This is a genomic window from Bacillus massilinigeriensis (assembly GCF_900111815.1).
Lineage (GTDB): Bacteria > Bacillota > Bacilli > Bacillales > Cytobacillaceae > Mesobacillus_C > Mesobacillus_C mediterraneensis.
Window position 1 is genome coordinate 1,051,312 of sequence record NZ_LT630004.1, and the last position, 57,671, is coordinate 1,108,982.

57 protein-coding genes and 1 other annotated feature (2 of these 58 only partly in view) are annotated in these 57,671 nt (G+C 42.5%); of the genes, 55 read left to right on the top strand and 2 right to left on the bottom strand.

Going from position 1 to position 57,671, the window contains the following annotated elements; all coding sequences use genetic code 11:
- Both BQ5796_RS05650 and BQ5796_RS05655 read left to right on the top strand, forming a co-directional pair.
- Nucleotides 1-16: the end of an enoyl-CoA hydratase/isomerase family protein gene (locus BQ5796_RS05650; RefSeq protein ID WP_071461166.1), read on the top strand. 716 nt of this gene lie to the left of the window's left edge; the window shows 16 of its 732 coding nt (coding positions 717-732); the start codon falls outside the window, past its left edge; its stop codon occupies nucleotides 14-16.
- Between the two features lie 84 nt (nucleotides 17-100).
- Nucleotides 101-700, top strand: coding sequence for an RsfA family transcriptional regulator (locus BQ5796_RS05655; protein ID WP_071459342.1), 600 nt, complete (start codon nucleotides 101-103; stop codon nucleotides 698-700).
- A 146-nt stretch (nucleotides 701-846) separates the two neighbouring features.
- Here the strand turns inward: BQ5796_RS05655 and BQ5796_RS05660 are convergent, their stop codons facing one another.
- Entirely contained in the window at nucleotides 847-1,329 is a 483-nt protein-coding gene (locus tag BQ5796_RS05660; protein ID WP_071459343.1) for an N-acetyltransferase, read from the bottom strand.
- A gap of 208 nt (nucleotides 1,330-1,537) precedes the next feature.
- Here BQ5796_RS05660 and BQ5796_RS05665 point away from each other — a divergent pair, with 208 nt between their 5' ends.
- The 49 genes from BQ5796_RS05665 (at nucleotide 1,538) to BQ5796_RS05905 (ending at nucleotide 51,535) form a co-directional block, all read left to right on the top strand.
- Complete coding sequence (locus BQ5796_RS05665; RefSeq protein WP_071459344.1) at nucleotides 1,538-2,884, top strand: acetyl-CoA carboxylase biotin carboxylase subunit; 1,347 nt, start codon at nucleotides 1,538-1,540, stop codon at nucleotides 2,882-2,884.
- Nucleotides 2,885-2,896: 12 nt separating this feature from the next.
- Nucleotides 2,897-3,109 (top strand): biotin/lipoyl-containing protein, encoded by a 213-nt coding sequence (locus BQ5796_RS05670; RefSeq protein WP_071459345.1) that lies wholly within the window; start codon nucleotides 2,897-2,899, stop codon nucleotides 3,107-3,109.
- Nucleotides 3,110-3,124: 15 nt separating this feature from the next.
- On the top strand, nucleotides 3,125-4,666 hold the full coding sequence (locus BQ5796_RS05675; protein ID WP_071459346.1) for an acyl-CoA carboxylase subunit beta: 1,542 nt from the start codon (nucleotides 3,125-3,127) through the stop codon (nucleotides 4,664-4,666).
- Nucleotides 4,667-4,776: 110 nt separating this feature from the next.
- On the top strand, nucleotides 4,777-5,679 hold the full coding sequence (locus tag BQ5796_RS05680; RefSeq protein WP_071459347.1) for a 2-dehydropantoate 2-reductase: 903 nt from the start codon (nucleotides 4,777-4,779) through the stop codon (nucleotides 5,677-5,679).
- Nucleotides 5,676-6,065, top strand: coding sequence for a DUF3397 domain-containing protein (locus tag BQ5796_RS05685; protein WP_071459348.1), 390 nt, complete (start codon nucleotides 5,676-5,678; stop codon nucleotides 6,063-6,065). The genes BQ5796_RS05680 and BQ5796_RS05685 overlap by 4 nt, the downstream gene beginning before the upstream one ends.
- An 84-nt stretch (nucleotides 6,066-6,149) precedes the next feature.
- The gene (gene bshC / locus BQ5796_RS05690; RefSeq protein WP_071459349.1) at nucleotides 6,150-7,784 is read left to right on the top strand and encodes a bacillithiol biosynthesis cysteine-adding enzyme BshC; all 1,635 of its coding nucleotides are present in this window, start codon (nucleotides 6,150-6,152) and stop codon (nucleotides 7,782-7,784) included.
- Nucleotides 7,785-7,926: 142 nt separating this feature from the next.
- A complete protein-coding gene (gene mraZ / locus BQ5796_RS05695) occupies nucleotides 7,927-8,358 on the top strand; it encodes a division/cell wall cluster transcriptional repressor MraZ (protein WP_071461167.1) in 432 nt (143 codons plus the stop codon).
- Between the two features lie 56 nt (nucleotides 8,359-8,414).
- Nucleotides 8,415-9,350 carry a 16S rRNA (cytosine(1402)-N(4))-methyltransferase RsmH gene (gene rsmH / locus BQ5796_RS05700; protein ID WP_071459350.1) on the top strand — a complete coding sequence of 312 codons (936 nt, stop codon included), beginning with the start codon at nucleotides 8,415-8,417 and terminating at the stop codon, nucleotides 9,348-9,350.
- Nucleotides 9,351-9,384: 34 nt separating this feature from the next.
- Nucleotides 9,385-9,738 carry a cell division protein FtsL gene (gene ftsL, locus BQ5796_RS05705; protein WP_071459351.1) on the top strand — a complete coding sequence of 118 codons (354 nt, stop codon included), beginning with the start codon at nucleotides 9,385-9,387 and terminating at the stop codon, nucleotides 9,736-9,738.
- Nucleotides 9,738-11,954 (top strand): penicillin-binding protein, encoded by a 2,217-nt coding sequence (locus BQ5796_RS05710; protein WP_071459352.1) that lies wholly within the window; start codon nucleotides 9,738-9,740, stop codon nucleotides 11,952-11,954. Before ftsL ends, BQ5796_RS05710 begins: the two co-directional genes overlap by 1 nt.
- A gap of 106 nt (nucleotides 11,955-12,060) precedes the next feature.
- Nucleotides 12,061-13,980, top strand: coding sequence for a stage V sporulation protein D (locus BQ5796_RS05715; protein WP_071459353.1), 1,920 nt, complete (start codon nucleotides 12,061-12,063; stop codon nucleotides 13,978-13,980).
- A gap of 158 nt (nucleotides 13,981-14,138) precedes the next feature.
- Nucleotides 14,139-15,617 (top strand): UDP-N-acetylmuramoyl-L-alanyl-D-glutamate--2,6-diaminopimelate ligase, encoded by a 1,479-nt coding sequence (locus BQ5796_RS05720; RefSeq protein WP_071459354.1) that lies wholly within the window; start codon nucleotides 14,139-14,141, stop codon nucleotides 15,615-15,617.
- Nucleotide 15,618: 1 nt separating this feature from the next.
- Nucleotides 15,619-16,593 carry a phospho-N-acetylmuramoyl-pentapeptide-transferase gene (gene mraY / locus BQ5796_RS05725; protein ID WP_071459355.1) on the top strand — a complete coding sequence of 325 codons (975 nt, stop codon included), beginning with the start codon at nucleotides 15,619-15,621 and terminating at the stop codon, nucleotides 16,591-16,593.
- Nucleotides 16,594-17,946 carry a UDP-N-acetylmuramoyl-L-alanine--D-glutamate ligase gene (gene murD / locus BQ5796_RS05730; RefSeq protein WP_071459356.1) on the top strand — a complete coding sequence of 451 codons (1,353 nt, stop codon included), beginning with the start codon at nucleotides 16,594-16,596 and terminating at the stop codon, nucleotides 17,944-17,946. It abuts the gene before it with no gap.
- 86 nt (nucleotides 17,947-18,032) lie between these two features.
- A complete protein-coding gene (spoVE, locus tag BQ5796_RS05735) occupies nucleotides 18,033-19,130 on the top strand; it encodes a stage V sporulation protein E (protein WP_071459357.1) in 1,098 nt (365 codons plus the stop codon).
- A gap of 208 nt (nucleotides 19,131-19,338) precedes the next feature.
- Nucleotides 19,339-20,430: an undecaprenyldiphospho-muramoylpentapeptide beta-N-acetylglucosaminyltransferase gene (gene murG / locus BQ5796_RS05740; RefSeq protein WP_071459358.1), complete on the top strand. Its 1,092-nt coding sequence runs from the start codon at nucleotides 19,339-19,341 to the stop codon at nucleotides 20,428-20,430.
- A gap of 59 nt (nucleotides 20,431-20,489) precedes the next feature.
- Nucleotides 20,490-21,413: a UDP-N-acetylmuramate dehydrogenase gene (murB, locus tag BQ5796_RS05745; RefSeq protein ID WP_071459359.1), complete on the top strand. Its 924-nt coding sequence runs from the start codon at nucleotides 20,490-20,492 to the stop codon at nucleotides 21,411-21,413.
- 201 nt (nucleotides 21,414-21,614) lie between these two features.
- The gene (locus BQ5796_RS05750) at nucleotides 21,615-22,403 is read left to right on the top strand and encodes a cell division protein FtsQ/DivIB (RefSeq protein ID WP_071459360.1); all 789 of its coding nucleotides are present in this window, start codon (nucleotides 21,615-21,617) and stop codon (nucleotides 22,401-22,403) included.
- Nucleotides 22,381-23,085 (top strand): DUF881 domain-containing protein, encoded by a 705-nt coding sequence (locus tag BQ5796_RS05755; RefSeq protein WP_071459361.1) that lies wholly within the window; start codon nucleotides 22,381-22,383, stop codon nucleotides 23,083-23,085. The genes BQ5796_RS05750 and BQ5796_RS05755 overlap by 23 nt, the downstream gene beginning before the upstream one ends.
- A 21-nt stretch (nucleotides 23,086-23,106) precedes the next feature.
- Complete coding sequence (locus tag BQ5796_RS05760; protein ID WP_071459362.1) at nucleotides 23,107-23,826, top strand: DUF881 domain-containing protein; 720 nt, start codon at nucleotides 23,107-23,109, stop codon at nucleotides 23,824-23,826.
- Nucleotides 23,826-24,176: a small basic family protein gene (locus BQ5796_RS05765; protein WP_071459363.1), complete on the top strand. Its 351-nt coding sequence runs from the start codon at nucleotides 23,826-23,828 to the stop codon at nucleotides 24,174-24,176. Before BQ5796_RS05760 ends, BQ5796_RS05765 begins: the two co-directional genes overlap by 1 nt.
- A 128-nt stretch (nucleotides 24,177-24,304) precedes the next feature.
- On the top strand, nucleotides 24,305-25,588 hold the full coding sequence (gene ftsA / locus BQ5796_RS05770; RefSeq protein WP_071459364.1) for a cell division protein FtsA: 1,284 nt from the start codon (nucleotides 24,305-24,307) through the stop codon (nucleotides 25,586-25,588).
- Between the two features lie 39 nt (nucleotides 25,589-25,627).
- Nucleotides 25,628-26,785 carry a cell division protein FtsZ gene (gene ftsZ / locus BQ5796_RS05775; RefSeq protein WP_071459365.1) on the top strand — a complete coding sequence of 386 codons (1,158 nt, stop codon included), beginning with the start codon at nucleotides 25,628-25,630 and terminating at the stop codon, nucleotides 26,783-26,785.
- A gap of 180 nt (nucleotides 26,786-26,965) precedes the next feature.
- Nucleotides 26,966-27,895, top strand: a complete 930-nt coding sequence (spoIIGA, locus tag BQ5796_RS05780) for a sigma-E processing peptidase SpoIIGA (protein ID WP_071459366.1) — start codon at nucleotides 26,966-26,968, stop codon at nucleotides 27,893-27,895.
- 58 nt (nucleotides 27,896-27,953) lie between these two features.
- On the top strand, nucleotides 27,954-28,673 hold the full coding sequence (gene sigE, locus BQ5796_RS05785; protein ID WP_071459367.1) for an RNA polymerase sporulation sigma factor SigE: 720 nt from the start codon (nucleotides 27,954-27,956) through the stop codon (nucleotides 28,671-28,673).
- 148 nt (nucleotides 28,674-28,821) lie between these two features.
- Complete coding sequence (gene sigG, locus BQ5796_RS05790; protein WP_071459368.1) at nucleotides 28,822-29,601, top strand: RNA polymerase sporulation sigma factor SigG; 780 nt, start codon at nucleotides 28,822-28,824, stop codon at nucleotides 29,599-29,601.
- A 125-nt stretch (nucleotides 29,602-29,726) separates the two neighbouring features.
- Nucleotides 29,727-29,990: a YlmC/YmxH family sporulation protein gene (locus tag BQ5796_RS05795; protein WP_071459369.1), complete on the top strand. Its 264-nt coding sequence runs from the start codon at nucleotides 29,727-29,729 to the stop codon at nucleotides 29,988-29,990.
- Between the two features lie 22 nt (nucleotides 29,991-30,012).
- Complete coding sequence (pgeF, locus tag BQ5796_RS05800; protein ID WP_234969312.1) at nucleotides 30,013-30,885, top strand: peptidoglycan editing factor PgeF; 873 nt, start codon at nucleotides 30,013-30,015, stop codon at nucleotides 30,883-30,885.
- An 8-nt stretch (nucleotides 30,886-30,893) separates the two neighbouring features.
- A complete protein-coding gene (locus tag BQ5796_RS05805; protein WP_071459370.1) occupies nucleotides 30,894-31,586 on the top strand; it encodes a YggS family pyridoxal phosphate-dependent enzyme in 693 nt (230 codons plus the stop codon).
- A complete protein-coding gene (locus BQ5796_RS05810) occupies nucleotides 31,583-32,032 on the top strand; it encodes a cell division protein SepF (RefSeq protein WP_071459371.1) in 450 nt (149 codons plus the stop codon). The genes BQ5796_RS05805 and BQ5796_RS05810 overlap by 4 nt, the downstream gene beginning before the upstream one ends.
- Nucleotides 32,033-32,038: 6 nt before the next feature.
- Nucleotides 32,039-32,302 carry a YggT family protein gene (locus tag BQ5796_RS05815; RefSeq protein WP_071459372.1) on the top strand — a complete coding sequence of 88 codons (264 nt, stop codon included), beginning with the start codon at nucleotides 32,039-32,041 and terminating at the stop codon, nucleotides 32,300-32,302.
- A 71-nt stretch (nucleotides 32,303-32,373) separates the two neighbouring features.
- On the top strand, nucleotides 32,374-33,147 hold the full coding sequence (locus BQ5796_RS05820; protein ID WP_071459373.1) for a YlmH family RNA-binding protein: 774 nt from the start codon (nucleotides 32,374-32,376) through the stop codon (nucleotides 33,145-33,147).
- An 86-nt stretch (nucleotides 33,148-33,233) separates the two neighbouring features.
- Nucleotides 33,234-33,755, top strand: coding sequence for a DivIVA domain-containing protein (locus BQ5796_RS05825; RefSeq protein ID WP_071459374.1), 522 nt, complete (start codon nucleotides 33,234-33,236; stop codon nucleotides 33,753-33,755).
- 48 nt (nucleotides 33,756-33,803) lie between these two features.
- Nucleotides 33,804-34,041: a binding site (T-box leader), on the top strand.
- Nucleotides 34,042-34,117: 76 nt separating this feature from the next.
- A complete protein-coding gene (ileS, locus tag BQ5796_RS05830) occupies nucleotides 34,118-36,886 on the top strand; it encodes an isoleucine--tRNA ligase (RefSeq protein ID WP_071459375.1) in 2,769 nt (922 codons plus the stop codon).
- Between the two features lie 166 nt (nucleotides 36,887-37,052).
- The gene (locus tag BQ5796_RS05835) at nucleotides 37,053-37,334 is read left to right on the top strand and encodes a TraR/DksA C4-type zinc finger protein (protein ID WP_071459376.1); all 282 of its coding nucleotides are present in this window, start codon (nucleotides 37,053-37,055) and stop codon (nucleotides 37,332-37,334) included.
- Nucleotides 37,335-37,419: 85 nt separating this feature from the next.
- On the top strand, nucleotides 37,420-37,893 hold the full coding sequence (lspA, locus tag BQ5796_RS05840) for a signal peptidase II (protein ID WP_071459377.1): 474 nt from the start codon (nucleotides 37,420-37,422) through the stop codon (nucleotides 37,891-37,893).
- On the top strand, nucleotides 37,880-38,791 hold the full coding sequence (locus BQ5796_RS05845) for an RluA family pseudouridine synthase (protein WP_071459378.1): 912 nt from the start codon (nucleotides 37,880-37,882) through the stop codon (nucleotides 38,789-38,791). Before lspA ends, BQ5796_RS05845 begins: the two co-directional genes overlap by 14 nt.
- 179 nt (nucleotides 38,792-38,970) lie before the next feature.
- On the top strand, nucleotides 38,971-39,516 hold the full coding sequence (gene pyrR / locus BQ5796_RS05850; RefSeq protein WP_071459379.1) for a bifunctional pyr operon transcriptional regulator/uracil phosphoribosyltransferase PyrR: 546 nt from the start codon (nucleotides 38,971-38,973) through the stop codon (nucleotides 39,514-39,516).
- Nucleotides 39,517-39,651: 135 nt separating this feature from the next.
- Complete coding sequence (locus BQ5796_RS05855; RefSeq protein WP_071459380.1) at nucleotides 39,652-40,965, top strand: solute carrier family 23 protein; 1,314 nt, start codon at nucleotides 39,652-39,654, stop codon at nucleotides 40,963-40,965.
- A gap of 167 nt (nucleotides 40,966-41,132) precedes the next feature.
- Nucleotides 41,133-42,077 carry an aspartate carbamoyltransferase catalytic subunit gene (locus BQ5796_RS05860; RefSeq protein ID WP_071459381.1) on the top strand — a complete coding sequence of 315 codons (945 nt, stop codon included), beginning with the start codon at nucleotides 41,133-41,135 and terminating at the stop codon, nucleotides 42,075-42,077.
- Nucleotides 42,040-43,323, top strand: a complete 1,284-nt coding sequence (locus tag BQ5796_RS05865; protein WP_071459382.1) for a dihydroorotase — start codon at nucleotides 42,040-42,042, stop codon at nucleotides 43,321-43,323. Before BQ5796_RS05860 ends, BQ5796_RS05865 begins: the two co-directional genes overlap by 38 nt.
- Nucleotides 43,320-44,414 carry a carbamoyl phosphate synthase small subunit gene (locus BQ5796_RS05870; protein ID WP_071459383.1) on the top strand — a complete coding sequence of 365 codons (1,095 nt, stop codon included), beginning with the start codon at nucleotides 43,320-43,322 and terminating at the stop codon, nucleotides 44,412-44,414. Before BQ5796_RS05865 ends, BQ5796_RS05870 begins: the two co-directional genes overlap by 4 nt.
- Nucleotides 44,401-47,619: a carbamoyl-phosphate synthase large subunit gene (gene carB / locus BQ5796_RS05875; RefSeq protein ID WP_071459384.1), complete on the top strand. Its 3,219-nt coding sequence runs from the start codon at nucleotides 44,401-44,403 to the stop codon at nucleotides 47,617-47,619. Before BQ5796_RS05870 ends, carB begins: the two co-directional genes overlap by 14 nt.
- Complete coding sequence (locus BQ5796_RS05880; RefSeq protein ID WP_071459385.1) at nucleotides 47,619-48,398, top strand: dihydroorotate dehydrogenase electron transfer subunit; 780 nt, start codon at nucleotides 47,619-47,621, stop codon at nucleotides 48,396-48,398. Before carB ends, BQ5796_RS05880 begins: the two co-directional genes overlap by 1 nt.
- Nucleotides 48,395-49,336 (top strand): dihydroorotate dehydrogenase, encoded by a 942-nt coding sequence (locus BQ5796_RS05885; RefSeq protein ID WP_071459386.1) that lies wholly within the window; start codon nucleotides 48,395-48,397, stop codon nucleotides 49,334-49,336. Before BQ5796_RS05880 ends, BQ5796_RS05885 begins: the two co-directional genes overlap by 4 nt.
- Nucleotides 49,308-50,015 carry an orotidine-5'-phosphate decarboxylase gene (gene pyrF / locus BQ5796_RS05890; protein WP_074033910.1) on the top strand — a complete coding sequence of 236 codons (708 nt, stop codon included), beginning with the start codon at nucleotides 49,308-49,310 and terminating at the stop codon, nucleotides 50,013-50,015. Before BQ5796_RS05885 ends, pyrF begins: the two co-directional genes overlap by 29 nt.
- A 5-nt stretch (nucleotides 50,016-50,020) precedes the next feature.
- Nucleotides 50,021-50,653, top strand: a complete 633-nt coding sequence (gene pyrE, locus BQ5796_RS05895; RefSeq protein WP_071459387.1) for an orotate phosphoribosyltransferase — start codon at nucleotides 50,021-50,023, stop codon at nucleotides 50,651-50,653.
- Nucleotides 50,654-50,876: 223 nt separating this feature from the next.
- Entirely contained in the window at nucleotides 50,877-51,074 is a 198-nt protein-coding gene (locus tag BQ5796_RS05900; protein WP_071459388.1) for a helix-turn-helix transcriptional regulator, read from the top strand.
- Nucleotides 51,074-51,535 (top strand): hypothetical protein, encoded by a 462-nt coding sequence (locus BQ5796_RS05905; RefSeq protein WP_071459389.1) that lies wholly within the window; start codon nucleotides 51,074-51,076, stop codon nucleotides 51,533-51,535. Before BQ5796_RS05900 ends, BQ5796_RS05905 begins: the two co-directional genes overlap by 1 nt.
- A 73-nt stretch (nucleotides 51,536-51,608) precedes the next feature.
- On the opposite strand, the gene BQ5796_RS05910 is transcribed toward BQ5796_RS05905, so the two are convergent.
- On the bottom strand, nucleotides 51,609-53,318 hold the full coding sequence (locus tag BQ5796_RS05910; RefSeq protein ID WP_071459390.1) for an Rqc2 family fibronectin-binding protein: 1,710 nt from the start codon (nucleotides 53,316-53,318) through the stop codon (nucleotides 51,609-51,611).
- A 121-nt stretch (nucleotides 53,319-53,439) separates the two neighbouring features.
- On the opposite strand from BQ5796_RS05910, the gene BQ5796_RS05915 reads away from it, so the two are divergent.
- The 4 genes from BQ5796_RS05915 to gmk all read left to right on the top strand — a co-directional run.
- Nucleotides 53,440-56,127 (top strand): calcium-translocating P-type ATPase, SERCA-type, encoded by a 2,688-nt coding sequence (locus BQ5796_RS05915; RefSeq protein ID WP_071459391.1) that lies wholly within the window; start codon nucleotides 53,440-53,442, stop codon nucleotides 56,125-56,127.
- 89 nt (nucleotides 56,128-56,216) lie between these two features.
- Complete coding sequence (locus BQ5796_RS05920) at nucleotides 56,217-57,092, top strand: YicC/YloC family endoribonuclease (RefSeq protein WP_071459392.1); 876 nt, start codon at nucleotides 56,217-56,219, stop codon at nucleotides 57,090-57,092.
- Between the two features lie 55 nt (nucleotides 57,093-57,147).
- Nucleotides 57,148-57,411: an extracellular matrix/biofilm regulator RemA gene (gene remA / locus BQ5796_RS05925; RefSeq protein WP_071459393.1), complete on the top strand. Its 264-nt coding sequence runs from the start codon at nucleotides 57,148-57,150 to the stop codon at nucleotides 57,409-57,411.
- 10 nt (nucleotides 57,412-57,421) lie between these two features.
- Nucleotides 57,422-57,671, top strand: partial view of a guanylate kinase gene (gene gmk / locus BQ5796_RS05930; protein ID WP_071459394.1) — the start only. It continues 365 nt past the right edge of the window; 250 of the gene's 615 nt are visible here — the first part of the coding sequence; the start codon lies at nucleotides 57,422-57,424; its stop codon lies beyond the right edge, outside the window.

The following is a 57,671-nucleotide window of genomic DNA, read 5'->3' on the forward strand; positions in this document are numbered from 1 at the left end:
TTTGAATAAAAGGTAAAAGGTTACTTGCCGAAATAAAAGCATTCTATCTTTCCTACTAGATGCATAAGATGGATTAAAAAACAGTAGGAGGAATGCGCTGATGACTTTGACACGTCAAGATGCCTGGACCCAGGATGAGGATTTGCTGCTAGCTGAGACGGTGCTTCGACATATTCGCAATGGTGGAACGCAATTGAAAGCATTTGAGGAGGTCGGCAAGCAACTATCGAGAACAGCAGCAGCCTGTGGCTTCAGGTGGAATTCATCCGTTCGGAAACAGTTCCATTCAGGAATAGAATTAGCTAAAAGGCAGAGGAAAGAAATAAAAAAGCCAGAAAAGAAAACGGAGTCTGCCCGAAACGTGGACATTTCCAATCAACAGCCTGCAGTGTGTAAAATGGAAAATAAGCGTTTAAGTCTTGAAGATGTAAAAAACTTTTTGGATGGACTATTTGAACTTGCGGAAAAAGAATCGTTAATCGAGACGGAAAAAATTAAAGAATATGAAATGCGGATAAAGGAATTAGAACGTCAAATCTATTACTTGTCTGCTGAAAATGAAAAGCTCGAAAATAAGCTGGATACAGTTGAAAAAGATCACAGAGCTATCATGGAAATAATGGAGCGGGCAATAAGAATGAGAGCTATTCATGATTCTGATAGGGGAAGAGAATTGACAGCTTCCAACAGGGAGAAATAAACGTTTTGCAATAGGGGATTGAACAAAAAGGTGGTATAGCGAAAATAAAAAGCCATTCTTCCATCCGACTGGAAAGAAGAATGACTTTTTTGTTGGAGCAAGAAATTTCATCTACCCTTGTGATAGCAGGTGTTTTTTTTATCGTCTTAATCTTTTTCGTGCACCTGTTCCGTAACCCCCTGTGGATACCAAACAAGAGGGTTTTCTCCTTTGTCTCTATCCACCTCATAGGTTGCGGGTGTGAAACCTAGGGCCGTCCAAAAATCAAACGATCGAATACGTGAGTTCGTTTTGATTGGAAGACCAAATCCTTTTGCAAATTCAACAAGCGCTCTTCCATAACCTTTACGCTGGTAGTCAGGAATTACTTCTAGCTTCCAAAGCTCAAAGTAATCCTGGGCCGGGTCGAAATAGCGATTAAATTTAGCTTGTACTTTATAAAGACTCATACGAGCGACGAGCTTATCGCCGAAATATATACCATAAAAAGGAGAATCGCTGTCATTCTCAATAATATTGGCTTCCAAATCTTCAACCATAGAAAGCTCTTGGTGGCCGTATTCCTTGAACCTTTTAAATTCTTCAAGGGTTTTGTAGTTAACTTTCAGTCTTTCCACTTTATGTTCCATCTTCATCCCCCTGCTTCAAGGCCTGCGTTTTTTGCCCTGTAAAAGTAAGGAATTAGCAGGCTTATTTTGTCTGTGATTTTATTATATTATAAAAACGCAAAAAATTCTGCCTTTAGAACCGAAAACGTTTTCAATTTTTGCAGGAAATAGACAGAATATTATAGAACTTTATATAGTGAAACTAGTTTACCTAGAAAGGGGATAAAGCGTGCGAAAAATTCTGATTGCCAATAGAGGAGAAATTGCGCTTCGTATTATCAACACTTGTAAGTATTTGGGGATTGAGACGATTGCCGTCTTTTCCGATGCCGATAAGGACTTGCCGTATGTCAAAGAAGCAGATTATGCATTCAGAATCGGGGAACCGCCCGTTCAAAAATCGTATTTAAACAGCGGCGTCATACTTGAAATTGCGACAAGAGAAAATGCTGATGCTATCCATCCGGGTTATGGATTTTTATCAGAAAATGCAACTTTCGCCAGGGAAGTAATGGAGAATGGCTTAATATTTATCGGACCATCCCCTGATACGATAGAAGCAATGGGTGACAAAATTATAGCACGCGAGACGATGAAGAGGGCAGGAGTACCGGTTGTCCCGGGAAGCGGTGGAGGAGTATCTACCTTAGAGGAAGCCATCGCTCTTGCGGAGGAAATCGGTTTTCCTGTCATGCTGAAGGCAAGTGGAGGCGGCGGTGGAATTGGCATGGTGCGCTGTGAAAATGAGCAGGCGCTCAGCAAACAATATGATTCCACGAAATCGAGAGCAAAGGCATACTTTGGTTCCGATCAAGTATTTGTAGAAAAGTTCATCAAAGAAGCACGTCATATAGAAGTGCAGATCTTCGGCGACCAACATGGAAATATCGTTCATTTATTTGAAAGAGACTGCTCCATTCAAAGAAGACATCAAAAAGTAGTGGAAGAGGCTCCTTCTCCGTCATTGTCTGATCAAGGAAGAGCCCGGCTTTACCAGACCGCCATTTCCGCAGCGAAAGCAGTAGATTACACGAATGCAGGGACAGTAGAGTTTATTGTCGATTCAGAAGAAAATTTTTACTTCCTTGAAATGAATACAAGGCTTCAAGTGGAACACCCCGTCACTGAATCAATAACCGGACTTGATCTTGTGAAATGGCAAATTCTTGTGGCGAGCGGGGAGAGGCTTCCATTATTGCAAGAAGAAATTAAAGCATCCAATGTGGCAATGGAGTTCAGGCTATACGCCGAAGACCCTGTAACCTATTTTCCATCTCCAGGAACGCTTACAGCATTCCATTGGGATGTAAATTCAAGGGTAAGAGTGGATACAGGTTACCAGGAAGGAAATACAGTTACACCGTTTTATGATCCGATGATTGCCAAAATCATTACGTCAGGAAAAAATCGTGAGGAAGCGATTGCAGAAGCGAGGAGGTTTTTTGAAGGTCTCAGCATGGTGGGAATCAAATCGAATGTCCCTCTTTTTAAAGAAATATTAAAAGAGGAAATCTTCCTTTCAGGAGACTATTCAACTTCCTATCTCGAGTCTATTAAGAAAAATGCAATTAAATAGGAGGATTTACTGATGAAAAAGATAACAGCAGCAATGGCAGGTACTGTCTTGAATGTCCTGGTAAATGTAGGGGATGAAATTATGGCCGGCCAGGAAGTAATGATGATTGAATCAATGAAAATGGAAATCCCTGTTGAATCTGCAGCACCTGGAAAGGTTTCTGAAATTAAAGTGAACATCGGAGACTTTGTGAATGAAGCCGATGAACTGATCATATTGGAATAAAACAGGAGGGTGAATATGGAGAAAACAAGAAATTTGACAACGGATCTTCTGGAAAAAAAGAAAAAAATTGAAGCTGGTGGACAACCGAAGTATCACGAAAAACTTAAAGCACAGAATAAGCTTTTTGTTCGTGATCGATTAAAATTGTTGTTTGATGACGGTATTTACAAAGAAGATGGTGAATTTGCGAATTGTCTCGCAAATGATCTTCCTGCCGATGGAGTTGTAACTGCAATAGGGAAAATAGAAGGAAGAACAGTTTGTGTAATGGCGAATGACTCTACTATAAAAGCCGGATCCTGGGGGGCGAGGACGGTTGAAAAAATTATTCGGATTCAGGAAACAGCAGAAAAGCTAAGAGTGCCTATGCTATATTTAGTTGATTCAGCTGGTGCGAGGATTACCGATCAGCTTCAAATGTTTCCGAATAGGCGAGGGGCAGGAAAAATATTTTATAACCAAGTGAAACTTTCCGGGATGATTCCGCAGGTATGTATTTTATTTGGCCCTTCCGCTGCAGGAGGGGCGTACATTCCAGCTTTTTGCGACATCGTTATCATGGTGGACCAAAATGCCTCCATGTATTTGGGTTCTCCACGTATGGCCGAAAAAGTTATTGGAGAAAAAGTCACCCTTGAGGAAATGGGCGGCGCCAGGATGCACTGCACCGTAAGCGGATGTGGAGACTATTTAGCATACAGTGAAGAAGAAGCGATCGATACAGCTAAGAAATATCTTGGATATTTTCCTGATAACTATACAAAAAAGCCAGCAGAAACAAACGCTGTAGCTCCTATTTCTGACAAGGAACTTGAGGAGATTATACCGCTTAACCAGAATGCACCATTTGATATGTATGAATGTATCGATTGCCTGATTGATGGAGAGAGTTGGTTTGAAATGAAAAAGCTGTTCGCTCCTGAGCTAATTACAGGACTTGCAAGGATAGATGGCAAGCCTATCGGCATTATTGCCAATCAGCCAAAAGTAAAAGGAGGAGTTCTTTTCGTCGACTCAGCGGATAAGGCTGCGAAGTTCATTGCATTATGCGATGCTTTCCATATTCCCCTTTTATTCCTTGCTGATGTCCCGGGTTTCATGATTGGGACAAAAGTGGAGCGTGCTGGAATTATCAGGCATGGCGCGAAGCTGATTGCAGCAATGAGTTCAGCAACCGTTCCAAAAATCTCCGTCATTGTGCGCAAAGCTTATGGTGCTGGCTTATATGCAATGGCTGGGCCAGCTTTTGAACCTGATTGCTGTATCGCCCTTCCAACCGCACAGATAGCTGTGATGGGACCTGAAGCCGCAGTTAATGCAGTCTATAGCAATAAAATTAACGAGATTACAGATCCGAAAGAAAAACTAGCGTTCATTCAAGAAAAGCATCAGGAGTACAAAGAACATATCGATATCTACCGACTTGCATCAGAAATGATAATAGATGATATTGTTGAGCCGGCCACTTTGAGGAAAGAGCTGATGGATCGGTTCGCTATTTACTCGACAAAAGAATTGAAGTTTGCAAGCAGAAAGCATCCTGTTTATCCTGTATGATTAGGAAAACAGCAGTCCATTACCAGACTGCTGTTTTTTCGTATAGACTGTTAGCAAACCAACATCATTTTCTGTTAGAATATTACTATATAAGAGAGCGGGTGAATTCGATGAAAATCGCAGTTATTGGGGGCGGATCAATTGGTTTGCTATTTTCGTACTACCTAGGGCGTGAGCACCATGTGACTGTCTATACAAGAACGAAAGAACAGGCAGAATCCATCAGGGAAAATGGCATACGTCTTGTCAAGAAAGGATGCGAATTTTTTGCAAAGACCGATGCATACCCAGTAGATGAATGGACCGGCATTGAAGATCTTACCATCATTGCTGTCAAGCAATATCAGCTCAAGGAATTATTGGAGTCCGCAGCAGGAAGAATGTCACAAGCTGCCTCGCTTCTTTTTCTGCAAAACGGGATGGGACATGTAAGATGGCTTGCAGATCTAGCTGTTAAAAACATATATATTGGATCAGTGGAACATGGAGCATTAGCGCTTGATGATCATTCTGTTTCCCATAATGGGATTGGTGCAACCAAAATCGCTGTTTACAAAGGGACGGTTGAGCCGCTGTCTGCATTGAAAACGTTGGGCATTTTGGATTTTCCTCTTGAAATTGCGGATGACTACAAACGTATCCTCGTCGGGAAGCTTGTGATAAATGCGGTTATTAACCCTCTGACAGCTGCTTTCGGCGTGGAAAACGGAGAGCTTATGTCGAATCCGCATTACTATAAAATTTCAGAAATGCTATTTGCGGAAGTTGCTGAAGTCCTTAAACTTGAGAATAGAGCGTTGCAGTTAGAGAATATTATTTCTGTTTGCAAGAGAACCGCTACTAATCGGTCTTCCATGCTGAAAGATGTGGAGGCGGGGAGAAGAACGGAAATAGATGGAATTCTTGGCTATATCCTTGAGGAAGCCCAGCGGGAAAAGATAGACACACCTATCATCCGCACGTACTTCCATCATATTAAAGGGGAAGAAATGCAACGGAGGACAAGAGATTGAGTAGTCTTTTTGCTGGAGCTGCTGCATTGCTCGTCACCGTTCCGCCGGCTGCTTACTTGTTAGCGTTTATTGCTTCCAAGCAAATTACAGGAAATCACAAGAAATCGGTCAAGCTTGCTGTTGATGTGACTACTCTTTTTTTTCTCTTAGCAGTTCATTACCTGATATTGACTATTTGGGGTAAATCCTTCTTTTGGCTGTTGCTCTTATTGTTATTGGTAATTGGGGCAGCAATCGCCTTTTCGAGCTGGAAGCATCGGCAGGAAATTGATTACATCAGAGTATTTAAAGGAGTATGGCGCTCAAGTTTCTTGTTTTTTGCACTGCTTTATTTAATCCTTGTTGCAATTGGCTTATTAAATCGCCTCTTAATTTTGGACACCTAGCCACGCAACATTTTTTCTTTTCAATATTAACAGTGCTATACTCATGTAGAGCAATACAGCAAAGCGGAAAGGAAGTACATATGAATGGAGATTTACAATCTCGCATTGCCTGCAATGAACAGATTCTCAGCAGGCTATCTGGAAGGCGTCCCTTCTGTAACGCAATTATTTCATTATGATTATAAGCAGGAGAGCCATTATAAAAGGCGTCTGGAAGAATTGAAAGAAAGAAATTTCGCTAGAATTGAACTTGCAGATCATATAGAGTCTTTTATGTCCCGTTATCCAAGCTCTGAGGAAGTAAAGAGAAATCTTGCAAAGCTGCGTAAAGAAAATAGCGTTGCAGTTATCGGTGGACAGCAAGCAGGCATTTTGACAGGACCTCTCTATACAATCCATAAAATCATTTCCATTATTGCATTAGCCCGTCAAAAAGAAAGTGAGCTCGGCATTCCCGTAGTGCCCGTTTTCTGGATTGCAGGAGAGGATCATGATTATCAGGAAATCAATCATGTATACGTAATGAGGAATGGAAATCCGGAGAAAATGGTATATCCTCAAAAGCAGTTAGAGAAAACGATGGCCTCACAAATTAGGATAGATAGGGAAGAGTGCCGACGGTGGATACATGAGGTATTGAAAACATACGGAGAAACGGAACATACGAAAGCATTGCTGGAGTTTGTAGAGAAAACACTAGCCGATGCTGAATCTATCGTCGATTTCTTTGCTGCGATCATTATGGAGTTGTTTAAGGAACACGGCTTATTGATCGTGGATTCAGGAAACCCCGAACTTAGAGTGCTGGAAAAAGATCATTTTGCCAAAGTAATCAATAACAGCAAGGCAATCGCTGAAGCGGTGATGAACCAGCAACAAACAAAATCTTTTTTTGGATATAAAAATTCGCTGGAAATGCAAGCGAATGCAATGAATTTGTTCTATTATGATAGGGAACATGAGGGCCGTATCTTACTGTACCGTAATGAACAAGAAGGAACCATTACAGGAAAGAATGGAGAAATAAGTTTTACTGAAAGCGAATTGCTAGAGTTAGCTTTGAAACATCCGGAAGCACTCAGCAATAATGTAGTCACAAGGCCTCTTATGCAGGAATGGCTGTTTCCTGTACTTGGATTCATTGGCGGACCGGGAGAAATTGCTTACTGGTCGGAGTTAAAGCTTGTATTCGAACATTTTGGCATGATGATGCCTCCAATCGTACCAAGATTGAATATTACCCTGCTGGACAGATCTGTTGATGCTGATCTCGCCGAGCTTTCACTTGATCTCTTGGAAGTAATGGAATTCGGGATAGAGAGACAAAAGCATATATTTATTTCTTCTATTAAAGATGGCGATCTTGACGATATATTTATTAATTTGAAAGAAGAGATTAAAATAAGGTATAGCGGTATCCGTGAGCATCTTTGCGTAAAGGAACCTTCGCTGGTTCCTTTACTCGAGAAAAACGAACGCATTCTGCTTTCGCAAATAAATTTTATCGCCGAAAAAACAAAGGAACCTGCTTTGAGAAAAAATGAAGCAGTTTTGCGGAAATACGATCGTATCGCCAATTCTTTAAGGCCATTGGGTATTCCTCAGGAAAGAGTATGGAATCCGTTTTGGTATTTCAACAAGTATGGAATTCGTTTTGTTCAAGAAATCCTTAAGCAAAAGCTGACATTTGATGGCAGCCATAAAATAGTGAAAATGTAGACCGGCTCTTGGGCAAGGTCTACTTTTTTTATTCCTTTTGCAGGTAAAGAGAGGAATAGGAAGAGCAATGGAGAATTTAAAAAATATGTGGTGGAAAGTGGGGGAATGTGGTACATTTGAAGTAGAAAGTGGGGCCGGTGTCATGTTCATGGGGGAATACCATCACAACATTGATAATAAAGGCAGACTGATTGTTCCTGCTAAGCTGCGGGAACATCTTGGTGAGGAATTCATCATAACTCGCGGTCTTGACCAGTGTTTGTTTGGTTATCCCATGTCTGAATGGGAAGTGATTGAGGAAAAGTTGAAAGCATTGCCTCTTACAAAAAAAGATGCACGTGCATTTACCCGCTTTTTCTTTTCCGGTGCTACCGAGAGTGAAATCGACAAACAGGGCCGGATTAACATCCCTGCTCCGCTTCTTCAATATGCCAGGCTTGAAAAAGAGTGTGTGATCCTGGGTGTTTCCAATCGGATTGAAATATGGAGCAAGGCTATCTGGGAAGAGTATTTCGCAGAGTCAGAGGAATCTTTTGCTGATATTGCGGAAAATATGATTGGATTTGATATATAAGGGTAACATTATCCTGATATAATATAATCCGTGATTCAATCCGAAAGGGGAAAACCATGTTCAACCATACGACAGTTCTGCTTAATGAGGCAGTAGACGGTTTAAAAATTAAACCCGATGGCATTTATGTTGATTGTACTCTCGGTGGTGCCGGGCATAGCGAGCTAATCCTATCCCGCCTATCGGGTACTGGAAGACTTATTGCTTTTGATCAAGATGAGATAGCAATCGAAAATGCAAAAAGAAAGCTCTCGGAGTACCAAGATAGACTTACCATCATTAAGCGTAATTTTTTACACCTTCAAGAGGAACTAGAAAAACAAGGAATAGAAGCGGTAGACGGCATCCTATATGATTTAGGGGTTTCATCGCCGCAGCTGGATAATCCTGAACGGGGATTCAGCTATCATCACAATGCACCCCTTGATATGAGAATGGACCAAGCAGCAGACGTAACAGCTTATGATGTTGTAAACACATGGGAATACGACAAACTCGTCAAGATATTTTTCCAATACGGCGAGGAGAAGTTTTCGAAACAGATTGCCAGGAAAATTGAAGCTGCTCGGGAAAAGGAACCAATAAAAACAACTGGAGAGCTTGTTGAATTAATTAAGGATGCTATTCCTGCGCCAGCAAGAAGAAAAGGCGGCCATCCAGCGAAAAGGGTTTTTCAAGCAATCCGAATTGCTGTAAATGATGAACTTGGAGTATTCGAGAGTTCGCTCGAACAGGCTATTGAAATGCTAAAACCAGAAGGAAGAGTAAGTGTTATTACCTTTCACTCTTTAGAGGACAGGATTTGCAAGGTCACCTTTAAAAAAGCAAGTGAGCTTCCGCCGCTTCCGCCGGGACTTCCTGTCATTCCAGATGAGTTCAAACCAAAGGTGAAACTTGTTACAAGGAAGCCGATTCTACCTTCAGAAGAGGAAGTAGAATACAATAATCGCGCTAGATCCGCAAAACTGAGGATATGTGAAAAATTAAAATAAAATACGGAAACATGAAAAACCAGGAGGGGAAAGAATGAGCAATCTAGCCAGAAAGCTGCAACAAGAGCAGCAACAAACACAACACTCGGCGCCAAAGAGTTCGGTTAAGATAAAATCTTCGGTGACGCTTGGTGAGAAGGTCATTGCAATTGCGTTCGGTTTAATGGTTTGTATTGGTGCCGCATTCATCATCTCCAAGCAAGCCGCAATCTATGAAGTGAACAAAGAAATTCAGCTTTCCGAAAGCGCCATTGAAGATCAGAAGAAGGTTAATAGTGATTTAAGTAATCAAATCGACGAACTTAACAGGTACGAGAGAATTTGGGCAAAAGCGAAAGAGCTTGGCCTTACTCTAAATGAAAAAAATATTAAGGTCGTGCAGGATTAATGCAAAAAAAACAACCAAATATGAATGTCGGAGCAGCGTTATTATTTCTATTTTTTAGCCTGCTCTTTTTCATCTTGATTTTTCGGTTTGTTTCCCTTCAAGTGACCGGAGAAACACATGGTCAGCCATTGGTGGCAAAAGCTAAACAAAAATATACAAAGGAAAATGTGATCGAAGCGAAGCGAGGGGAAATCCTTGACCGTAATGGAGAAGTAATCGCAGAGGATACAACGGCCTATACGCTTGTTGCAATTTTGGACAAGTCTGTCACCACGAATAAAAAGGATCCCAAGCATGTAAATGACCCTGAAAAAACAGCTAGGGAATTGGCCAAATATATCAAAATGGATGAAAGCGATATATATCGTCGATTGACAGACTTTGACGGTAAAAAGCCGTTCCAGGTTGAGTTTGGTAAGGCCGGCAAGGATATCTCACATCAAACAAAGCAAGCAATCGATAAATTGCGTTTACCCGGTATCACTTTTCAAAGAGAAAAGAAAAGATTCTATCCTAACGGTGTCTTTTCATCCCACCTTGTTGGCTTTGTAGAGAATAAGTCAGGAAAAGATGGAAGGATAATAGAGACCGGAAAACTAGGCATAGAACAAAGCTTGAATGATAAATTGACAGGGCAAGATGGAAAGGTGAAATTTGACAGCGATCTATGGGGCTATTTGCTTCCAAATGCAGAAAAGCAAATCTCTCCAGCAAAAGATGGCGCTAATGTCTATTTAACGATTGATAAGAAGATTCAGACTTTCCTAGAAGATGCAATGGAGAAAGCGGCCGATGAGTACAAGCCGAAAAAGATTATTGCAGTTGTTGCTGATCCGAAGACAGGGGATATTCTCGCTATGAGTCAGCGGCCTACTTTCCATCCAAAGACAAGGGAAGGATTGGAGAAGAGCTGGCATAACGAGGTTGTTGAAACATCCATAGAACCGGGATCAACGATGAAAATTTTCACTCTGGCTGCTGCAGTGGAGGAAAAGGCATTCAATCCAAATGAATTGTACCAATCAGGCTCCTATCAAGTCACTCCTAAATCAGGCAGGATTCACGACCATAACGGATCAGGCTGGGGAACGATTTCCTATTTAGAAGGAATCCAGCGTTCATCAAACGTTGCGGTTGCTAAGCTTGTTAATGAGAAAATAGGTTTTGAGAAATATAGGGAGTACTTGACGAATTTGGGATTTGATGATAAGACAGGTATAAACCTCCCGAATGAGACAAAAGGTAAAATTTTGTACGAATGGCCGATCGAGAAAATTACGACTTCATTTGGCCAGGGAACGACAGTAACGCCAATTCAACTTATTCAAGCTGCAACATCTGTTGCGAATGATGGCAAAATGATGAAGTTAAGAATAATTGATAAAATTACTGATCCTTCTACCGGTACTCCGCTTGAAAAGCATAATCCCGAAGTCAAAGGAGAGCCATTCTCCAAAGAAACCGCAAAAGAAGTCAGGGATATTCTTGAAACAGTGGTGACTTCAAAAAAAGGAACAGGTCAGATTTACAATATTGACGGATATCATGTTGCCGGGAAAACTGGAACGTCGCAAATTCCTGGTAATGATGGAAGGTATATGACGGGAAGGGAAAATTATATTTTTTCTTTTCTTGGAATGGCACCAAAAGATGATCCTGAACTCATTATGTATGTTGCTGTTCAGCAGCCTAAATTAAAAGAAACTGTCAACGGAGCTCAACCGGTTGCAGATATTTTCAATACAGTCATGAAGAGTAGCTTACAATATTATAATATTCAGCCTGCATCAACCGATAAGGCCGCAACGGACAAAATTCCTAAACTCGAGGGAATGAAAGTGGAAACGGCCCAGAAGCTTTTAAAAGAATCCGGACTAGTTCCAGTAGTCCTTGGTAAAGGCCAGCAAATTAAGGAGCAGCTGCCCAAAGCAGGTTCAGTACTCCTTGAAGGAGAGAAAGTGCTGCTTCGCACGGACGAAAAATTAATTGTGCCTGACATGACTGGCTGGTCACTGCGAGATGCAATGAAATTTTCGGAGATAAGTGGTTTAACTCTTAACAAATCAGGTTCCGGATACGTTTCCAGGCAAAGTATACAGCCGGGGACGGTGGTGAAAGAAGGCGAGTTTATCATCGTGGACCTTGTTACTCTTGAAGAAAAGCAAAAGCAAAAGGCTGAATCAGTCAAGAAGGAAGAAAAGGACGTCGATAATTGACGTCCTTCTTCTTTTTCCTCATGGTGATAAAAGGCGGTGTACAAGCATATAGTGAAACGAGCCTGTTGCGCGAACGCAACGGACTGCCTGAAAGGGAGGTTTTGCTATGCGAGTATCGAATGTCACTGTAAGAAAAAGACTAGCCATTGTATTGATAGCAGGAATCTTGATTTTTCTTATCATCGATATAAGGCTTGGATATGTTCAGTTTGCCCTTGGTGACTTATTGACACAGAGGGCTAAGGACTCTTGGAGCAGAAATATTCCATTTGAAGCTAAACGAGGGGAAATCGTGGACCGAAATGGGGTAGCGCTAGCAACAAATAAAAGTGCTCCCACTGTTTATGCTGTTCCCAGGCAAATAAACGATGCCGATGCAACAGCAGAGAAATTGGCGGAATCACTCGATGTAAAAAAGAAAAAAATATATGGATATATCACTCAAAGGCAATCTATTGTCCGCATTAACGAAGGCAGGAAAATATCTCATGATAAAGCTAAGGAAATTCGTGCATTGAATCTAAAAGGTGTCTATATTGCTGAAGATTCAAAACGCTATTATCCTTTTGGAAGTTATCTGTCGCATGTGCTGGGTTTCGCTGGTATAGATAACCAAGGCTTAATGGGGCTTGAAAAATACTATGATAAAGAGCTGAATGGGGAAAAGGGATCTGTTAAATTTTTTGCAAATGCAAAAGGTCAGAGAATGGAAAACATGGCAGATGACTACCAGGCACCAAGGAACGGGCTTAATTTGGAACTAACTATAGATAGCAAAGTTCAAACTATTGTCGAACGAGAACTTGATAACGCGCAGGCGAAATACAACCCTGACGGAATCATTGCCATAGCGATGAACCCGAACAATGGCGAGATAGTAGCAATGGCAAGCAGGCCGGATTTTGACCCAGCGAATTTCCGTCACGTTCCGCCGGAAGTATATAATAGAAACCTCCCTGTCTGGAGCTCGTATGAGCCTGGTTCCACCTTTAAGATCATCACACTGGCAGCTGCTTTAGAAGAGGGAAAAGTTGATTTGGAAAAGGATCATTTTCATGATCCTGGTCATGTAGAAGTCGGAGGAGCAAGGCTTAGATGCTGGAAGAAAGGCGGACATGGGAGTCAGTCCTTCCTGGAAGTTGTCCAAAACTCTTGCAACCCGGGGTTCGTTGAATTGGGAGACAGACTAGGAAAAGATAAGCTATTTAAATATATAAAGGACTTTGGATTTGGACAAAAGACGGGCATAGATCTTCAAGGAGAGGGTACGGGCATTATGTTCAATCTAAGCAGGGTCGGGCCCGTAGAACAAGCAACAACAGCTTTCGGACAGGGCGTATCCGTAACGCCAATCCAACAGGTAGCCGCAGTTTCTGCTGCTGTCAATGGTGGAATTCTCTATACTCCGTATATCGCAAAAGAGCTAGTTGATCCTGAAACAGGTGAAACCGTAATGAAAAAGACACCAGTTGCGAAACGGCGGGTTATTTCAAAAGAAACATCAGCTGGTGTAAGGCGTGCGCTTGAAAGTGTTGTCGCCCAAGGAACAGGGAAGAATGCCTTCGTTGAGGGATACCGAGTTGGCGGCAAAACTGGAACAGCACAGAAAGCAAAGGATGGTCGATATTTAGAGAATAACCATATTGTATCTTTCATTGGATTCGCCCCTGCCGATGATCCTCAGCTTGTTGTATATATTGCTGTGGACAATCCAAAGGGGACCATTCAGTTCGGAGGAACAGTCGCTGCCCCTATTGTTGGAAATATAATGGAGGACAGCATGCATGCGCTGAATGTGGAGCCGAGGAAACAGCAGATTGAGAAGGAGACAACATGGCTTGATACGCCAATGGTGAAGGTCCCTGATTTAATGGGTATGAATAGAAAAGAGCTTCGGGAACAAATGGATAACCTAAGATTGGATGTCAGCGGAAAAGGGAACAAAGTAATAGATCAGGCTCCTTCCCCCGGTACTAAAGTAAAAGAGGGGTCCATGATCCGTGTTTACATGGAAGAAGGAAGCTAGCAGAGAAAGAGGGCAGCGAAGGGTTTTCGTTGCCCTTCTTTCTGTGGGCAAGGGAAATGATGAAAAAACGTCACGGTTTATCTCGCAATGATAGCTAAATTTGCCCTTTTACTGTAAAATAAAAATCGCCATGTTTGTTTTGAGAGGATTTGATTATTGTGAAACTACATCAGCTTCTGGGCTGCTTGACTCCTTATATGAAGTTTGAAGGAAACAACCCGGAAATAACATCTATTGATAATGACAACCGAAAAGTGAAGGAAGGAAGCTTGTTTATCTGTATAAAGGGATATACAGTTGACGGCCACGATTTTGCAGCAGATGCTGTCCAACGTGGAGCAAAGGCTGTTATTGCCGAGAAGCAGCTTAGTCTCGACCCTGTAGTTCCCGTAATTATCGTCAAGGACACTGTGAGAGCGATGGCCGTTTTGGCTGATGCATTTTACGCTCAGCCGAGCAAGCAGTTCCATCTTGTTGGAATAACAGGAACGAACGGTAAAACGACAACCAGCCATATCATCGAAAAGATTTTTAGGGACTTTGGCCAGAAGACCGGACTGATTGGGACGATGTATGCAAAAATCGGAGATACAAAACTGGAGACAAAGAATACAACACCAGAAAGTCTGACCCTTCAAAAAATATTTAGGGACATGGCAGATGAAGGCGTCGGAACAGCGGTGATGGAAGTCTCCTCCCATGCACTTGTCAATGGCAGGGTAAATAACACTGATTTCAATGTAGCGGTTTTCACCAATCTTACCCAAGATCATCTTGACTATCACAAAACGATGGAAGAATATAAAAAAGCTAAAGGATTGCTGTTCTCAAGGCTAGGGAATGCTTTTAACCATAAACAACCTAAATATGCCGTGCTGAATGTGGATGATCCTGCCACAAACGAGTATTTATCTAATACGGCAGCTGGAATAATTACATATGGAATTGATAATGAGGCAGATATTAGGGCTACCAATATAGAGCTTACCGCGTCGGGTACATCCTTTATGCTCCAAACACCGCTAGGTAATAGGAAGGTAAACTTGAAACTTGCCGGACGTTTCAACGTGTATAATGCGCTTGCAGCTATCGCTACCGCAGTAGTATCGAATGTTCCGCTCGAGGATGCAGTTCAATCAGTCGAAGATTTAAAAGGGGTCCGCGGAAGGTTTGAACTTGTGAACGAAGGACAAGATTTCTCTGTTATTGTTGATTATGCCCATACTCCTGATAGTCTCGAAAATGTCCTGAAGATGATTGGACAGATTGCAGAGAAAAGGGTTTATACAGTAGTAGGCTGCGGTGGTGACCGTGACAGGACAAAGCGCCCACTTATGGCAAAGATTGCATGTGACCTTTCAACAGATCCTATTTTCACCTCCGATAATCCTAGAAGTGAGGATCCTGAAGTTATTCTTAAGGATATGGAGGAAGGTGTGAAAGGTAGGGAATACAAGAAAATTGCTGACCGTCGGGAAGCAATTTGCCATGCTATTAAGCATGCAGGCAAAGGTGATGTGATCCTGATTGCAGGTAAAGGACACGAGACGTATCAGCAAATCGGCAGTGAAATTTTTGATTTCGATGACAGGGAAATTGCTGCAGAAGCCATCAGAAGTCTGAAAGGGGGCTCTTAATATGCTAGAGCAAGTTATCCTTTTCACGATTATAATGGGTTTTTTGTTAACAGTCCTAATATCGCCTTTTTTCATTCCTTTTCTTAAAAGGCTAAAATTTGGTCAAAGTATTAGAGAAGAAGGACCAAAATCGCATCAAAAAAAATCGGGGACGCCAACAATGGGAGGGCTAATGATCCTCCTATCCATCACGGTGACAACCCTTGTGATGACATACAAATTTTCTGAACCTAGTGTTGAGACCTACCTTTTACTTTTTGTAACCTTAGGGTTTGGATTGCTTGGCTTCCTTGATGATTTCATTAAGGTCGTTATGAAGCGAAATCTAGGTTTAACATCAAAGCAAAAACTTCTCGGTCAAATTGTTATATCAGCAGTGTTCTATTTTGTTTTTAAACAAAGCGACTTCTCGACTGTGATCAGTATTCCTCTTACAGACTGGTCATTTGACCCGGGCTGGATGTACATTTTTATTGTTATCTTCTGGCTCGTTGGTTTTTCAAATGCGGTAAACCTCACAGATGGTTTGGACGGTCTCGTTTCTGGTACCTCCGCCATCGCATTCGGAGCGTTTGCCGTACTTGCTTGGAGTCAGTCCCAATACGAAATCTCTATTTTTTCAGTTGCTCTTGTAGGAGCCGTCCTAGGCTTCCTTGTTTTCAATGCCCACCCGGCAAAAGTATTTATGGGAGATACAGGTTCATTAGCATTGGGAGGAGCGATTGCTACCATTTCTATCCTAGCCAAGCTTGAGATTATCCTTGTCATAGTTGGCGGAATTTTTGTTATAGAAACGTTATCAGTCATCATCCAAGTTATTTCATTTAAGACCACAGGAAGGCGTGTCTTTCGGATGAGTCCTCTTCATCACCATTACGAGTTAAGCGGTTGGTCCGAATGGCGCGTGGTCGCGACTTTTTGGACAGTAGGTTTATTGTTTGCGATTCTTGGAATCTATATCGAGGTGTGGGTGTAATTGAAAGCGACTAAAGTATATGAACATAAAAAAATATTGGTGCTGGGACTAGCTAAAAGCGGAGTCTGTGCAGCAGCCCTTCTTCATAAGCTTGGGGCATTTGTAACAGTGAATGACAGCAAGCCGCTAGCTGAAAACAAAGAAGCCCAAACCCTTCTTGAGGAAGGAATCAAAGTTATTTGCGGAAGCCACCCGGTTGAGTTAATGGATGAAGGCTTTGAACTTGTTGTTAAGAACCCTGGTATACCATATCACAATCCGATGGTAGCAAGGGCGTTAGAACTTGGTATTCCTGTCATAACAGAAGTGGAGCTTGCTTATGAGGTATCTGAGGCACCATTTGTTGCAATTACAGGAACCAATGGCAAGACGACAACAACTACCTTAGTGTATGAAATGCTCATGCACGGAAACAAACAGCCTTTGATTGCGGGTAATATTGGTACCGTTGCATCAGGAGTAGCACAAGAAGCATCAAAGGATAACCATATTATCATCGAATTGTCTTCTTTTCAGTTAATGGGAGTTTCCCGCTTTAGACCGAAGATTGCCATTATCACGAATCTTTATGAAGCCCACCTCGATTATCACGGTACTGTCGAGGAATATCATGGGGCAAAAGCAGAGATAACAAAAAATCAAGAATCAGACGATTATTTGATTGTCAATGCTGACCAGCAGAAAGTAATGGAGATTGCAGAAAGCTCAAATGCAAAAGTCATACCGGTTTCTGTTGCCTCTGAGCTTTCTTATGGAGCCTATCTCAAAGATGGTTGGGTGTACTTCAATGACGAAAGAATTATATCAAGGGAGGAAATTGCTCTTCCTGGGGCTCATAATCTGGAAAATATCTTATCTGCGGTTGCTGCTGCAAAGCTGTCAGGTGTCGAGAATAATTCGATTAGGAAGGTGCTAGAAACCTTTATTGGTGTGAAACACAGACTTCAATATGTTGAAGAAATTTCCAAGAGGCGATTCTATAACGATTCGAAAGCAACGAATATATTGGCGACCGAAAAAGCACTTGCTGCGTTTAGCGCTCCTATTATCCTTCTTGCAGGAGGGCTGGATAGAGGCAATGATTTTGAAAGTCTAATTCCTTCCCTTAACGGTGTAAAAGCGCTGGTTACATTCGGAGAAACTGCTGAAAAAATTGCTGATGCTGGGAAGAAGGCGGGAATAAAAACAATCCTTCGTGCCGATAATGTGGAGAAAGCTGTTCCTGAAGCATTCAGCGTTTCAGACCCGGGAGATATTATCCTGCTGTCACCTGCTTGCGCCAGCTGGGATCAATATAAAACATTCGAGGTGCGAGGAGACATGTTTATCCAGGCTGTGCATATGCTTAAATAGGGTTGTCTGCAGGGCAAAGTCCCGGCTTTCCATAAGGCAGGGAAATGCGGAACAGGCCTAAATAACTGCAGCTGAGGTGCATTGTTTTGCCGAAAAGAACTACACCGGATATAATTCTTCTTATTGTCACATTCACATTGCTTGCCATTGGGCTGGTCATGGTTTACAGCGCAAGCGCTGTATGGGCTGAATACAAGTTTTCAGATTCGTTTTTTTTTGCTAAAAGACAAATGCTGTTTGCCGCAGCTGGCATCATCGCAATGTTTTTCATCATGAATGTGGATTACTGGACATGGAGGACATGGGCAAAATTACTTGTGATCATTTGTTTCGTATTGTTGCTCCTTGTTCTTATTCCTGGGGTAGGAAATGTCCGGAATGGTTCCAGGAGCTGGATTGGAGTAGGGGCTTTTTCAATACAGCCTTCCGAATTCATGAAGCTTGCCATGATTGCGTTTTTGGCGAAATTCCTGTCAGAAAAGCAAAAAATGATTACTTCCTTCCGCTTAGGATTGATGCCTTCGCTTAGTCTTGTGTTCACTGCATTTGCACTCATCATGCTCCAGCCCGACTTGGGGACCGGGACAGTAATGGTGGGAACCTGTGTAGTTATGATTTTCATTTCTGGTGCTAGAATATGGCACTTTTCCATCCTTGGTTTAATTGGTGCAGCTGGCTTTGCGGGCCTTATCATATCTGCACCATACCGCATGAAAAGGATTACTTCTTACCTTGATCCATGGGAAGATCCTCTTGGAAGTGGATTCCAAATGATTCAATCACTTCTTGCTATCGGGCCGGGCGGACTTTTTGGTTTAGGATTAGGACAAAGCAGGCAAAAATCTTTTTATTTGCCCGAACCGCAGACTGATTTTATTTTTGCCATATTATCAGAAGAGTTAGGATTTCTTGGCGGGACCTTTGTCCTTCTCCTATTCTCGGTGCTTTTATGGAGAGGAATCAGGATAGCGCTTGGTGCTCCTGATCTTTATGGCAGTCTTCTGGCGTGCGGTATCATTGCAATGGTTGCCATTCAAGTAATGATCAATATTGGCGTCGTTACAGGCTTAATTCCTGTAACTGGAATTACCCTTCCCTTCCTAAGCTATGGCGGATCATCGCTGACGCTTATGCTAATGGCGGTGGGGGTCTTGCTAAACATAAGCAGATACTCGAGATACTGAAAAATAAACCCTGCTATATCGCGGGGTTTATTTTTATATCATGAAAAAATTGCAGAGATTTCAAGCTTGCCAATGTATGTTAAATTTGCGTGACAATCTTTTTAAAAACAACTCCATTGTTTAGAATATAGTAGAATAGGGTAAAACCGAGTGGTGCTGTTGTATTCGCGCCTTCCGGTTATCTTTAATGGATTCATGAGGTGAAGAAATGCGAATTGTGATTAGCGGGGGAGGAACTGGAGGACATATATATCCTGCTCTTGCACTTATTAGAGAGATAAAAAAGAGGAATGAAGAGGCTGAGTTCTTATATATTGGCACAGAGAAGGGGCTGGAGAGCAAAATTGTCCCAATGGAGAATATTCCCTTCCGATCCATACATATAACTGGTTTTAAAAGAAAATTGTCCTTTGAAAATGTCAAAACAATATACCGTTTTTTGAAAGGCACTGTTTCAAGCCGCAAGATTCTGAAAGAGTTCCGGCCGGATATTGTAATAGGAACAGGAGGCTATGTTTGCGGTCCGGTAGTGTATGCGGCGGCAAAGCTTGGAATACCAACTGTTATTCACGAGCAAAACAGTCTTCCTGGGCTTACAAATAAATTTCTTAGCAGGTATGTTGATAAAGTGGCGATTTGTTTCGAGGAAGCTAGAAGTTATTTTCCTGCTGAAAAGGTCGTCTTGACTGGGAATCCGCGTGCCTCTGAAGTTCTTGACTGCAATAATAAGGATGCACTTCTGACTGCAGGCTTGAACAAAGATGTGCGAACGGTTCTTGTGTTTGGGGGCAGTAGAGGGGCCAGGCCGTTAAATGAGGCAATGATGAAATCCTTAACGGAACTTGGTAGGAAGCCTTATCAAGTACTTTATATTACAGGAGAAGTACATTATGAAGAAGTGAAAAAAGAAGTAGCTTTGGTCGGGAATCCTCAAAATGTTATAATTAAGCCTTTCATACATAATATGCCAGAAATACTTGCGGAAATTGACCTTGCAGTGACTAGGGCAGGTGCTACTACACTGGCTGAGCTGACATCTCTAGGAATACCGGCTATCCTCATTCCGAGTCCTTATGTGACCGATAATCACCAGGAGAAAAATGCAAGATCCTTAAGTGACCATAGTGCCGCACTGCTTTTGCTTGAAAAAGAACTGACTGGCCCTAAGCTTATAAGCATGATGGATTCAGTCATTCTGGACCAGGCAAGGCTTATGGAGATGCAAACCGCCTCCCGTAAACTGGGGATACAGGATGCTGCAACAAGATTATACAGCCTGGTGAGGGAACTGGTTCAGTAGCCCAACGCTAGAAGGATGCATACAATGTAGAAAAGGGATTGCCGGAAAGGAAGTAAATCATGAAAGTACTTGCGAATGAATTGAAAAGGATGGATATAGGCCCAGTCAAAGAAAATGAGCCTTTAATGAATTATACTACAATAAAAATCGGCGGACCGGCCGATATACTAATTGAGCCTTCTTCTCCTAATCAACTCAAAAAAGCGATGAAAACTATCCGTTCAGCTGGCGTTCGATGGACAGCTATCGGGAGAGGTTCTAATTTACTTGTTTTAGACGAAGGAATCGAGGGTGTTGTCATCAAATTGGGATCCGGGATGGATGTGGTAGAAGTTAATGGTCCGACCGTAACTGCCGATGGTGGAGTGTCCCTTGTAAGTCTAGCCATGAACGTAAGCAGACAAGGTCTTTCTGGCATGGAGTTTTCCGGGGGAATACCGGGTTCGATTGGCGGTGCCGTCTATATGAACGCTGGAGCTCATGGTTCCGATATTTCTGCAATCCTTGAGAAGGCGTTAATTCTATTTCAAGATGGGGAAATAGAATGGCTGACAAAGGATGAATTGAAGTTCTCCTATCGGACCTCAATCCTTCAAAAGGAACGACCGGGAATTGTGCTTCAAGCTGTTTTTAGGCTTGTTGAAGGAGAAAAGGAGAAGATTCTTAAAGAAATTCAAAAATACAAGGATTATCGAAAGGAAACACAGCCATGGAACTATCCTTGTGCAGGCAGCATCTTTCGAAATCCGCTGCCAGAGTATGCTGGAAAACTAATCGAAAAGGCTGGTTTGAAAGGTCATTCTATTGGGGGGGCGAAAATATCCGAAATGCACGGTAATTTCATTGTCAATGCGGGTAATGCTACTGCGGAGGATGTGTTGGCGCTCATCGAGCATGTGAAGGATACAGTGTTTACTCTCTTCGATGTCAAAATGGAAACAGAGGTGGAAATAATAGGCCGGAAATCGCAGGGAAACAGCTGAAAAATGCTTAATCTGTGGTATAATATTTCCTTAGATTAAGCGGCGGAGTAAGGTTCTCTCTGCATGGAAGAAGCATTTCATTTCGCTTTTCCAGCGATGTTCCAGTGACTTGCTGACATCCGTTGCAGCAAGCGTGATGAGTCTTTCTGTTTGCGCCAGGTTCTTTAGTCTTCGCTGCAAATGTGGATGAGGTGAGCGGAAATGGATAAGACAAAAATAGTTTCGATAGAAGAACGTATTCCGATGCTGAAACAGCAAAGGAAGAAAAAAGCAAACAGGCGTCTTGTTATTCTGCTGTCCCTTTTTTTTGTTTTGATTCTCTGTATTATTTATTTCCAGTCACCTTTAAGCAAAGTTAGGGAAGTGAAGGTTTCGGGGCACGTGTCATACAGTGACGAGGAAATAATCAGAGCTTCTGAAATAACTAGGGATATGAACATTTGGAAGATTGATAAAGGCGATACAGCAAGGAATCTGAAAAAGCTTCCAGAAATAAAGGGAGTCAAGATTAAGATAATCTTTCCAAACTCTGTGACAATAAAACTGAGTGAACATAAAAAGCTTGCGTATATTTCAAGAGGAAAGTCTTTCTATCCTGTCCTTGAAAACGGGAAAGTTGTGCAAGAAAGGGAAGCAGACAATATTCCGGCAAATGCACCAGTGTTAATGCGATTTAAGGAAGGACGGCCACTTGATGAGATGATCTCATCGCTTGGAAAACTACCACCAGAAATATTAGGATCGATTTCAGAAATCCAGCATAATCCATCAAAGTCGGACCGATATCGTATTGTACTTTTTATGAATAATGGTTTTGAGGTGCATGCAACTCTCAGAAGCTTCTCCAAGAAAATGGCTCATTACCCTGCCATCATTGGTCAGTTGAACCCAGAGGAAAAAGGGGTAATCGACCTAGAAGTTGGATCCTATTTCACATCCTATCGAAAAGAGAAGGCAGATCAAGCAAATGTTAAAAAACAGCAGCAGTAATCGGGTTGTATTGTCATTAGTATGTCTTATATTAGGATTTATGTTTGCCTTTTCCTACAGACTTACACAGGAAGAGAAGGCAAAGCCACACATATCGGACAGGCAATGGGAACACAACTTGGACTTGCGAAATGAATTAATAAAAGAGGAAAAGGAAAACAGTGCTCTACAAAAAAAACTTGCCGGTTATCAAGAAACGATCAGCAAGAAGGAAAAAGGTCTTGCAAAAGAAGCAGAAGTTTTTTTCAATCTTGCTGAAGACGCAGAAAAATACAGACTATTTCTTGGGAAAGTGGCGGTGCAGGGCAGTGGGGTGACAGTTACATTATCGGATGGAGCTTATAATTCGAAAGAGGATAATATAAATAATTACCTTGTTCACGAGCATCATATTTTTAAAGTGGTAAATGAACTATATATTGCTGGAGCATCTGCCATTACCATTAACGGTCAGCGTCTCGCTCACAATTCCTATATCATTTGTAATGGACCCGTCATTACGATAGATGGATATCAGCACCCAGCTCCTTTTGAAATAGCGGCTATTGGGAAAGCCGAGGTACTAGATTCAGCACTAAATATCCCTGGAGGCGTACGGGATCAACTTGTTAGCGATAATGTGGTTTTTTCACTGCAGCAAGAAGCGATGATAAGAATGAAACCAGTACCAGGGAAGAAATAGGGTTAAAAGGCAGGTGGAGAAATGGGTGGAAAGAAAAATATTGGATTTGCTATCACCGCTTCCATCCTAGGCCTCATGATTGCGATTCAGTTCAGAACGGTAAGTGAGCCTGTTTTCCGTGATACGAGGGATACATGGGAACTAAGGGAAGCACTGCTGAAGGAAAAGGAAATGCAGTTAACGCTCTTAAAGGAAATTAGATTGAGTGAAGAAAAACTTGCGAAATACAAAGTTAATAAAGTGCAAAGTCAAGAAACAGCATTGAGGGCAACAATTGATGAACTAAAGACAGAGGCAGGTTTGACTAATATTTCTGGTCCTGGTCTCAAGCTTGTGCTTTCACCTGTTTCCGAAGCTGTTGGACCTGCTGGGAATGTATACTTGTCACCAGAAATTCTAAGAAAGCTTGTTAATGAACTTAATATGTACGGTGCCGTGCACATGTCTATTGGGGGCGAACGGCTGATTAACACAACGGTGATCAGGGATATTAACAACGAGACAAAAATGAATGGACAAAGGCTCGACCGCTTTCCTCTAGAGATCAACGTTATTGTCAAGAGCATGGAAGATGCCGGAAAATTATATAATCGGATGAAGGTTTCCAATATTGCTGAAGCTTTTTTTATGGACAATATAAGAGTAAACGTACATAAACCATCGCCAACAACAAAAGTTACAGCATATGGGGATGCAATTAGGGTTAAAGCTATGAAAGCAGTTAAAGGAGATGGCAAATAATGTGGCTCCCGATAATGGGACTAATCATCGGTGTGATGGTAGGGCTCCTAACGGATATCAGAATACCAGAAGAATATGCTAATTATTTGTCAATAGCAATTTTGGCTGCGCTTGATACCCTTTTTGGAGGAATACGAGCCCAATTGCAAAATATTTATGACGAAAAAGTCTTTGTTTCCGGGTTCTTTTTTAATATTTTGCTTGCTGCAGGTTTGGCTTTTCTGGGTGTTCATCTTGGTGTAGACTTGTATTTAGCCGCAGTTTTTGCGTTCGGTGTAAGGCTGTTCCAAAACATTGCGGTCATCAGGCGTATAGTTTTAACAAAATGGTCAACAAAAGGCGAAAATTAGAAAAAAATACTTTTTAAAAAAAGGGAATGCCACCCGAGTGACGAATAGAAATATGTAATTGACACGAATAAAATAGGGGACTGGCTGTTGTTCAAAGAGAACAGGATTGGTTGAAGGAGGTGCCACGAATGAACAGCAATGATATATTTGTTAGTCTTGATATCGGTACATCCAGTGTGAAAGTAATTATTGGAGAAATGGTCAATGACTCTTTAAATATAATTGGTGTTGGCAATGTAAGGTCCGAAGGTTTGAGAAAAGGATCTATTGTAGATATAGACGAAACCGTTCATTCTATCAAAGAGGCAATGGAACAGGCTGAAAGAATGATAGGGATGAACATTCGTCAGGTAATCGTAGGAATTAGCGGTAATCATGTATCGTTGAAACCGTGCCATGGTGTAGTGGCAGTGGCGAGCGAGAATCGAGAAATTGGCAATGAGGACGTATCAAGAGTTATCGATGCAGCTCAGGTAGTATCCATTCCGCCGGAGAGGGAAATCATCGATGTCATTCCAAAGCAGTTTATTGTGGATGGATTGGATGAAATAAATGATCCTCGGGGAATGATTGGAGTAAGACTGGAAATGGAAGGTACCATTATAACCGGATCCAAGACAATCTTACATAATACGCTCCGCTGTGTGGAAAGGGCAGGATTGGAAATACTTGATATTGTACTCCAGCCACTTGCTGCAGGAGCATTTGCACTATCAAAAGATGAGAAAAATATGGGCGTTGTCCTCATTGATATGGGTGGCGGCTCCACAACAGTTGGGGTTTTTGAAAACGGGCATCTCAGTGACACTTCTGTCATCCCGATTGGCGGGGAACATATTACAAAAGACTTATCAATCGGTCTCCGCATTACAACCGAAGATGCAGAAAAAGTGAAAATCAAGCATGGACATGCTTTTTACGATGATGCATCCCAGGATGAACTTTTCAATGTGCCAATTATCGGCACAGATCAGCAGGAGCAGTTCAACCAGCTGGAAATAGCTGATATTATTGAAGCACGGGTGGAAGAAATATTTCATCTAGTGCAGGATGAATTGAAAGCAATGGGTGTTCGCGACATCCCAGGGGGCTTTGTACTGACCGGGGGAGTCGCGGATATGCAAGGAGTCCCTGAACTTGCACAAGATGTGTTCCAGAGCAGGGTCAGGGTTGCTGTTCCTGATTATATTGGCGTTCGTGAAACGCAATTTACAACTGCTGTAGGCTTGATCAAATTTGCCTATAAAAACGCCAAGCTGCAAGGAAAAGTAATGGAAACGACGTTTAGTGAACCGGAAATTAAGGAAAAACGAGTTCAAAAACAGCCGCATCCAAAAACTAAGCCGGAAAAACAGCAGGAGAATAAAGGACCATCAAAGATGAAGAAGTTTCTTGGCTACTTTTTTGAGTAAGCACGCTCAGGAATTTCGACAGATTAGGAGGATTTGTCAATGTTGGAGTTTGATACAAATTTAGAATCACTTGCAACGATAAAAGTAATTGGTGTTGGCGGCGGCGGAAATAATGCGGTTAACCGAATGATTGAACACGGCGTACAAGGCGTCGAGTTTATTGCTGTAAATACAGACGCACAAGCGCTTAACCTGTCAAAAGCAGAAGTGAAAATGCAAATTGGTTCAAAACTGACACGTGGACTTGGTGCAGGAGCGAATCCGGAAGTTGGGAAGAAAGCTGCCGAAGAGAGCAAAGAACAGCTTGAAGAAGTACTGAGAGGCGCAGATATGGTTTTTGTTACCGCTGGTATGGGTGGCGGTACAGGTACAGGAGCTGCACCTGTTATTGCTCATATCGCACGCGACCTAGGAGCGTTGACAGTAGGTGTTGTTACCCGTCCGTTTACGTTTGAAGGGCGAAAAAGGGCCAACCAGGCCGCAGGCGGAATAAATGCGATGAAGGAAGCAGTCGATACTTTGATTGTCATTCCCAATGACAGGCTTCTTGAAATCGTCGATAAAAGCACTCCGATGCTGGAAGCTTTCCGCGAAGCAGATAATGTACTTCGCCAAGGGGTGCAAGGTATTTCCGATTTGATTGCAACTCCAGGGCTTATCAATCTGGACTTTGCTGATGTAAAAACAATCATGTCAAACAAAGGGTCAGCCCTAATGGGTATCGGTGTGGCTTCAGGGGAAAATAGAGCAGCAGAAGCAGCTAAAAAAGCTGTTTCTTCACCGTTGCTGGAAACGTCGATTGATGGCGCTCAAGGTGTTTTGATGAATATCACCGGCGGTACGAACTTAAGCCTGTATGAGGTACAGGAAGCAGCAGATATTGTGGCATCCGCTTCTGATCAGGAAGTTAATATGATCTTTGGGTCGGTCATCAATGAAAACCTAAAAGATGAAATTATTGTAACAGTCATTGCGACAGGTTTTAATGAAGAAGTTCTTCAGCAAAAACCGATGCGTCAAGTTTTCGGGAATCAACAAAAGGCTGCCCCACAAGCTCCGGTTCAGCCAATGCGTGAAGTGAAGCGCGAGGAGATTTCACAGACTCAGGAACCCCAGCGCCACAATCCGTCCCAACAGCATGTCGAGGATACATTAGACATCCCAACATTCTTGAGGAATAGAAACAGAAGAAGATAAACAATCCGAGAAGCACGGCTTTTAGAGCCGTGCTTCTTTTTGTGAGTTTATGCAATCTGACAAAATACGGAGAAATGCAAGAAAATTTCCGATAGTTTGTGTCCATAAAGTGACACACTTTCCTCCCGTGATTACGGTATACTTTTTCGTAACAGCAGGACACCGAAAGGAGGACGGGATTTGCCGGTTTATCTGGACATCATCATTACATTGAATATTTTGTTTGACTCTTTGCTCCTTTACATGACAGCTATCCTGTTAAAACAAAAAATACAAGTTTGGAGACTAGGGCTTGGGGGAATGATAGGTGCCCTTCTCGTCCTTCTCCCATTCACTCCCTTAAGTAATTTGGCGGGGCAATTTCCAGTTAAATTAGGCTTTTCCGTTTTAATGGTATTTGCTTCCTTTGGTTTTAAGCGGTTTAGTAGTTTCTTCAAGACACTGATGTTATTTTATTTTTCTACATTCATGGTTGGAGGCACTTTAACCGGAGTACATTACTTTATCCAGTTTGATCAAGATTTGCTTGTTTCTGCTGCTCTTGGTCAGACGAAGGGTTTCGGCGATCCAATTAGTTGGATTTTCGTAATGCTCGGTTTTCCGGCTGCCTGGCACTTTTCACGCAACAGCACAGGAAAAATCGAAATGGCAAAAATCCAATTCGAGGAGCTTGTAACAGTAAGGATAAATATACTTGGTGTGTTGTTAACAGTTAAAGGGATGGTCGACAGTGGAAACCAGGTTTATGATCCACTTACCCGACAGCCTGTTATGTTCCTGTCAGTCAAAAACTTGATGGACGAACTTCCTGAGCCGGTCAAAAAACTAGCGGAAGAGCCCGACCTCATCATGAAGGGAGGGAGCATTCCAAAAGAGATTGAAGGACTGGTGAAACTCATTCCCTATAAGGTTATGGGACATGAGCATCAATTGAGGATGGCTTTGAAACCCGAATTGCTGGAAATTGATAAAGGAGATAGGACTTATATCGCGGATAAGGCTCTCGTTTCTTTTACGGATCAAGAGCTATCCCCTGATGATCAGTTTCAATGCATTGTACACCCAAAAATGTTGACAGGCACTCCGGTTTTAAAGGCGAGTGCAGGTTAGAAGGCTATGATTAATATTACTATACTCGGAAAAACATAATTTAGAAGGAGGAAAAAATATGAAAAACTTACGTTTAAAATTGTATTATTTATGGTATAAGCTTCTGATCAAACTTGGATTAAAAACGGATGAAGTTTTCTATATTGGCGGCAGTGAAGCCCTTCCTCCGCCGCTAAATAAGGAGGAAGAGGAATTATTGCTTCAGAAGCTGCCAAAGGGAGATAAAGCGGCGAGAAGCATTCTAATTGAAAGGAACTTAAGGCTCGTTGTTTATATTGCAAGAAAGTTTGAAAATACTGGAATAAACATTGAAGACCTCATCAGCATTGGCACCATAGGACTGATAAAAGCGGTCAATACATTTAACCCGGAAAAAAAGATTAAACTAGCTACATATGCTTCTCGCTGTATTGAGAATGAAATATTAATGTACTTAAGACGCAGCAATAAAATAAGGTCGGAAGTTTCTTTTGATGAGCCCCTTAATATTGACTGGGATGGAAATGAGCTCCTTCTTTCAGATGTCCTAGGAACGGATGATGACATCATTACAAGGGATCTGGAGTCCAATGTTGATAAAAAGCTATTGTTAAAAGCGCTGGAGCAGTTATCAGACCGGGAGAAGCAAATCATGGAACTAAGATTTGGCCTTGGCAATGGGGAAGAAAAAACACAAAAGGACGTAGCGGACATGCTGGGCATATCGCAATCATATATATCTAGGCTGGAGAAAAGAATTATCAAACGGCTTAGAAAGGAATTTAATAAAATGGTCTAAAAGAAAATTTTTTTTAATCCAAAAATCCTTTGTTTCCAGTAATTTAATGCCTGATTTGGAAAATAAGTCAAAAAAGGCTTGTGCATATTTTTCCTTCCTACGGAGATAATGAACTCTGTAAAGCAGCTCCTGTAAGGAGGGAAAATGATTGAGTCGGAACAAAGTGGAAATTTGCGGAGTAGATACTTCAAAGCTGCCAGTTTTGAAAAATGATGAAATGAGAGAGCTTTTCAAACAAATGCAGAGTGGCGAAATTTCAGCAAGGGAGAAACTTGTAAATGGAAATCTCCGGCTTGTATTGAGTGTAATTCAGCGCTTTAACAACCGCGGTGAGTTTGTGGATGATCTTTTCCAAGTCGGCTGCATTGGACTAATGAAGTCGATTGACAATTTTGATCTTGGACAAAATGTCAGGTTCTCCACCTATGCTGTCCCAATGATTATCGGTGAAATCAGAAGGTATCTTAGGGATAATAATCCTATAAGGGTTTCCCGCTCCTTGAGGGATATTGCCTATAAAGCGCTACAGGTCAGGGAAAAACTGATGAGCGAAACATCGAGAGAACCGACATCTGAAGAAATCGCCCGGGTTCTGGAAGTCCCTCATGAAGAGATTGTGTTTGCACTAGATGCTATTCAGGATCCGGTATCACTATTTGAACCAATTTATAATGATGGCGGTGATCCAATCTTTGTCATGGATCAGTTAAGCGACGAAAGAAATAAAGATTCCAACTGGATAGAAGAAATCGCTTTAAAAGAAGGAATGCGCAGGTTGAATGAAAGGGAAAAACTCATTTTGCGAAAGAGATTTTTCCAAGGCAAAACACAGATGGAAGTCGCAGATGAAATAGGCATTTCACAGGCACAAGTATCTAGACTTGAAAAAGCAGCAATAAAGCAAATGAATAAAAACATCCAAACATAATGTATGTGAAGAAAAGGCTGCCCAGTGGAACAGGGCGGCCTTTTCTATTCAACCATAAGAAAAAGCACATGTTCCAGCCCTCCCGCTACATACAATGTATTAATAAACTTAGGGAGGATAATAGCATGATTAAGGTTTCCGAATTTCAAGTGAAGGATGTTGTTAGCGTTTCGGATGGCCGAAAGCTCGGGAACATTGAAGATTTTGAAATCAATATAAACACCGGAAAGATAGAAGCTCTCGTCATTGGTGGAGCGGGAAAGGTTCTTGGATTTTTTGGCAAAGAGGATGAAATAGTAATCGCTTGGGAACAGGTCCTTAAAATTGGTGAGGATGTCATTCTCGTTCGTGTTCATCAAGATAAAAAAGAGGATAACCTGGAGGGATAAAAGGGAAAAGGATTTTCCTGTAATGTTACAAGACGTTTATGGTAAACTGAAGAAAATGATAAAGAGGGCAGCAATGGAACCGTTTAAAAGATTCGCCAAAGAGTTTTTTTCGATTATCGAATGGATGGAAATGTTTCCAGGCCTGACATCCGGTTTCACAACGAGAAATGGCGGTGTCAGTGCAGGTCAGGTTAATGGCCTAAATTTTGGTTACCATGTAAAAGACGAGCAAAAAAATGTCACGAGGAACCGGAAATCGCTTTCAAAATCAATCGGATTTCCCCTGCATACATGGGTTGGTGCAGAACAGACACATGAAACGAAAATACAAAGAATTACATCTGGCGATCGTGGAATGGGTGCATCTAGCTACGATACATCGTTTAAAGGTATAGATGGCTTCTATACTTCTGAAAGCGGCATTCTTTTGACAATGTGCTTTGCTGATTGTGTACCGCTGTTTTTTATTTATCCTGAAAAAAGATGGATAGGTATTGCGCATGCGGGATGGAGAGGAACTGTTGGGAATATTGCCGGGGAAATGGTTTCGTCTCTTGTCTCGCACGGTGCGGCTAGTGAAGGGATTTTAGCGGCGATTGGCCCATCTATATGCAAAACATGTTACATTGTTGATGAAAGAATCATCGAATTAGTGGAAAATGTACTAGAACGTGTCGATAAAAAACCATATAATCAAATTAGTGGAGGCCAATATGCTCTTGATTTGAAGGAAGTCAACCGGCTGATGCTTTTGAAAGCGGGTCTAAAGGAAGAGCATATTCTTGTCACAGGACACTGCACAAGCTGCAGCAATGAAATATTTTATTCACACCGAAAGGAAAAGTTTTCAGCGGGAAGGATGGCTGCATTCATTGGCTGGAAGGAGGCTTTTTAAAGCTTATTATGTCTGTTTCAGAGAATCTTGAACATATTCAGAGAGAAATTGCGCTTGCTTGTGAGAAGGCAGGACGTAAATCCGAAGAAATAAAAATTATTGCAGTAACGAAGTATGTCAGTATCGAAAGAACTGCCGAAGCCCTTGATTCTGGAATTTACCATCTTGGAGAAAATAGAGATGAGGGACTTACAGAAAAATGGAATATAATCGGTGATAAGGCAATCTGGCATTTTATCGGTACATTGCAGAGCAGGAAAGTAAAGAATATAGTTGATAAAGTTTCTTATATTCATTCATTGGACAGGCTGTCACTCGCAAAAGAAATCGATAAGCGCGCGGGCAAAGTCATTCCTTGCCTTGTTCAGGTAAATGTATCTGGGGAAGAATCAAAACATGGGATGAACCCTGAAGATGTCAAAAATTTCATTAAAGATCTGGAGCATTTTCCAAACATTCTTGTGGATGGACTGATGACGATGGCACCAAATTCAGAAGATGAGAATTTGCTTAGAAGCTGTTTTAAAAAACTGAAGGAGCTTCGAGACGAAATCTCCAGCTTAAATCTTCCTTACGCTCCATGCAGGGAGCTTTCCATGGGAATGTCAAATGACTATAGAATAGCAGTGGAGGAAGGAGCAACAATGGTCAGAATTGGATCTGCCCTTGTTGGAAATGAACGGGAGGTGCAGGATAAGTGAGCTTGAAAACAAAAATCAAATCCTATTTCTTTTTAGAAGACGATTATGACTACAATGAAATGGAAGAAGAAATGACGGAAGAAGAAGCAGAGACCCAGAAATCAATGGTACGTCAACAGCAAGTTCAAAAACAGAATGTTGTTAGCCTTCAAAGTGTCCAAAAATCTTCTAAAGTCATCTTGATGGAACCACGGGTCTATGCAGAGGCACAGGAAATTTCCGACCATTTGAAAAACAGAAGGTCTGTTGTGGTGAACCTGCAAAGAATCGACCACGATCAAGCAAAGCGGATTGTGGATTTCCTCAGTGGAACCGTCTATGCGATTGGTGGGGATATTCAAAAAATAGGAATGAATATCTTTTTATGTACCCCTGATAATGTGGAGGTATCAGGAAATATTTCTGAACTCTTACAGGAAAATGATAGTCAAGAATCGAGGTGGTAATTTGAAATGGAATTTCTCTTCAGTATACTAGTTAAACTCATTGAAATTTATCAATGGGCTCTTATCATTTATATTTTAATGAGCTGGTTCCCTAACGCAAGAGGTACAGCGATTGGGAAATTTTTAGAACGAATTTGCGAACCTTTTCTTGAGCCATTTAGGAGAATTATCCCTCCGATTGGGATGATTGATATTTCGCCGTTTGTAGCTTTTTTTGTACTCAGATTTGCAGTTGTTGGTTTAACTCAATTGTTCATTTGGATTTCTTAATCTGCATCAACACCGTTAAAAGGCTGGAACACGGCCTTTTTTTGTATTATTACTTGGCGGGAGGATTGGCAATGAGCATATATCAGCACTTTCGTCCGGAAGAAAGGGACTTTATCGATCAGGTTCTGGGCTGGAAGGATTATGTTGAATCCTCCTATGCACCTAGGCTTACCGATTTTCTTGACCCGAGAGAGCAGCAAATCATCAAAGCATTGATAGGAACGCAATCTGAGGTGCAGCTCGAATTTTTTGGAGGCTATAGTGATGCCGAAAGAAAAAGAGCGCTTTTGTTTTTAGATTATATGGAGCCTGGAGCAGGAGATTTTCATCTCACCTTATTTGAGTTGGAATATGCAAAAAAATTTGTAACCATTGAACATCGGCAAGTTCTTGGAAGTTTGATGTCTTTAGGTTTAAAAAGAGGGAAGTTTGGAGATATACTAGTGTCAGATGAGCAAGTGCAATTTGTTGCCTGCCAAGAAGTTGCCGACTATGTGAAGGTTCAGCTTGACAAAGTTGGAAATGCAGGGATTTCTTTGAAGGAATTACCGCTTGAGTCAGCTATTGCTGAAAAGGAAGAGTGGAATGAATCAGCGGTCACTTCTTCATCATTAAGGCTGGATACAATTGTTTCAACCATTTACCGAATATCGAGGCAGAAATCCCAGCTATTGGTACAGCAGGGAAGAGTGAAAGTGAATTGGAAGACGTCCGAGAACCCAGCATTTGAATTAGCGGAAGGTGATATCATCTCTATCAGAGGCATGGGTCGTACGAAAATTGTAACAGTTGAAGGAAAAACAAAAAAAGATAACTGGAGGATTATTGCGGGGAGGAAAAAATAAGGATATAGTAGTACATAGCAGGAATTTCATTGTTGTTGTCGAATAATGACTATACATAAAAGCAGATACTTATGGGAGGTGGCGTCATGCCTTTAACGCCGTTAGATATACACAACAAAGAATTCAGCAAGGGATTTCGCGGTTATGACGAAGATGAAGTAAATGAGTTTCTGGACCAGGTTATCAAAGATTATGAAATGATTATTCGGGAGAAAAAAGAGCTTGAGGATAAGCTTAATGACACAAATGCCAAACTTGGCCACTTTACGACTATTGAAGAGACGCTTAATAAGTCCATCGTCATTGCTCAGGAAGCAGGCGAAGAAGTAAAAAGGAACGCGGAAAAGGAAGCAAAGTTGATCATAAAGGAAGCGGAGAAAAACGCTGACAGGATTATCAATGAATCCCTTTCAAAAGCCCGTAAGATTGCATTGGAAATCGAAGAGTTGAAAAAGCAGTCGAAAGTATTCCGCACTCGTTTCAAAATGTTAATAGAAGCACAGCTTGATATGCTCGATAATGATGACTGGGATCATTTGCTCGAATATCAGCTTGATTCTACGGAGTTGAAATCTGCAGCAAGAGAAGAAGAAGATTCGCTAGCTTGACGCTGTAAGAAATTTTGCATATAATTTCATAAAAAGTTGTAATACACGATCGAAGCGATGACAGGGACAGTACGATTGCCTTATAGCCTGTATCAGCGATCCGGGGATTGGTGGAAGCCCGGAACAGGGAAGCAGTCAGAATATCACCTTGTAGTTCCAAGCTGAACATCCACAGGATTATTAAGCGCAGGCGTTTCATCCGCGTTAAGGATGCTAAAGAGGGCAATGCTGTATTTTTGCTTACTTAGGGTGGTACCGCGGGAAACTAAACCTTCTCGTCCCTTTTGGGACGGGGAGGTTTTTTAATTTTTCGGGTCGCTGGCACCGTTAGATTGTGGAGACCGACAAGGGAGGAAGTTTAATTGGATTACAAAGATACTTTATTGATGCCTAAAACGGAATTTCCAATGAGAGGAAATCTGCCGAAGCGTGAGCCGGAGATTCAACAAAAATGGGAAGAGATGAATATTTACGCGAAAGTACAGGAAAAAGCTGCGGGCAAGCCGAAATTTATTCTTCATGACGGACCTCCATATGCGAATGGAGATATTCATATGGGGCATGCGCTCAATAAGATTTTAAAAGACTTTATTGTCCGTTTTAAATCGATGACTGGTTTCGATGCACCATATGTCCCTGGATGGGATACGCATGGTCTTCCAATAGAACAAGCCCTGACAAACAAAGGTGTTAAGCGTAAAGAAATGACTGTCGCAGAATTCCGTAAACTGTGTGAAGAATATGCTTACGAGCAAATCGATAGCCAGCGCAGCCAATTCAAACGGTTAGGAATACGTGGAGATTGGGAAAACCCCTACATTACATTACAGCCAGAATATGAAGCTCAGCAGATTAAGGTTTTTGGGGAAATGGCGAAAAAAGGATATATTTACAAAGGGCTTAAGCCGGTTTACTGGTCCCCATCTAGCGAATCAGCGCTTGCCGAAGCAGAGATTGAATATAAAGATAAAAAATCTCCTTCCATCTATGTAGCCTTCAAAGTAAAAGATGGAAAAGGAATCCTTGTGGAAGGAACCGAAATTATCATCTGGACTACTACTCCATGGACGATTCCTGCGAACCTAGGGATTTCTGTTTCTCCTGAATTGAGCTATGTGGTAGTTGAGACAGGAAACCGCAAGTTCCTTGTTGCTGAGGACCTTCTTGAAACGGTTTCCGAGGAAATCGGTTGGGAGGCATATGAGATTGTTCAAAAGGTCATCGGAAAAGATATTGAAAACTTGGTGGCTGAACACCCGCTATATGGACGCGATTCTCTTGTGATGTTAGGTGAACATGTAACAACGGATGCTGGAACAGGCTGTGTTCATACCGCGCCTGGACACGGGGAAGATGACTTTCACGTCGGACAGAAATATGGTCTTGAAGTTTTATGCCCAGTCGATGACAAAGGTCATATGACACATGAAGCACCGGGATTTGAAGGTTTATTCTATGATACAGCAAACAAACCAATTACAGAAAAGCTAGAGGAAAAAGGCGCACTATTAAAACTAACGTTTATTACGCACTCCTATCCGCATGACTGGAGGACAAAGAAGCCGGTTATCTTCCGGGCAACCGCACAATGGTTTGCTTCCATTAAGGATTTCCGTTCAGAATTAATGAAGGCAGTGGAAGAGACTGAATGGATTCCAGCTTGGGGTGAAACACGCCTGTTCAACATGGTGCGTGATCGCGGTGACTGGTGTATTTCAAGGCAGCGTGTATGGGGCGTCCCGATTCCGGTTTTCTATGCGGAAAATGGGGAAAGCATCATTACGGATGAAACAATTACCCGAGTATCCCAATTGTTCAGAGAATATGGATCAAACATTTGGTTTGAGCGCGAAGCTAAGGAATTGCTACCGGAAGGTTTCACGCATCCTGGCAGCCCGAACGGCAATTTCACAAAGGAAACGGACATCATGGATGTCTGGTTTGACTCCGGTTCTTCTCATCAAGCTGTGCTCGTTGAGCGGGAAGAACTTCAGCGACCTGCAGATCTTTACCTAGAAGGATCAGATCAGTATAGAGGCTGGTTTAACTCCTCACTATCCACTTCCGTTGCAGTTACAGGCAAAGCGCCTTACAAAGGAGTTTTAAGCCATGGTTTCGTACTTGACGGTGAGGGCCGGAAAATGAGTAAATCGATCGGTAATGTGGTGATTCCTGCCAAAGTGATGAACCAGCTTGGAGGAGACATTTTAAGGTTGTGGGTGGCCTCTGTTGATTATCAAGCTGATGTTCGTGTATCTGATGCTATTCTGAAGCAAGTTGCCGAAGTGTACAGGAAAATCAGGAACACCTTCCGATTCCTATTAGGGAATCTATCTGACTTCACACCGGAAAAAGATGCAGTCCCTTTTGAGTCGCTTAGAGAAGTGGACCAATATATGCTTGTTCGCTTGAACAATCTGATCAAGCAAGTCCGCGAAGCCTATGAGCGCTATGAATTTGCAAATGTCTACCATGCTGTTAACAATTTCTGTACGCTTGATCTAAGTTCATTCTACCTGGATTTTGCAAAAGATATTCTTTATATTGAAGCAGCTGACAATCAAGATCGCCGCGCAATCCAAACAGTACTCCATGAAAGCCTCCTTTCTCTAGTGAAGCTTGTTGCACCGATTCTTCCGCATACAGCAGATGAGGTATGGTCATTTATTCCTGAGACGGAAGAGGGGGAAAGCGTTCAGTTTTCTGACATGCCGCAATACCAAGAAATTGAGCGTGCGAAGGTGCTTGAAGAAAAATGGAGCAATTTCCTTGTGCTTCGTGATGATGTGTTGAAAGCACTTGAAGAAGCAAGGAAAGAAAAACTAATTGGCAAGTCTTTGACAGCCAAAGTGACCCTATATGTTAACAATAAAACAAGAGATCTGCTGAATAGTATTTCCGAAAACCCCGCGCAGCTCTTTATCGTCTCTGCATTTGTAGTTGCAGGCAGTATGGAGGATGCTCCAGAAAATGCCCTTAAGCTCGAAAATGCAAGTGTCCTCGTAACAAAAGCGGAAGGAGAGACATGCGAAAGATGTTGGATTGTCACTCCTGAAGTTGGAACCGTCGAAGAACATCCAACTTTATGCAAACGTTGTTCTCAGGTTGTTAAAGAATATCATCAGCTTTAATCTAATAAGTTACGATCGAAAAGCTCCTCTTACCGAGGGGCTTTTTGTTATGCATTTCAACAATTCCCTGTTACGACAAATCCTGTGATGCCTGTTAAATGTTTATCAGGGTGAAAATGTGGGTTGAGGCAATAATACTTTTAAACAGGTGAACGGAGGCTATGCTATGAAGCGATATTACTTTATTTATGAAGACCTTCGCCGAACGAGGGAGGAACTTGCTGCTTACTTAGAACGAACTCCTGAAGATAGCTCGGTGCTAGCCTATATCCGTGCAGAGTATGAGGACGTCGAACACGCCATGAAGAAGCTCGAGGCAGGTGAATTCGGAATATGTGAATTTTCCGGTGAACTTCTGCCGGAAGGTATGCTTGGAGTCATTCCTACAGCAAAGACAGTATCTGATTTTGAAGATATTGGCTCGTATTTCAAAAAACCCCTGTATTAACTCCTCCAGGTATTTCTGTCGTTTTTCGCCCTTTTGTGCTAAAATGCAAAAGTAATCAATTGTGGCGGATTTGGAGGTAAATTTTGTGTATTATATCATTGCAATCTTTGTTATTGCCCTTGATCAGCTAACGAAGCTGCTGATTGTAAAGAATATGGAACAAGGAGACAGTATAAAGCTGATTGATAATTTCCTCTATATAACTTCGCACAGTAATCGCGGGGCAGCATGGGGGATTTTGCAGAACCAGATGATATTCTTTTATATCATTACAATCATTGTTGTCATTGGTCTTGTTTACTATATCCAGAAAGCTGCAAAAGGAAAGCCTTTGCTAGGAATATCACTTGGTTTGATGCTTGGGGGTGCAGTTGGTAATTTCATCGACAGGCTTTTCCGTAAGGAAGTCGTGGACTTTATTGATACTTATATTTTTGGTTATGATTTCCCTATTTTTAATATTGCAGATTCTGCTCTTGTAATCGGTGTTGGTTTGCTTATAGTGGAAATGTATAGGGAAGAGAGAGAGGCGAAGAGGAGCACAAATGAAAAAAAATGAATTTAATATAAGCGAAAATGAAGCTGGCGAAAGAATTGACAAGGTCATTTCTGCATATAATGAAGAATGGTCCCGGAGTCAAGTTCAGCAATGGATTAAAGATGAACATGTGCATGTCAATGACAAACCTGTAAAAACGAATTATAAATGTTCTTTAAATGATAAGGTTGCCATTACAATACCAAATCCAGAAGAATTAAACGTCGAACCAGAAGAAATGAACCTACAATATTATTATGAGGACAGTGATGTGCTAGTCGTCAATAAGCCAAAGGGGATGGTTGTTCACCCGGCGCCAGGTCACACATCTGGGACGCTTGTGAATGGCTTGATGGCTCACTGCAAAGATTTATCTGGGATAAATGGTGTATTGCGGCCTGGGATCGTGCATCGGATTGATAAAGATACATCCGGGCTTTTGATGGTCGCAAAGAATGACTTGGCGCATGAAAGCCTTGTCAACCAGCTTGTCGAGAAATCTGTAACAAGGAAATATAATGCTGTGGTACATGGTGTTATACCGCATGACCATGGAACAATTGAAGCCCCTCTAGGCCGTGACCCTAAGGACCGACAAAGCATGGCTGTCGTTGATAACGGCAAGCATGCGGTTACCCATTTCAATGTGTTGGAACGATTCAATAATTTCACCTATGTGGAATGCGTATTAGAAACTGGCAGAACACATCAAATTCGAGTGCATATGAAATATATAGGCTACCCGCTTGCCGGCGATCCAAAATATGGACCGAGAAAAACCCCTGATTTGGGAGGACAAGCGCTCCATGCAGGTGTTTTAGGGTTTAACCATCCGAGAACAATGGAGTATTTACAATTTGAAGCCCCTTTGCCAAAAGAATTTGAAGAATTTCTCGATACAATGAGAAAAGAAGGTTGACAAAAAAGCTATTGTGATTTACTATAAATATAGTTAAAAAAGTCCTTTAATGTAGTCCTGTGAGGCTGGGAAGGAAACGGTTAGTTGTGGGGAGTACCACAACGTTTTCTTATGAAAATTTCTCCCGTCTAGGACAGGCGGGAGTTTTTTGTCTTGCTAGGAAATGGAGGTGTGTTAGGATGGAACAGGAAAAGGCCGTTGTACTTGACGATCAGGCAATACGGAGAGCGCTGACCAGGGTAGCGCATGAGATTATCGAACGCAATAAAGGCGTGGAAGATTGCGTCCTTGTTGGCATCCGGACACGAGGTATTTACATTGCGGATAGGCTTGCTGAAAGAATCCAGCAAATAGAGGGGAAGTCGATTGAAGTTGGCGAACTTGATATCACTCTCTATCGAGACGATCTCAGTGTGAAATCGGAAGACTGCCAGCCTGAAGTAAAAGGCTCTGACATTCCTTACAGTATAACGGACAAGAGAGTCATCCTAGTAGACGACGTCCTTTATACGGGGAGAACGGTTCGAGCCGCAATGGATGCCCTTATTGACATTGGGCGGCCAGCCGCCATCCAGCTTGCAGTGCTAGTGGACAGGGGACATCGCGAACTGCCCATCCGCGCAGATTATGTTGGAAAGAACATCCCGACATCAAGCGGAGAGAAAATCGTAGTGGAATTGGCCGAGGTGGATCAAAAAGATAAAGTTTCCATCTTTGAAAAATAATATAGGCCCTTTTAAAGACAGTCCAGAGAGGCTGGAAAGGGGATTAACCGCCGCTGATTTTTTGGCCGGCGATTTCTCCTAACCTCTTTGTGATGAGCAAAGAGGTTTTTTCATACCATGAAGGAGGAAAAATGAATGAACACAAAACCAATTTTGGACGTGAAAGACGTCCCATCCCCAGTACAATGGATGACATTAAGTCTGCAGCACTTATTTGCAATGTTTGGCGCCACTATCCTGGTACCATATCTTGTTGGGCTAAGCCCGGCAATCGCTCTGATCTCAAGCGGTCTCGGAACCATCGCATTCCTCATCATCACAAAATGGCAAGTACCTGCATATCTCGGATCTTCCTTTGCTTTCATCGCACCGGTAATTGCAGCAAAAGCTGCTGGTGGACCTGGAGCAGCAATGGTCGGAACATTCATGGCAGGCTTGGTTTACGGAATTGTCGCACTTGCCATTAAAAAGGCAGGCTACCGCTGGATCATGAGACTCTTGCCACCGATTGTAGTAGGACCAGTTATCATTGTAATCGGCTTGGCGCTTTCAGGAACTGCGGTAAATATGGCAATGAACAACCCTGCCGGGAAATATAGCCTTTTGCACTTCTCGGTAGCCTTAGTAACACTTGCTGCAACCATCATTTTCTCCATATATGGTAGAGGAACGCTGAGTCTCATCCCAATCCTCGGTGGAATTGTCGTAGGTTATCTATACGCAGTTACCGTTGGAATCGTTGACTTCACACCTGTCCAAAAAGCTAAATGGTTTGAAATGCCAGATTTCATCTTGCCCTTTGTTGACTACAAAGTGGAGTTCTCGTTGAAACTGGTTCTCCTAATGGTTCCGGTGGCTATCGTCACTTTATCGGAACATATTGGCCATCAGCTTGTACTCGGGAAAGTAGTCGGGAAAGATTATATCAAGGAACCAGGTCTTCATCGATCGATTCTCGGGGACGGAATGGCCACGATGATATCCGGTTTGATTGGCGGCCCTCCGAAAACAACATACGGTGAAAACATTGGGGTACTAGCCATCACGAGAGTATACAGTGTATATGTCCTGCTTGGAGCAGCAATCCTGGCAATCCTGTTCGGGTTTGTCGGCAAGGTGACAAGCTTGATCGCTTCGATCCCAACTCCTGTAATGGGCGGAGTTTCCATCCTGCTCTTCGGAATTATCGCATCCTCCGGATTAAGAATGCTAGTAGACAGCAAAATTGACTTTGGGGATAAACGAAACTTGGTTATCGCCTCCGTAATCCTTGTTGTTGGGATTGGCGGTGCTTTCATAAAGGTTACAGAAGATTTCCAAATTCAAGGTATGGCTCTTGCAGCAATCTGCGGTGTTGTCCTCAACTTAATCCTTCCTGGAAAGAAGGAAGAAGAAAACAATATGTTTGAACTGAAGAATGAAAAGCGCGATGAAGATGTAGTAGCATAAGTTCCACCTTTTAACAAGGTCCGGAGAGACCTAAAAGGGTGATTGTTCTGAAGTATGGGAAAACTAGTTTCCTTCCCATACTCCTAGGATCAACCGCACCCTTGAATTTCTCAAGGGTGCTTTTTTTATAGAAAAAACGAACAAATTTAAACTTGGGAGGAATTTACATGAAAAAAGATCTTTTAACAACAACTTTGCTAACACTTGAGGAAGTACATAATATTCTTGACAGCGCACAGCAGTTCGCGGAAGGTGCAGAATGGAAACCGAGACAGCAAAAATTTGTGGCTAACCTGTTCTTTGAAGCAAGTACAAGAACAAAATCCAGTTTTGAAGCTGCGGAAAGAAGGCTTGGACTTGATATCATTCCATTTGAAGTTCAAACATCAAGCGTCGTTAAAGGGGAGACGCTTTATGATACAGTGAAGACACTCGAAGCAATCGGTGTTCATGCAGTAGTAATAAGACATAGTGCAGATAACTATTTTGACGAGCTCGCAACAGGAATATCCATTCCAATCCTAAATGGAGGAGACGGATGTGGACACCATCCTACACAATCCCTTCTGGACCTGCTGACAATCCGTCAAGAATTCGGCAGCTTTAAAGGATTGAATATTGCCATCATCGGTGATACACTGCACAGCCGTGTTGCAAGATCGAATGCGGATCTCCTGACAAGACTAGGTGCAAACGTCGTTTTCTCAGGACCTGAGGAATGGTTTGATAAAGACAGAATGCCGGAGGGCAGCCGCTTCGTGCAGGTAGACGAAGCAATTGTCGACGCGGATGTAGTAATGTTACTGCGCATCCAGCATGAGAGACATGATGGAAGTGAGAAATTCGATCCGAAGGAATACCATGCCAAGTACGGACTGACAGTGGAACGTGAAGCGAAAATGAAGCCTGGAAGCATCATCATGCATCCTGCACCAATAAACCGTGGGGTCGAAATTGCAGATTGCCTTGTAGAAGTTGATCGTTCAAGAATATTTAAACAGATGGAAAACGGTGTGTATGTACGAATGGCTGTTCTAAAACGCGCGTTGGAAAATGAAGAAAGGGGTGTCGGTTATGTCGCTTTTGATCAAAAAGTGCCTGTTGCAAACTAAAGAGGGCTGGACAAAAACAGATATTCTAATTGAAGCTGGCGTGATTGTAGCAATCGAAAAAGATATTAATCAACAAGATGCTAAGGTTATCGACGCAGATGGTAAATACCTCGCACCTGGTTTTGTTGATTTGCATGTACACCTTCGTGAACCAGGCGGTGAAAAAAAGGAAACAATCGCAACAGGGACAATGGCAGCAGCAAGAGGTGGTTTTACCACCATTGCTGCAATGCCTAATACCAGACCGGTACCTGACAGTGTTGAACAGCTTGCAGCACTAAATAACAAGATAAAAGAAAGTGCAACAGTAAGGGTGCTCCCATATGCGGCGATTACAGAAAGACAGTTGGGGTCAAACCTGACAGACTTCAGGGGATTGAAGGGGGCAGGTGCCTTTGCCTTCACAGATGATGGCGTTGGCGTACAATCTGCAGGGATGATGCTTGAGGCAATGAAGCGAGCTGCATCAATTGGCTGTGCAGTTGTGGCGCATTGCGAAGATAATACCCTTATTAATAAGGGTGCATTACATGAAGGAAGAAAGTCCAAGGAATTAAGGATAAATGGAATACCTTCTGTTTGTGAGTCAGTCCATATAGCAAGGGATATCCTTTTGGCTGAGGCAGCAGGCTGTCACTATCATGTTTGCCACATCAGTACAAAGGAATCTGTCAGGGTGGTTAGAGACGCAAAACGTGCTGGTTTAAACGTGACAGCTGAAGTAACTCCACATCACTTGTTGCTCTCAGAAGATGATATTCCTGGCGATGACGCCAATTATAAAATGAATCCTCCACTTAGGAGTAATGAAGACAAGGAAGCGTTGATCGAAGGTTTGCTGGATGGGACAATAGATTTCATTGCAACAGATCATGCTCCTCACACTGCATCGGAAAAAGCGGAGGGGATTGAGCTAGCACCATTTGGAATCGTCGGGCTAGAAACAGCCTTTCCATTGCTGTATACCCACTTTGTAAAGACAGGGATTCTCACTCTTGAAAGATTGCTTGATTTAATGACAATCAAACCTTCCGAAGCTTTCGGTCTTCCTTATGGGAAAATCGGAGTAGGAGGTCCAGCGGATCTTGTTCTCCTTGACTTGGAGCAAGAAGAGGAGATCGACCCAGGCACATTCCTATCAAAAGGAAGGAATACTCCATTCGGCGGATGGAAATGCAGTGGTTGGCCTGTTTTGACAATTGCTGAAGGTAAAATTGCGTGGGCGAAAGGAATGGTGACAGCATGAAAAGACAGCTTATTTTAGAAGATGGAACAATTTTTCTTGGTGAGGGCTTTGGGAGTGAGGTTTCAAAGCTGGGTGAAATCGTATTCAATACAGGAATGACTGGCTACCAGGAAATCTTGTCGGATCCTTCATATTGCGGTCAGATTGTTACTTTGACCTACCCTCTGATCGGCAATTATGGGATCAACCATGATGACTTTGAATCAATTAATCCTGCTGTCTCAGCACTAGTAGTGAAAGAAGTTGCAGAGTTCCCATCTAACTGGCGCTGCGGCCTTTCACTCGATGAATATCTTTTGAAGAAGGGTATACCTGGAATTTCAGGAATAGATACGAGGAAACTGACGAAAATCATTCGGACATATGGAACCCTTAAAGCTGCTGTATGCAGTGCTGAGGAAAACCCAAAGGATGTGCTTGCAAGGCTTGCTGCATCAAATTTAAGAAACGATCAGGTAAAGCAAGTATCCACAAAGTCTGCATACCCAAGCCCAGGTAGAGGAAGAAGGATCGTCATTGTCGATTTCGGAATGAAACACGGAATACTGAGGGAGTTAAACGATAGGAATTGTGACTGCATTGTTGTACCGTATAATGTAACGGCAGAGGAAATCATGAATCTTGACCCTGATGGCATCATGCTTTCGAATGGTCCTGGGGATCCAAAAGATGTACCAGAAGCAATCGAAATGATCAAAGGGATAATAGGAAAGGTTCCACTTTTTGGTATCTGTCTTGGCCATCAGCTTTTTGCATTAGCTTCAGGCGCGGATACTGTAAAAATGAAATTTGGCCACAGGGGATCCAACCATCCTGTTAAAGATTTAAAGTCAGGAAAAGTTGCCATTACAGCTCAGAACCATGGTTATACAGTTGATGGTGCCTCCATTGCAGGAACTGATCTGGAGGTAACACATTTAGCCCTTAACGACGGCAGTATAGAAGGACTTTCACATAAAACAGCACCTGCTTTTACAGTGCAATATCACCCTGAGGCATCTCCTGGCCCTGAAGATGCTGCAGGTTTGTTTGACAGATTTCTAGAGATGGTTGAAACTGAAAGGGAGGAAGCAGATTATGCCAAAGCGTGATGATATACATAGCATTCTCGTTATCGGTTCAGGACCAATCGTGATTGGACAGGCGGCTGAGTTCGATTATGCAGGGACACAGGCTTGTATTGCACTAAAAGAAGAAGGATATCGTGTTATTCTTGTCAATTCCAATCCGGCAACAATCATGACAGACACAGAGATGGCAGATGTTGTATACATAGAGCCGCTGACAATTGAGTTTGTCAGCAGGATCATTCGAAAAGAAAGACCTGATGCAATTCTTCCCACATTAGGGGGCCAAACTGGGCTTAACTTAGCAGTGGAACTGGCTAATTCAGGAATATTGGATGAGTGCGGCGTCAAGATTCTGGGAACTAAGCTTTCCGCAATCGAGCAGGCGGAGGACAGAGAGTTATTCCGAAGTCTGATGAATGAGCTGGGGGAGCCTGTTCCTGATAGTGAAATCATTCATTCATTGGGGGAAGCAAACGCATTTGTTGAGAGGGTTGGATTCCCGGTCATTGTTCGCCCGGCTTTTACCCTCGGAGGAACCGGTGGTGGAATATGCACCGATCAAAAAGAGCTTGAAGAAATTGTTGCGGGCGGTCTAAAGAGCAGCCCTGTGAATCAATGTCTCTTGGAAAAAAGCATCGCAGGCTTTAAGGAAATAGAATATGAAGTGATGAGGGATGCGAATGACAACAGCATCGTAGTCTGCAACATGGAGAATTTTGACCCTGTTGGAATCCATACAGGTGATTCAATTGTTGTTGCTCCAAGCCAGACACTCAGCGATAGAGAATATCAGCTGCTGCGAAATGCATCGCTAAAAATCATTCGTGCTCTTAAAATTGAAGGTGGCTGCAATGTTCAGCTAGCACTTGATCCTGATAGTTTCCGTTACTATGTGATCGAGGTTAATCCACGCGTAAGCAGATCATCTGCACTTGCATCGAAGGCTACCGGCTATCCAATTGCCAAGCTTGCAGCGAAAATAGCAGTGGGGCTTACACTCGATGAAATGATGAATCCAGTAACAGGTAAAACATATGCATGTTTTGAGCCTGCTCTTGATTATATCGTAACGAAAATTCCTAGGTGGCCATTTGATAAATTCGAGTCTGCCAATCGAACGCTTGGAACTCAAATGAAGGCAACTGGTGAGGTCATGGCAATAGGAAGAAGCTTCGAGGAGTCTATCCAAAAAGCAATTAGATCGCTGGAAGCAGGTGTATACAGCCTTTTCCTTCCAAATATTGAGCAGGTTGAGGGAACAGTGCTTGAGAAAAGAATCAAAAAAGCAGGGGACGAGCGTTTATTTTATCTTGCAGAAGCGATTCGGAGGGGCACAAGTATCGAGGTGCTGCATGAATGGAGTAAAATCGACCTGTTCTTCCTAAAGAAATTGGAAAAAATCATCCATTTTGAACTCTCGCTTGAGAACAAGCGTTTTGATCCAGACACTGCATTAGAAGCTAAAAAATTAGGATTCTCAGATAAGAGAATAGCGGAGATTTGGAATAGCGAAGAAAAAGATGTGCGCAAATGGAGAACAAGCTGCGGAATACGTCCTGTTTACAAGATGGTTGATACATGTGCGGCAGAGTTTGAATCAGGGACTCCTTACTTCTATAGTACATATGAAGAGGAGAATGAATCTTTAAGGACGGAGCGTGAAAGCGTCGTGGTCCTTGGTTCTGGTCCAATAAGAATCGGACAGGGTATAGAATTCGATTATGCGACGGTTCACTGCGTGAAGGCAATCAAGGAAGCGGGTTATGAAGCGATTATTATCAACAGTAATCCTGAAACTGTTTCTACTGACTTCAGCATCTCTGATAAGCTATATTTTGAACCACTTACCATTGAAGACGTTATGAATGTCATTGATTTAGAAAAGCCAAAAGGTGTTATCGTCCAATTTGGAGGTCAGACGGCAATCAATCTAGCTAACAAGCTACAGGAGAACGGTGTATACATTCTTGGCACTTCCCTTGAAGCAATGGACATGGCAGAAGATCGCGATAAATTTGAATACTGCATGAAAAACCTCGAGATTCCTCAGCCGGAAGGAAGCACGGCGATGTCAGTTGAAGAGGCTGTAGCAATTGCAGCCAAAATCGGCTATCCTGTTCTAGTAAGACCGTCTTATGTCCTGGGCGGAAGAGCAATGGAAATTGTCGAAAAAGAGGAAGAACTCATTCATTATATGAAAAATGCGGTTAAAATCAATCCTGAACATCCCGTCTTAATAGACCGCTACTTAACAGGGAATGAAATTGAAGTAGACGCCATTTCAGATGGGGAAACGGTGCTTATCCCAGGAATCATGGAACATATTGAGAGAGCAGGTGTCCATTCCGGCGATTCAATTGCGGTTTACCCTCCGCAAAATCTGTCTGAAGAAATACTGAAAAAACTTGTTGATTACACAATCAAACTTGCGAAAGGATTAGAGATTAAAGGTCTCTTGAACATACAGTTCGTCATTGCAAACGGTGAAGTCTATGTGTTAGAGGTCAACCCTCGATCAAGTAGGACAGTTCCTTTCTTAAGCAAGATCACCAATATTCCAATGGCGAAAATTGCGGCAAAAGTTATACTTGGCCAAAAATTAGCCGAGCAAGGTTATGGAACAGGTCTTGTACAAGCAAAAGAAGGTGTGTATGTGAAAGTTCCGGTTTTCTCCTTTGCCAAGCTTCATGAAGTGGATATTACGCTTGGACCTGAAATGAAATCAACAGGGGAAGTCATGGGAAAAGACCATACAATCGAGAAGGCTCTTTACAAGGGATTGATCGCAGCAGGAATGAAAATAAAGGATTACGGAACCGTATTGCTAACAGTTGCAGACAAAGATAAAGATGAAGCCATGTTGCTTGCAAGGCGGTTTGCAAATATTGGCTATAATATTGTTTCTACAGGAGGAACAGCTAAGTATCTGGAGAATGCTAACATTAAGGTGAAGGCAGTCAGTAAGATTGGAAGCGGCGATTATGATGTTCTTGATGTCATTAGAAGCGGTGAAGCTCAGATGGTGATCAACACGCTTACAAGAGGGAAGCAGCCAGAGAGAGATGGGTTCCGAATCAGGAGAGAAAGTGTCGAGAACGGAATCCCATGTTTGACATCTCTAGATACAGCGGAAGCTATTTTAAGAGTAATCGAATCGATGACGTTCTCAGCAGAAGCAATGGACCATGCAAAAGCAACGAAAAAGAAGGAGATGGCATTCAGGTAATGATAAAAGACTTGTGCACAGTAATCAGCGTAAGGGAAATTGCCGACAGCATACATGAGATGGTATTGGAAGGCAGGTTGGCTGATGAAATTGAAAAACCTGGCCAATTTGTCCACATAAGAGTTGGGGCAGGAATAGACCCGCTGCTAAGACGTCCAATCAGCATAGCGGCGGTTGATGGGGCAAATAGCAGGTTCACCATCATTTTCAGAAGCGGAGGACGGGGAACCGACCTCCTTGCCGGCAAGAAACCTGGTGAGACGCTGGATGTGCTGGGTCCTTTAGGAAACGGATTTTCAACCAGTATGCTGAAAGCCGGTGATACTGCCCTCTTGGTCGGAGGGGGAATTGGTGTCCCTCCAATGTACGGATTAGGACAAAAACTTCGTGTAAAGGGAGTAAGGGTCGTAAGTGTACTGGGGTTCCAGACGGAACGCTCCGTCTTTTACCAAGAGGAATTCCACACTCTTGGTGAATCGTATATTGCAACAGTGGATGGAACGTTTGGAAGAAAAGGGTTTGTTACAGACATACTGACTGAAATTGGTCTGGATGCCGATGTACTCTACGCATGTGGTCCTACCCCAATGCTGCGCGCTTTGGAAGCAGGCTGTTATACGCCTGAAACATACCTCTCATTGGAAGAAAGAATGGGCTGCGGAATTGGTGCATGCTTTGCCTGTGTTTGCCGCACGGCTGATAGTCAAGAAGACGGAAAGGGCTATAAAAAAGTTTGCAGTGATGGGCCTGTGTTTAAGGCAGGGGAGGTGCTAATATGAATAGGCTTGAGGTAGAACTTCCTGGATTAATGCTGAAAAACCCTATTATGCCTGCATCAGGCTGCTTCGGTTTTGGACGTGAATTCAGCAAACTATATGATATTGAAACGTTAGGTGCTATCATGATCAAGGCAGCGACTCCCGAGCCTAGATTTGGTAATCCAACTCCAAGGGTGGCAGAGACACCTGGAGGGATGTTGAATGCAATTGGCCTTCAAAATCCTGGAGTGGAAAAAATAATGATGGAAGAATTGCCATGGCTCGACCAATTCGATGTTCCGATCATCGCGAATATTGCAGGGTCGACCACAGAAGATTATGTATTTGCCGCAGAAAAGTTGTCATGTGCATCGAACGTTCATGCGCTTGAACTGAATATTTCATGTCCAAATGTGAAAACAGGCGGAATTGCATTTGGAACAAATCCAGAAGTAGCGATGGAACTGACGAGCAGAGTAAAAGAAGTTTCAAAGGTTCCTGTGTACGTGAAGCTGAGCCCAAATGTAACAAGCATTGTGGACATTGCGCAGGCGGTAGAAGCAGGCGGTGCCGATGGACTTACCATGATCAATACATTGCTCGGAATGAGAATTGATTTACAGGGCGCAAAACCAGTGCTTGCAAATGGCACCGGAGGATTATCAGGACCAGCAATAAAGCCTGTGGCAATCCGGATGGTATATGAAGTCAGCCAAAAGGTTTCTATACCAATCATTGGAATGGGCGGAATCTCCTCGGCAGAAGATGCAATGGAATTTATTTATGCTGGTGCTAGTGCAGTTGCAGTAGGAACACATAATTTTGTGGATCCATTTGCCTGTCCTGCCATAATTAGTGAGCTGCCTAAGCTTATGGATCGCCTAGGTCATGATAGAATTATAGATGCAATAGGAAGGAGTTGGAAAAGCAGTGAATCATTCACCTATCATTGCACTTGATTTCTCGGGAAAACAGGAAATGCTTCACTTCCTTCAACATTTCGCCGACGAAAAATTGTTCGTTAAAATTGGCATGGAACTTTTCTACAAAGAAGGCCCCTCTATTATCAGCATCTTAAAAGAACAGGGGCACGATGTGTTCCTTGATCTTAAGCTCCATGACATTCCAAACACTGTCATGAAAGCAATGAAAAATTTGGCATATATGGGTTGTGACCTTGTCAATGTCCAAGCAGCAGGAGGCAGCCAAATGATGGAAGCCGCTATCGAAGGCCTCGAAGCAGGGACAAGCGTAGGACAACAGCGTCCTTTATGTATTTCGGTAACACAGCTGACAAGTACGACAGAAGAGCAGATGAAAGAGGAGCAACTAATCAGCACGAGTCTTGAACAATCTGTCCTTCATTATGCGGAAATTTCTAAGAATGCAGGGCTTGACGGAGTTGTATGCTCCGTAAATGAAGCAGCTGCTATTGCAGGAAGGTTGGGAAGTGACTTTCTCACAGTTTGCCCGGGAATTCGTCCAACGGGTTCGGCTATTGGAGATCAAAAGAGAGTAGCGACACCAGGGGAAGCCAGAAAAGAGGGTGTATCTGCGATTGTGGTAGGCAGACCAATCACTATGGCAAGCGACCCGCTTCAAAGCTATAACAAGATAAAACTTGAGTGGGAAGGATGAACGGGATGAAAAAGGAAATAGCAGGAAAACTACTGGATATAAAGGCAGTTACTTTAAATATTGAAGAACCTTATAAATGGTCATCAGGACTCCGTTCTCCTATATATTGTGATAATCGCCTGACACTTTCCTATCCACAAGTGCGAAAGTCAATTGCAGCAGGACTTGTCCAGCTTGTTAAAAAGCACTATCCTGAAGCAGACCTGATTGCAGGGACTGCAACAGCTGGTATCCCTCATGCTGCTTGGGTGAGCGATCTGCTCGATCTTCCTATGTGCTATGTTCGTTCAAAGGCGAAATCGCATGGGCAGGGAAATCAAATCGAAGGCAGTGTTCAAGCGGGAATGAAGGCTGTGGTAATCGAGGATTTGATTTCAACAGGCACAAGCGCCATAAATGCAGCAGAAGCGTTGAAGGAAGCTGGATGCGAGGTCCTCGGAATCTTATCTATCTTCACATATGAGCTTGAGAAAGCAGATGAAATGCTGAAAGAAGCGGATATGGTTTCTTACAGTTTGACGAATTTCACTGTTCTATCCGAGCTTGCTATGGAGAGAGGCTATGTAGCACAAGCTGATTTTACCAGGCTGATGGAATGGAAAAAAGATCCGAAAAGCTGGGGGTTGCTTTACAGTTAAGAATGAGGTTGTCTCAAAAGGTTGAAGTTATCAACCCTTTGGGCAACCTTTTTTTTCGTATATGCATGTTCATACAGTTTTGGAAGTGTTGTTAATTCAAATATTCTCGAAAATTTACTTTAATCAATAAAATTATTGCCAGAAAAAATTGCCTTCTTTGCATACTAGATGTAATATATAAATTGCATGTGCAAAGTATATATTACATGAGTAGGGTAGGATAATGAAAAATAATGTGAAAATAACTCGATTAAAAACTTCAATGACCCAAGAGAAATTAGCGAGAAAAGTGGGTGTCACCAGACAGACAATTGGACTTATAGAGAAAGGAGAATATAATCCAAGTCTTCAACTCTGCGTTGCCATAGCAAAAGAACTCAATAAAACTTTAGATGATTTATTCTGGGAGGTAGAGGTTTAATGAATTCCTGGTTATCTTTTTTATTACCAGATGATGAATATCGGGAGAAAAAGACTTTATATTTTTTATCTGAAGGCTCTATTATTCTATTATTATTTTTAAGCGGTGTATTCATTATTAACAGGTATATCCCAAGGCTTCAGATTGATTTAGAATTTTCGATATTCATAGCTATCTGGATCTTTATAGGTTACGTTTTCTTAAGATATATCATTTCAGGTATGGAGTATACAGACATTTCTACGGATGGGACCTATAAAAGTAAATTAAAAGTTATCATTATTAAATCATGTGGATTTGTCATGATTTTTAACCTTGTATACTCAGTTTTTATACTACCTAACAGTATCAGTGAATGGTTTGAAATAATAGCTGTATCAATTATAGGTGGTTTAATCTTATTTTTATTGGATTATATTTCCTTAAAGAAGTCGTATAAAAAGAATAAAGTATTATTATAAACCAGGTGGGGAACCAAAACAAAAAGGAACTGCCCATAAGTGTGGTGATTAGAGACAGTCCCTTCTTTTTTTGTTATTTATGAGCTTTCAGACGTAGAACGATATCTTCTTCTGGTGTAATATAAAGTGTTTGTTGCTGGTCGTATGTGACAAACCCCGGCTTGCTGCCAGAAGGCTTCTTCACGTGGCGAATCTTTGTGTAATCTACCGGGACTGAACTGGAATGCCTTGCCTTGCTGAAGTATGCAGCAAGGCATGCTGCTTCAATAAGCGTTTCCCTGCTCGGTTCGCTGTTTCTGATGACAACATGGGAGCCTGGGATGTCTTTAGTATGGAGCCATATATCATCCCTTGCTGCAGCCTTGTTTGTTAAATAATCGTTTTGTTTATTATTTTTACCAACAAGGATTTCTGTTCCATCGGAAGAGGAGTATTTTTCTATGATGATTTTCTGTTGGTTGCGTTTGTTTCCTCTTTTTTGCCTTTTTCTTAAGTAGCCGCCTTCTGCAAGTTCCTCACGAATTTCCTCAATATCCCTTGTTGAAGCTGAATCAAGTTGCTGCTGTAGGGTTTCAAAATAATGTACCTCTTCATTAGCGATTCGGATCTGTTCCTCCACGATGGACAAAGCATTTTTAGCCTTTTGATACTTTGAAAAGTATTTTTGTGCATTCTCTGAAGGTGTTTTCAATGGGTCAAGCGGAATAACAATACTAGCTCCGTTTTCATCATAATAGTTGAGGACTTCTATTTCTTCCATTCCTTTTTTAGATAGATGGAGATTTGCTGTTAGTAATTCGCCAAAGAGCTGAAACCTGCTTGCATTTTTCGCTTCTGAAAGCGTCTTTTTTAGCTTGATGATTTTGTTTTCATTTTTCTCTTTTTCATTCGAAATGAATTTTTCCAGGTCGTTACCCTGTTGCTTTACCCTATCGCGCTCCGCTTTTCCAAAATAAAAGCGATCTAGCAGCTCTCCGGTAGAATTAAATTCCCTTGTTTCTCCCTTTAAGTGAAACAAAGGAAAGAGATGGAAGTTGACTTTTCCTTTGGCAGTCGTAATGGCTGGTTGATACTCGTGCTGATTCAATTTTTTCATCAATTCGCAAAAAGTCTTTGGCAAAGTTACTTTGTTCGCTATTTCTGACTTGAAGACAATTTCTTTTGCAACGAGCGGGGAGAGACCGGCAAAATGACTAACAAGCTGTTGGTCAAGCCTCCCTGCATTAAAATCCAGCTTGCGCAAGACATCTTCTTCTTTTGCTTCAAAAGGATTCACTTTATCTTGTTCAGGAGGCAGGATATATAGTTGACCCGGTTGAACTGCCCTGTGGGAATTTACAGCAAAGGAGATATGTTTGATGCTATCTAGAATCATATTCCTTTCCTTTTCGATTAGGACAATATTGCTGTGCCTGCCCATAATTTCAATGATGAGCTGTTTAAAGGAAAGGTCTCCGAGTTCATTTCTTCCTTTGATCTCAAACACGATAATGCGATCCATCCCTAGCTGATGGATATTCTCGATAATATGTCCTTCAAGATGTTTCCGCAAAAGCATACAGAACATCGGGGGGGTGTCTGGGTTATCATATTGTTCGTTTGTAAGCTGTACGCGGGCATAGCTGGGATGCGCCGAAAGCAGAATCTTATGGTTTGTCCCTTTAGCCCGCACTATGAGAATGATCTCATTTTTGTAAGGCTGATGTATTTTATTAATGCGGCCCCCAATTAAGCTCTTCAATTCATGGGTGACGGCTCTAGTGAATAATCCATCGAATGACATATTAAAACATCCTTTACAATAGGTTCTCCCTTTATATTAGCATTTTATTGGACAGGGCTGAATAAGCTTTCTTGAGAGCAGGACGAATGTTAGTAATTGGAGGAGGAAGCGTGATGGCACGATGAGATACCATGAATTGGACAAAGCCGAAGCTGCAAGCAGGCTTGGAAGTGATGTCAGCAAGGGTTTGACGGAAAAAGAAGTAAAGAAGAGACTGGAGAAACACGGGCCAAACATGCTGCAAGAGGATGAAAAACAGTCAGCTTTGCTATTATTTTTCAGCCAGTTTAAGGACTTTATGGTTCTTGTACTCTTGGCCGCAACGCTAGTTTCCGGCCTTCTAGGAGAAGTAGTGGATGCTGTCGCAATTATAACAATAGTGATTGTCAATGGATTTCTTGGATTTTTCCAGGAAAGAAAAGCAGAGAAATCCCTTGATGCGCTGAAGGAACTTTCGGCTCCGCAGGTTACGATACTGCGAAATGGCAAATGGGAAAAAGCACCTTCAAAAAATGTTGTTCCTGGAGATGTCATCAGGTTTACAGCGGGTGACCGAATCGGTGCGGATGTTAGAATTATCGAATCTGTCAGTCTCGAAATCGAGGAATCTGCACTAACAGGAGAATCACTGCCTGTCGCAAAAGTCACTGAACCGCTAAAAAAGGCAGACCCAGGAATAGGAGATATGGAGAACATGGCGTTCATGGGCACGATGGTTACCCGGGGTAACGGAATGGGTGTCGTTGTAGCAACAGGTATGAAGACAGCGATGGGGCGAATCGCAGATTTGCTTCAAAATGCAGAGAGCATGGATACGCCTCTTCAGCATCGTTTGGAGCAGCTAGGAAAAATTTTAATTACGGTAGCTCTTCTGTTAACGCTGCTCGTTGTAGGGGTTGGCATTCTCCAAGGACATGATCTTTACACCATGTTTCTTGCTGGTGTTTCTCTTGCAGTGGCAGCCATACCAGAGGGACTGCCGGCGATTGTTACAGTGGCCTTATCGCTTGGCGTACAGCGCATGATCAGGAAAAGAGCAATTGTTAGAAAGCTTCCTGCAGTGGAGACACTTGGCTGCGCTTCTGTCATTTGTTCCGATAAGACAGGAACGCTAACACAGAATAAAATGACTGTTACCCATGCTTGGAGCGGTGGGAAAACATGGATGATAGATGGCTCAGGGTACAAGCCGGAAGGCAGTTTTAGGCATGGTGATAACGAGGTGGATGTGGAGTCGGAGAAGGCGCTTGGGCAGCTTCTCACATTCGGTATGCTTTGTAACCATGCGGAAATAGGAGAAATCGATGGAGAATACTTCATTGAGGGTGACCCGACGGAGGGTGCCCTGCTTGTAGCAGCAATGAAAGCCGGCTGGCGACAGGAAGATTTGAAAAAACAATTTCAGGTTATTAGGGAGTTTCCATTTGACTCAAAAAGAAAAAGAATGAGCGTCGTGATTAAAGATAAAGTAGGGCGTAATTTTGTTGTGACAAAAGGGGCTCCCGATGTCCTCGCTGGTCTTTGTAAACAAATTCTATGGAATGACCGTCCGCAACCTTTAGGGAAGGATATGCAGGATAATGTCCAAGAAGCGGTAAACACATTGGCGGGTCAAGCATTAAGGACTATTGCCATCGCTTACAAGATGATTCCAGGAAACGGCGATATCAGTGAGCATGAAGCTGAGAGTGGGCTAACTTTTATTGGGCTGCAGGGCATGATCGATCCTCCTAGGCCGGAAGTAAAAGGTGCTGTCAAGGAATGTGAAGCTGCGGGAATACGGACAGTAATGATTACAGGAGATCATGTCATTACTGCAAAAGCGATCGCGGATCAGCTTGGCATCCTCAAAGCAGGTAACAAAGTTGTTGACGGAAGTGCGTTATCATCCATGGAAGTAGGAGAGCTGGAGGAAATCGTCGATGATGTTTCTGTCTTTGCACGAGTATCTCCTGAACACAAGCTGAAGATAGTAAAGGCTCTCCAGAATAAAGGGCATGTTGTAGCAATGACAGGCGATGGTGTAAATGACGCACCTGCAATAAAAGCGGCAGATATCGGAATATCAATGGGAATAACCGGTACGGATGTTACAAAAGAAGCATCTTCCCTCGTTCTTCTTGATGACAATTTCGCAACGATAAAGGCAGCAATTAAAGAGGGGCGCAATATTTATGAGAACATCCGGAAATTCATCCGTTATCTTCTTGCTTCCAATGTAGGGGAAATCCTAGTAATGCTTTTTGCCATGGTTCTAGCGCTTCCCTTGCCGCTCGTTCCAATTCAGATTCTCTGGGTCAATTTAGTAACAGATGGGCTTCCGGCAATGGCGCTAGGATTGGATCAGCCGGAAGATAATGTTATGAAGCGGGGACCGAGGAAGTCGAAAGAAGGGGTGTTTTCTCGAGGGCTTGGTTGGAAAGTTGTCTCAAGGGGGTTTCTCATCGGTCTGATGACATTAATTGCCTTTATCATTGTATACCGAAGAAATCCTAATGAACTAGTATATGCCCAGACTGTTGCGTTTGCTACCCTTGTATTAGCGCAGCTCATCCATGTGTTTGACTGTAGGAGTGAAAAGTCGGTCTTTTCCAGGAACCCTTTTGAAAATAAATATCTTGTTTGGGCAGTCATATCCTCGCTGATCATGGTCTTAGGAGTTATCTATATCCCAGCACTTCAGCCGATTTTCCACACCGTTCCGATTATAGGAAGAGATTGGCTGCTTATAGCAGGCTTATCCGCGATTCCTACTTTTTTACTTGCAGGAACATTTTTTGCAAGAAAAACGCAGAAAAGTATGGTATAATGCGTAAGGTGATAGGGATTCCCTATTGCCTTTCTTTTTTTCCCCGTTTGAGGGATTTTCGACTTTTTAACAGAATGGATGTGTCACCTATGGTTGTCAGCATGACTGGCTTTGGAAGAAGCAAAGCAGAATCGGGACGCTACAGTGTGACGGTCGAGGTGAAAACCGTCAATCACCGCTTTTGTGAGTTTCATATCCGGATGCCCCGCCAGCTACTGAAAGTAGAAGATAAGATAAAAAAGGAATTAAACAGGCATGTCAAGAGAGGAAGAGTCGAAGTTTTTATAACCCTTGAAGGGGAAGGAACTGTTAGCAGGAATGTGACAGTGGATTGGGGCCTTCTTGATGAATACTTCCGATACATACATGAAATCAAGGATAAATACCGACTTTCCGGTGAAATTACCGTTCAGGACTTTTCTGGCAGAGAAGAGCTTTTAAGGTTTGATGAAACGGATGAGGGAAATGAATTACTTGAACATCTCGTACTGAAAGCTTGTTCTGAAGCTGGTGAAAGCCTGCGCCAGATGAGGGAACAAGAAGGGGCTGCCCTTGAGAAGGACTTATCTAGCAATGTTGGCATGCTTGAAGAGCGAGTTGCGACTATTAGGGAATTGTCTTCCGGGGTGCTTGAAAAATACAGGGAGAGGCTTGGAAAACGAATGTCAGAGCTTATTGGAGGCCAGGCTGATGAAGCGAGGATTCTCCAAGAAGTCGCATTTTTTGCCGACAAATCTGATATTAGTGAAGAGCTATTAAGGCTTGAGAGCCACGCTACTCAATTTTTTAAAACATTGCAGCTTGCCGAACCGATAGGAAGAAAACTTGATTTCCTAGTCCAGGAAATGAATAGGGAAGCCAACACGATCGGTTCCAAGGCAAATGACGCTGGGATTGCAATGGAAGTTGTAGAAGTGAAAAGCCTCCTCGAAAAGGTCAAGGAGCAAGTCCAAAACATTGAATAGTGTTTAAAAAGCCTCCCGAGGGGCGAAAATAATAAAATGTCAGCGAGGGACCAGGATGTCCATTAAGCTAATCAATATCGGTTTTGGCAACATCGTTTCTGCCAACCGAATCATTTCAATTGTCAGCCCGGAATCGGCGCCGATTAAAAGGATCATCCAGGATGCACGCGACCGTGGCTCTCTGATTGATGCCACCTATGGCAGGCGGACGAGGGCGGTCATTGTCATGGACAGTGACCACGTGATCCTATCGGCTGTTCAGCCTGAGACAGTTGCACACAGGCTGAACAACCGTGATGATATAATAGAGGAAGGGTAGGATTATCAGAATGCAGGAAAAAGGATTGCTAATTGTCCTTTCAGGCCCATCGGGTGTCGGGAAAGGAACCGTGCGGAAGGAGATTTTCTCACAGCCTGATACGAAATTCGAGTATTCAGTCTCCGCTACAACTCGTCTGCCACGTGATGGCGAGGTCCATGGGGTGGACTACTTTTTCAAAACAAGGGAAGAATTTGAAAAGATGATTGAGGAAGATCGTCTGCTCGAATATGCCGAATACGTTGGGAACTATTACGGAA

Coding starts and splice junctions, on each gene's coding strand:
- BQ5796_RS05795 (WP_071459369.1), top strand. CDS start 29,727: ATGATTAAGGTTTCCGAATTTCAAGTGAAGGATGTTGTTAGCGTTTCG.
- BQ5796_RS05710 (WP_071459352.1), top strand. CDS start 9,738: ATGCAAAAAAAACAACCAAATATGAATGTCGGAGCAGCGTTATTATTT.
- rsmH (WP_071459350.1), top strand. CDS start 8,415: ATGTTCAACCATACGACAGTTCTGCTTAATGAGGCAGTAGACGGTTTA.
- sigE (WP_071459367.1), top strand. CDS start 27,954: ATGAAAAACTTACGTTTAAAATTGTATTATTTATGGTATAAGCTTCTG.
- BQ5796_RS05670 (WP_071459345.1), top strand. CDS start 2,897: ATGAAAAAGATAACAGCAGCAATGGCAGGTACTGTCTTGAATGTCCTG.
- ftsL (WP_071459351.1), top strand. CDS start 9,385: ATGAGCAATCTAGCCAGAAAGCTGCAACAAGAGCAGCAACAAACACAA.
- BQ5796_RS05845 (WP_071459378.1), top strand. CDS start 37,880: ATGAAAAAAAATGAATTTAATATAAGCGAAAATGAAGCTGGCGAAAGA.
- BQ5796_RS05820 (WP_071459373.1), top strand. CDS start 32,374: ATGAGCATATATCAGCACTTTCGTCCGGAAGAAAGGGACTTTATCGAT.
- BQ5796_RS05760 (WP_071459362.1), top strand. CDS start 23,107: ATGGGTGGAAAGAAAAATATTGGATTTGCTATCACCGCTTCCATCCTA.
- carB (WP_071459384.1), top strand. CDS start 44,401: ATGCCAAAGCGTGATGATATACATAGCATTCTCGTTATCGGTTCAGGA.
- BQ5796_RS05865 (WP_071459382.1), top strand. CDS start 42,040: ATGTCGCTTTTGATCAAAAAGTGCCTGTTGCAAACTAAAGAGGGCTGG.
- mraY (WP_071459355.1), top strand. CDS start 15,619: ATGCTAGAGCAAGTTATCCTTTTCACGATTATAATGGGTTTTTTGTTA.
- BQ5796_RS05870 (WP_071459383.1), top strand. CDS start 43,320: ATGAAAAGACAGCTTATTTTAGAAGATGGAACAATTTTTCTTGGTGAG.
- BQ5796_RS05900 (WP_071459388.1), top strand. CDS start 50,877: ATGAAAAATAATGTGAAAATAACTCGATTAAAAACTTCAATGACCCAA.
- BQ5796_RS05655 (WP_071459342.1), top strand. CDS start 101: ATGACTTTGACACGTCAAGATGCCTGGACCCAGGATGAGGATTTGCTG.
- BQ5796_RS05915 (WP_071459391.1), top strand. CDS start 53,440: ATGAGATACCATGAATTGGACAAAGCCGAAGCTGCAAGCAGGCTTGGA.
- ftsA (WP_071459364.1), top strand. CDS start 24,305: ATGAACAGCAATGATATATTTGTTAGTCTTGATATCGGTACATCCAGT.
- bshC (WP_071459349.1), top strand. CDS start 6,150: ATGGAGATTTACAATCTCGCATTGCCTGCAATGAACAGATTCTCAGCA.
- murB (WP_071459359.1), top strand. CDS start 20,490: ATGAAAGTACTTGCGAATGAATTGAAAAGGATGGATATAGGCCCAGTC.
- ftsZ (WP_071459365.1), top strand. CDS start 25,628: ATGTTGGAGTTTGATACAAATTTAGAATCACTTGCAACGATAAAAGTA.
- BQ5796_RS05715 (WP_071459353.1), top strand. CDS start 12,061: ATGCGAGTATCGAATGTCACTGTAAGAAAAAGACTAGCCATTGTATTG.
- BQ5796_RS05855 (WP_071459380.1), top strand. CDS start 39,652: ATGAACACAAAACCAATTTTGGACGTGAAAGACGTCCCATCCCCAGTA.
- BQ5796_RS05675 (WP_071459346.1), top strand. CDS start 3,125: ATGGAGAAAACAAGAAATTTGACAACGGATCTTCTGGAAAAAAAGAAA.
- BQ5796_RS05885 (WP_071459386.1), top strand. CDS start 48,395: ATGAATAGGCTTGAGGTAGAACTTCCTGGATTAATGCTGAAAAACCCT.
- BQ5796_RS05815 (WP_071459372.1), top strand. CDS start 32,039: ATGGAATTTCTCTTCAGTATACTAGTTAAACTCATTGAAATTTATCAA.
- BQ5796_RS05765 (WP_071459363.1), top strand. CDS start 23,826: ATGTGGCTCCCGATAATGGGACTAATCATCGGTGTGATGGTAGGGCTC.
- BQ5796_RS05660 (WP_071459343.1), bottom strand. CDS start 1,329: ATGGAACATAAAGTGGAAAGACTGAAAGTTAACTACAAAACCCTTGAA.
- BQ5796_RS05750 (WP_071459360.1), top strand. CDS start 21,615: ATGGATAAGACAAAAATAGTTTCGATAGAAGAACGTATTCCGATGCTG.
- pyrE (WP_071459387.1), top strand. CDS start 50,021: ATGAAAAAGGAAATAGCAGGAAAACTACTGGATATAAAGGCAGTTACT.
- BQ5796_RS05825 (WP_071459374.1), top strand. CDS start 33,234: ATGCCTTTAACGCCGTTAGATATACACAACAAAGAATTCAGCAAGGGA.
- BQ5796_RS05880 (WP_071459385.1), top strand. CDS start 47,619: ATGATAAAAGACTTGTGCACAGTAATCAGCGTAAGGGAAATTGCCGAC.
- murG (WP_071459358.1), top strand. CDS start 19,339: ATGCGAATTGTGATTAGCGGGGGAGGAACTGGAGGACATATATATCCT.
- BQ5796_RS05680 (WP_071459347.1), top strand. CDS start 4,777: ATGAAAATCGCAGTTATTGGGGGCGGATCAATTGGTTTGCTATTTTCG.
- remA (WP_071459393.1), top strand. CDS start 57,148: ATGTCCATTAAGCTAATCAATATCGGTTTTGGCAACATCGTTTCTGCC.
- BQ5796_RS05755 (WP_071459361.1), top strand. CDS start 22,381: ATGTTAAAAAACAGCAGCAGTAATCGGGTTGTATTGTCATTAGTATGT.
- pgeF (WP_234969312.1), top strand. CDS start 30,013: ATGTTACAAGACGTTTATGGTAAACTGAAGAAAATGATAAAGAGGGCA.
- BQ5796_RS05905 (WP_071459389.1), top strand. CDS start 51,074: ATGAATTCCTGGTTATCTTTTTTATTACCAGATGATGAATATCGGGAG.
- BQ5796_RS05835 (WP_071459376.1), top strand. CDS start 37,053: ATGAAGCGATATTACTTTATTTATGAAGACCTTCGCCGAACGAGGGAG.
- mraZ (WP_071461167.1), top strand. CDS start 7,927: ATGTTCATGGGGGAATACCATCACAACATTGATAATAAAGGCAGACTG.
- BQ5796_RS05920 (WP_071459392.1), top strand. CDS start 56,217: ATGGTTGTCAGCATGACTGGCTTTGGAAGAAGCAAAGCAGAATCGGGA.
- pyrR (WP_071459379.1), top strand. CDS start 38,971: ATGGAACAGGAAAAGGCCGTTGTACTTGACGATCAGGCAATACGGAGA.
- BQ5796_RS05860 (WP_071459381.1), top strand. CDS start 41,133: ATGAAAAAAGATCTTTTAACAACAACTTTGCTAACACTTGAGGAAGTA.
- BQ5796_RS05910 (WP_071459390.1), bottom strand. CDS start 53,318: ATGTCATTCGATGGATTATTCACTAGAGCCGTCACCCATGAATTGAAG.
- BQ5796_RS05805 (WP_071459370.1), top strand. CDS start 30,894: ATGTCTGTTTCAGAGAATCTTGAACATATTCAGAGAGAAATTGCGCTT.